Raw genomic sequence first — 57,048 nt, 5'->3', positions numbered from 1 at the left:
GTTGCACCGGTCCCACCGGCTCCCCCTGACGGTTCGGCTCAGTCATGAGGGACGACGGCGACAGGGCAACGCGCGTGATGGACGGCCGCCTGGGCCACGGGGCCCAGGCGGGGCCCCAGGTTGGGATGGTGCTTGTGCCGGCCGACGACCAGCAGGCCGGCGCCCTCGGCGGCTTCCACGACGGCTCTGGCGGGGCTTTCGAGGCGGGTGGTGGCGGCCACGTCCACGCCCGGGAACTTTTCGCGCCAGGGGCCGAGAGCCTGGCTCAGGTGATTCCGCGCGTCCTGGACGATCTCCTGGGTCACGGTGTGATCCACGCCCCAGGGGGTGTACGCGTGGAGCGGCGTGCTGCGGCCATGGACGGCGCGGAGGGGCACACCTCGGGCCGCGGCAGTGGTGAAGGCGAATTCGAGCAGGTCGTCGCACGGGGCGCGCAGTTTCAGTCCCACCACCACAGCGCCTGCCGCACCTGATTCAGCCTCCCGGTCCGCAGGCGTCGAGGGTTCTTCTGCCCGCTTGCCCGCACGCACCAGGACCACGGGCCGCTCGGCACGTGCCACGACGATCATGCTGATGTCGCCGAGGAAGTAGCTCTCCACGGGAGTCAGGCCCCGGGAGCCGAGTACGAGCATCTCCGACTCCGACGCCGCCTGGAGCAGTGCGTCCTGGGCGTCGTCGGCGACCAGGTTGCCGACGACGGTGAGGCCCGGATGGTGTGCCTGGAGTTCCTTCTGAGCGTTGTGCACGAGGCGCTTCGCCCAGTAGTTCTGGTCCATCTCCGACGGGACGCGGGTCGGCTCCGGCACCAGCAGCGGCCACGCGTGCAGCAGGCGCAGGGTGAGTCTGCGCCGCTCCGCTTCGTCCGCAGCCCAGCGGGCGGCGGCGAGGCTCTCGGGCGAGCCGTCGAGGCCCACGGTGAGGGCTTGTTCCATGGCGACTGCCTCCATCTCGTAAGAAGCTGGAAGGGCGGTGAGCATTGCCGACGACCGGACTGCTGCCGTCCCCATGCGTCGGCGCGTCGAGCACGGAGCTCCTCCATCGAGGAGTACCCCAGATCTCGTCGTGGCGCATGTGGTCCCCGAAGCGGCCGCGAACGCACGGGCGTGAGTTCCGGCATCGAGGAGGCGGGAGCAATGGTGGTTCCCCTGATAGTCGGCATCGACGGGTCCGAGTCGAGCCTCGACGCGGTGGACTGGGCCGCGGACGAGGCACTCCGACACGAGGTGCCGCTCCATATCCTGCACGCGGCCGCGGCGGATCACGAGGCGCCCGGCATCGTCGCCGCCGCCTCGGAGCGAGCCAGGAGGAGTGCCTCAGCGGTTCGGCTGTCGAGTGAGGTGTTGCACGAGGACGCGGCGCCGGCCCTGGTGGGCAGCGGGCGCAACGCCTTCGCGCTGGTACTCGGGTTCAGAGGGCTCGGAGACCTCGCCGGGATGCTCCTGGGCTCGGTCAGCCTGGCTGTCGCCGCTCATGCCGACTGCCCGGTCATTGTGGTGCGCGGCGGGGTGGAGCACCGGCACGGCCGGTTCGGGAGGGTCGTCGTCGGCGTCGAGGACGGTGAGGGCAGTGGTACCGCCGTGGATTTCGCGTGCCGCGAGGCCCATGTACGGCGCTGTCGGCTCGTGGCGGTGCACGCCTGGAGCGTCCCGGCCGGAAACCCCGGGCCACCGGGCCGCCTGTCCGGGTACGCACTCCGAGCCCTCGATCGCGCGCCTGCGCAGGTGCTCGCCGACGCGCTGCGCGACTCCACGCAGCGGTATCAGGACGTTCAGGTGAGCAGCGAGGTGGTCCATGGCCCGGCCCGGCAGGCGCTCCTGGAAGCCGCGTCCGAAGCTGATCTGCTCGTCGTCGGCGCCCGCAGGCGGCACGGGCACGTCGGGTTGCAGCTGGGCCTGGTCAACCACGCGGTGCTGCATCACGCGCCGTGCCCTGTCGCGGTCGTTCCACAGATCTGACCGGTGACGGGCCGGGTGGGCCGAGTGGTGGGCACCCGGGACCTTCGGCCCCGTGACCGGGAGCTGCCGCCGTTGGAACGTGGTGAGCGCGGCAGACGCGATGGGGGACGCACCAGCAGCGACAGCTGGAGGCCAGACCATGAGTGCACAGGACTCGCCCCACCGGCCATACCAGAAACGAGACCGAGGGATCGACCCTGCGGATCTGGGGGGACCGGGAAGGCACGATTCAGGACCCGCCGATCTCCGCAGGCGACGCCAACGCCACTGGTTGGCTGATCGGCGGCATGACAGCGGTCGGCGTGTACGTCGGCTTCGTCGCCGTGCGAAAGAGCATGCGCCTGGTGCTGGACCGCAGACGGTACGCGCGGTGGGGCACCGAGTGGGACCTGGTGGAGCCTCTGTGGTCCGCACGGTTCCGAAGGTGAACGAGCTCGTGGTGCCCCACCGGTGTCCAGGAGGAGGTGACGCGGATGTCCTCGGCGACGACCACTGATCTGTACGAGGTCACGATGGCGATGTCGTACCTGCGGGAGGGGATGACCGGCCCGGCGACGTTCAGCCTGTTCGTCCGCGACCTGCCGACCGACCGAGGCTTCCTGGTGGCCGCCGGCCTGGAGTCGACACTGGACTTCCTGTCCGGGTTCCGGGTCGACGCCGAGGATGTCGACGCTTTCGCCGCGGCACTGCACCGGCCTCCACGCGACCTGGCCCCGCTGCTCGGCATGGAGTTCACCGGAGAGGTGAGGGCGGTGCCCGAGGGGCGGATCGTCCTCGCCGGAGAGCCACTGCTGGAGGTGACCGCTCCGCTTCCGCAGGCACAACTGGTCGAGACCTATGTGCTCAATCAGGTCAGCCACCGGACGACGATCGCCTCGAAGGCCGCACGGTGCGTTCTGGCCGCGCAGGGACATCCGGTCGTGGACTTCTCCCTCCGGCGTACCCACGGCCCCCAGGCGGGTTACCAGGCCGCCCGGCTGAGCGCGATGGTCGGCTTCGCCGGAACGAGCAACGTCGCCGCGGCCACCGCCGAGGGGCTGCCCGCCGTCGGCACGATGGCCCACTCGTACATCGAGGCGTTCGGGACGGAGGAGGCGGCCTTCCGCGCCTTCGCCCGGTCCCATCCGGGCCCGGTGACGTTCCTGGTGGACACCTACGACACCGAGGCAGGGGTCCGGCTCGCGGCCCGGGTGCTCCGGGACCTGGACCGTGGGCCCGGCTCGGCCGTACGGCTGGACAGCGGCGACCTCGGAGCCCTGGCGCGGCGGGCGCGTGCCCTCCTCGACGCGGCCGGACTGCCGGACGTACGGATCGTCGCCAGCGGCGGTCTCGACGAGTACTCCGTGGACGGTCTGGTCCGCTCCGGAGCACCGATCGACGTCTACGCCGTCGGCACCCGTGTCGGGGTCTCGGCCGACGCCCCGTTCCTGGACTCCGCGTACAAGATGGTTGAGTACGACGGCCGGCCGGTGATGAAGCTCTCCTCGGCCAAGGTGACCGCTCCCGGGCAGAAACAGGTGTTCCGCCGCCCCGGTTACGCCGACGTGATCGGGCTCCGTGAAGAGCGGCCCCCCGACGAGAGCCAGCCGTTGCTGCAAACGGTGATGCGGAACGGGAGGCGCACCGCCGAACGCCCCGATCTGGAGGAGATGAGGGCGAGAAACGCCGCAGACCTGGCCGGGCTCCCGCCTGCGGCACGCCGGATCCGAACCCCCGTCGCACCACGGGCGCCGGACCTCGGCGCGACTGACCGCGCTCGCCGCCGAGGTCCGGCGCCGTATCGAGGAGGAGTGCCTGACCGCGGCCGCAGGCCCGCGCATCCATGAGCAGAGCGCGTCCGGATCACCGAGGTCCGCGCCGGGACGAGGAGGAAAGTGATGGCACATACCGTGGAATGGAAGGTTCGCCTCTACCTCTTCGAGGACGAGGGGACGACGAAGGCACGTGCGGTGCTGAACACCGGCACCACGGAGCTCACCGGGCACGGGGCCGCCCACCGCAACCCCGCGGACAGGGACGTTCCGGAGATCGGTGACGAACTGGCGGCGGGCAGGGCCATGCACGACCTCGGCCGGCAACTGGTGGGCGTTGCCCAGCGTGACATCGAGGGTATGGGCGCCGGTGCGACCGAGCGGTGGGCCCGCCCGGAGACCGGCTGGCCGATGCCGGACCGACAACAAGGACGATGACGTGAATCTCGTCACGGCACAGGAAGATCCTCGGCCGGTCACCGCGGTTCACGCGGCTCACGACGCCCTGCAGTCGGTCCGCCTCGTCCACCATCGGCAGGCGCTTGACGTTCTGCACAGCGATGAGACGGGCCGCCTCGACCACGGTCCGCTCCGGGGCGCGCGCACGGCGGGAGCCGACATCAGCTCCTCGGCCCTGGCACCTTCGGCCTTCGGCCCGCTCCCTCGCCTTCAGATGCGGTAGCGGTGCCACGCCGGACGGGTCGGCACGGGCCGAGGGCTTGCGCAGCAGATCGGCCGCACATCGGCCTCGGACACCACACCGATGGGGGCGGTCCAGTTCGTCGACCACGGGCACGGCGCTCATGGGGATCATCGGAGCCGTCATCCCATGCGGCGGTACGCCGCGCGTGGCACGTTGGGTACAGAATCATTCTGAGGAAACGGCGGCGATCATGCGAGCTCAACTCGGAGATCAACTCGTTGTCGAAAGCCCTGCCACTGGCGTCACCAGGCGCGACGGCGAGATTGTCGGACTCCACCACACGGATGGAACCCCGCCCTATGACGTGCGCTGGTCGGACACGGACGAGGTGACGCTCGTCTTCCCTGGGCCCGACGCGCACATCCGTCACATCGAGCACAGGTCCGCGAGCGCTCATGAGTCTTCCCTGCCGCGTACGGAACGGACAGGCGGGCACAGGAGCGCCGGCGTCGGCGGGGCGCCGTCGGGCAGGCCGCCCAATCCCGGTGACATCGGCCGCCGCGTCGCCGCCGAACGCTCACGCCAGGGACTGACGCGGGAAGAGGCGGCCCGCCGCGCCGGAATGGCTCCCGAGTATTTGGCCTACCTCGAAGAACAGCCGGCCGACCCGACCACGGCCAGTCTCATCAGCCTGGCCGACGCGCTGGGCACCAGCCTCGTCGCCCTGCGCGGGGGCGACGTCGATCTGCCGCCCGGCCGGGGCGAGGCGCTCCTGCACCCCCGACTGCGGGACCTCGACCCCGACGAATGCCGTGCCCTGCTTTCCACACACGGCGTGGGACGCGTCGCGGTGTCGACACCTGACGGCCCGGCGGTGGTTCCGGTGAACTACGAGGTCGTCGACGACGTGGTCGCGTTCCGGACCGCGCCGGACTCGGTCCCGGCGGCCGCCGTGGGATCGGAGGTCCCCTTCGAGGTCGACCATGTGGACGAGGCCATGAGCCAGGGCTGGAGCGTACTCGTCGTCGGACCCGCGCGGGAGATCACCGAGCCCGACGAGGTGCGCAGGTTGGTCGATCACGCCTACACCACGCCGTGGCCAGGGGGTGAACGCGAGATGTGGGTGGCGATCCGGCCCACGCGCATCACCGGGCGGCGTATTACTTCGGCTGAGCAGTGAGCACTACTTCGGCTGAGCAGTGACGGGGGAGGGGGAGTGGCCGGTTAGGGCGCGTCCCGTCCGCCGGCCACGACCCGTCCGGGTCATCACATCGCTCACGATGTGTGTGGGGGCTCAGGCCCTGCGGCCCCTCCTCTCGTACCGTCAGGGCACCTCGCCCGCGCCGTGGGGCGCGTACAGGTCGAGCAGTCGCACCCGGGCGGACCTGAGCCGGCGTGCGAGCACGCCCACGACATAGGTGTACAGCTCGTGATCCAGCACCGGGTCCTTCGCGCACATCTCACGAACTGTCGCCGCGTCGAACTCGTAGGCGCGCACCGGGCTGGCTGCCTCGGCTCCCAGGTGCCAGTGATGGGGAGGGATCAGCCAGGACCAGCCCAGCAGTTTTCCGGCGCCGAGGGTCTCGATGACCGCTGCGCGTCGGCCGGGCACATGAAGGTCGAGAGCGACCGTGCCCGTGTGGATGATCCAGAAGCGGTCGGCCTTGCCGCCTTCGTCGAAGATGCGCTCGCCCGTCGCGAACGACACCTCCCGAGCGAGAGACATGAGCTGCTTGCGATGTTCCTCGGTCATGGCGCCGAAAACGCCGGTTCTCACAACCACGACGGCCGTCCCTTCTCCGTGATCTCGAAGCGGATCGGGCTCCTGTCCGGTCACCGACGTCCAGCACGCGGCCGATGCCCAGGCCATGGCGGCGCGGTGGTGGCCGTATGACTCCACGATCGCCGCAAACCGGCGGGGCGCAACCCAGGCCGAGGCTCGCCGCATGTCGATCCGCGTGTCGCGGCGGGCCCGGCGCGGTGCGACGGTAATCAGAGGAGGTCCTCGCAGTGGCCGGGCAGAGAGGCGGTGCGGACCATGGAGCTCCCGCTGGTCGTGGGTGTCGACGGATCGGAATCCAGCCTGCAGGCCGTGGACCGGGCGGTGGACGAGGCGACACGCCACGGGCTGCCGCTGCGGGTCGTCCACGCCTCCGAAATCGGCGGGTTGCTGCCGGGGTCCGTGAGCCTCGCGCCGGCTGCCCGGGCGGTCTGTCCGGTCATCGTGGTCCGCGGCGGGGAGCAGAACCGGCAGGGCTCCTTGGGCCGCATCGTGGTCGGCGGGGGCGACCCCGCCGAGGGCTCGATCGCCGTACGGTTCGCCGTCCGCGAGGCCGAGGAGCGCGGCGGCGCGCTGCATGCCGTACGGGCCTGGCGCCGTCCCGCCCACGAGCACGTGGACCACCCTCCCCGCCCACACGCTCCTGCTGGAGGCATCGGCCGACGCCGACCTGATCGTCGTCGGTGCGCTCGGGCGGCACGGCCACTTCGGTCTGCGACTCGGCAGGGTCGCCCACAGGCTGCCGCATCACGCGGACTGCCCGGTGGCGGTCGTCCCGCAGCGCGCCTGAACTCCCGCCGAGGGCCGCGCTCCCGCGCATCGCGTGGAGGACAGAACCCGTGAGGCAGAGGGCGAGGACGGCGGATGAAGGAGTGGACCTGGGAGTACGAGGGGTACGACCCCGCTGCCGAGCGGCTGCGTGAATCGCTGTGCACGCTCGGCAACGGCTACTTCGCCACCCGCGGCGCGGTGCCCGAGTGCAGAGCCGGCCTCGTGCACTACCCGGCCACCTACGCGGCCGGAATCTACAACCGCCTGGAGTCGATCGTGGCGGGACGCCGGGTGGTGAACGAGGACCTGGTGAACCTCCCGAACTGGCTTCTCCTGCGATTCCGTCTCCGCCGTGCCGACGGCTCGGCCGGCCCGTGGTTCTCGCCCGGCGCGCGGCAATTGCTCGACTACCGGCACACGTTGGATCTGCGTCGTGCCACGCTGACGCGCACGTTCCGGTTCCTGGACGAGGAGGCGGGTGCGCTGGGCGTGGAGCAGACCCGGCTGGTGCACATGGCGGATCCTCACCTGGCGGCGCTGCGGACCGTGTTCAGCGCTGAGGAGTGGTCGGGTGAGGTCGAGGTCGAGTCCGTCCTCGACGGTGACGTGACCAACGGCAACGTGCACCGCTACCGGTCCCTCAACCACAGCCACCTCGCCCAGGTGCGGACCGGTACGGCGGGCGCCGACACGACGTGGCTGCGGTGCCGCACCAGCACCTCCGACATCGGCATCGGCATGGCGGCCCGCACGGTCGTCACCGGGCGATCGCCGACGGGATCCGAGCTTCGTCCGTCCCGCCGCCGTGCCGTGCACCGGCTGGTGATGTCGATCGCTCCGGGCCGACCCGCCGTCGTGGAGAAGACCGTGGCCCTGCACACCTCACACGACCTGGCGATCAGCGACCCGTACGGGGCGGCGATCGACCGGGTGACCGCGGCTCCCGGCTTCTCGGCGCTTGTGGACTCGCACGTCGCGGCCTGGGCGCGGTTGTGGGGGCGCGCGGACGTCCGGGTGCCCGGGGAAGCCGGCCGTGTCCTGCGCCTGCATCTGTTCCACGTGCTGCAGACGCTGTCACCGCACACCACGGAGCTGGACGTGGGTGTGCCGGCCCGGGGGCTGCACGGCGAGGCGTACCGGGGCCACGTCTTCTGGGACGAACTGTTCGTGCTGCCGTATCTGAACCTGCACTTCCCGGAGGTCTCGCGGGCCCTGCTGAACTACCGTCATCGGCGCCTGCCGCAGGCGTGCCGCGCGGCCGACGAGGCGGGCCGGGCCGGGGCGATGTACCCGTGGCAGTCCGGCAGCGACGGACGTGAGGAGACCCAGCAGCTGCATCTCAACCCGCGGTCGGGCCGCTGGCTGCCGGACAACTCCCGCCTCCAGCACCACGTCGGCTCGGCGATCGCCTACAACGTGTGGCGGTACTGCGAGGCGACCGGCGACACCGAGTACCTGCACACCAAGGGCGCGGAGATGCTGCTGCAGATCGCCCGCTTCTGGGCGGACAGTGCGGAGTCCACCCCCGGCCTCGGCCGCTACCGCATCCGCGGCGTGGTCGGACCCGACGAATACCACGACAGCTATCCAGGCGCCGTCCGGCCGGGCTTGGACGACAACGCGTACACCAATGTCACCGCTGCCTGGGTTCTCAGCCGCGCCCTGGATCTCACACGGCGCCTGCCCGCATGGCGGCGGGAGGAACTGTTCGAGCGCCTCCAGCTGGACGGCGGCGAACTCCCCAAGTGGGAGGAGATCTCCCGGCGGCTGCGGGTGCCCTTCCACCGGGGCGTCATCAGTCAGTTCGACGGCTACGGCGAACTCGCCGAGCTGGACTGGGACGGCTACCGCGCCCGCTACGACAGTATCCGGCGGCTGGACCGCATCCTTGAGTCCGAGGGCGACACCGTCAACCGCTACCAAGCCTCCAAACAGGCCGATGTGCTGATGCTCGGCCACCTGTTCTCGCCCGCCGAGCTGAGGGACCTGTTCCGCCGCCTCGGCTACGACATGGACGACGAGCTCTGGCGCAGGACCGTCGACTACTACCTCAGGCGCACCAGCCACGGCTCCACCCTCAGCGGCCTCGTCCACGCCTGGGTCCTCGCGCGGGCCGGACGGGCCGAGGCATGGACGTACTGCCGGGAAGCCCTGGAACAGGATGTCGCCGATCTCCAGGGCGGTACGACCGGCGAAGGCATCCACCTCGGCGCCATGGCCGGAACTTTGGACCTGGTGCAGCGAGGCCTGACCGGCCTGGAGACCCGAGAGGACGCACTCCAGCTGGACCCGGTGCCGCTTCCGGCAGTGTCCGAGTACGGATTCTCGCTGCGCTACCGCGGCCACTGGGGCGTCAGCGTACGGCTCCGCAGAGGACGGTTGCGGATCGGCGTGCCCGACTCGGAGGAGGCACCGATCCGAGTGGTCCTGCCCGACCGGGCCGTCACCGTCGCACCGGGAGAGACCTGCACGCTGCTCCTGCGGGAGGACTGATCGACAGGAATCGAGGACGTGGGGCCGTTGGGCCCATACGGCGCACCCCGACCGGCCCCTGGGACGGCGCCATGGGCCGCTGGATGCTCGAAGTGCCGGGAAGTTCTGAGGAGGCCCGCGATGACGGACGACGAGCGCAGCCGACCCATGGTTCACGCCCTGCTCGCGGACGGCACCACTGCGTGCATCCGGGCCGTGACGCCGCGGGACCGTGAACAGCTCCAGAGGTTGTACGAGGAGGTGTCCCCGGAGAGTCTCCGGATGCGGTTCTTCGCCGCGAGCCGGCGCTCCGCCACGATGGCGGCCGACCGGGCCTGTGCGCCGCCGCGCCCCGGATACCGGGCGCTGCTGGCCGAGACACAAGGCCAGATGATCGGCCTGGCCGAGTACGCGACAGGCGAGGACAGGGCATCGGCCGAGATCTCCGTCGCCGTGGCCGACGGACTGCACCACCGGGGCGTCGGCACCCTCCTCGTCGAACATCTGGTCTCGGCTGCCCGCACGGAAGGCATCAGCACGTTCACGGCTGACGCGCTCAGCGAGAACCACGAAGTGCTCCGGCTCTTCGCCGATCTGGGACTGCGTACAGCCCGTCACTTCGAGGGCCCGGAGGTGCGCTGCACCATCGAGCTCGCGGAGGACGAGGCGTACCTGTCCACGGTGGAGACACGTGGTCGGGCCGCGGATGTGGCCAGCCTGGTGCCACTGCTGCGGCCGGACGCCATCGCGGTGGTCGGTGCCGGGCGGCGGCCGGGGTCGGTGGGACGGGCTCTCCTGCACCATCTGCACGCTGGCGGCTACACCCGGCACCTGTACGCCGTGAACCCCGCCGCGAGCTCGATCCTCGGCGTCCCCTCCCACCCGTCGGTCGGCGCCCTGCCCGGAACCCCCGACCTCGCTGTGCTCGCCGTGCCCGCCGCCGTCGTCCCGGAGATCGCGGAGGAGTGCGGCAAGGCGGGCGTACGCGCCCTGCTCGTCGTCACCGCCGGGCTGGACGCGGACCAGGCCCGGGCGCTGCTGGCCGTGTGCCGCTCGCACGGCATGCGACTCGTCGGCCCGAACTGCCTCGGCATCTGCAACACCGACCCGGAGTGGTCACGTTCGACGGCCCCGTGGAGCGCGAGAGCCTGCGGCCGGACGACCCGGCACTTCACGGTGTCTCCGAGGAATCGATAAGAACGCTGTGAGAGGAGGCGGACCGTCATGCTGAGCAAGGTGCTCGTCGCCTACGGGACGACGAACGGGTCGACCGCGCAGATCGCGGAGGCCATTGCCGACGTCCTGCGCAAGGAGGGACTGACGGTCGAGGTGATGCCCGCCCGGTCGGTGACGAGTCTGGAGTCCTATGACGCCGTGGTGGTCGGCGGCGGACTGTACGCGGGGCGCTGGCACAAGGACGCACGTCGCTTCGCCCGGCGGCACGCCCGCGAGCTTTCCCGGCTTCCGCTGTGGTTCTTCAGCAGCGGCCCCCTCGACGCGTCGGCCTCGGAACGCGACATCCCACCCGTTCCCGGCGTCCGCCGGGCCGTGATCCGGCTCGACGTCCAGGAACACGTCACGTTCGGCGGTTGCCTCGACGAGGGAGCCAAGGGATTCATCGCCCGGAAGATCGTCTCCTCCGGGAAGGGCGGGGACTTCCGCGACTTCGATCAGATCGAGGCGTGGGCCGCGCGCATCGCCGGCGAACTCGTGAAGGAGTCGCCCAGGAGCTGAACCGGTACCGAGATCAATCGCGCACGATCGGGAATGCGGGGCGATCACGCCCGCTCTTCCGGAGTGGCCGTCTCCGAGCCGCCCAGGTCCAGGCGGAAGGGTGGGTACTTGTCCGTCATCAGAGCGGCGTAGGCGGAGACGCGCAGGACCCACCGGTTGAGGCCGATGATCAGGTCGAACAGATCCTTCGGATACTTCTCGGTGAAGGCCAGGATCACGGCCGCGATGAGAGTCAGCAGGGCGATCAGGCCGCCGGACCACCAGCCGACGTTGGCACCGCCGACGAAGAAGGCGATGACCATGTATTGAGGGATGGCCAGGAGCCACCACTTCACCAGCACCAGACCGCGGGACAGCCGCTCCGGGTAGGCGATGTCCAGCCGTGCCGGGTAATCCGGTTCCTCGCCCAGGCTGAACGGCGGGTACCGGTCGGTGCCCAGGGCGTCGTACGCGTAATAGGAGACCCGCCAACTCCAGCGCATCACCCCCAGGTTGAAGTCGAACAGGGCGCGGGGATAGCGCTCGGTGAACAGGATGGCGAAAAACGCGATCACGGTCACCACGGTGAAGGCGATCCAGAGGAAGAACAGCACCACATAGTGCGGAATGGCGAGAATCCACTTCACGAGCCACAGCCATCGGGACAGTGGCAAGTCGATACGTGCGTTCACACGGACCGGGCGGTCCGGGAATTCCACCGGGTTCGTCATGGTGATCAGCTCCTTCGCCGGCGTGTGGCCGCTGGGATGGGCTCATGACCAGCCTGGCCGCTTCCGCCCGGCGCCGCGAGGCAGCGTGCGCCCGTCCGGGGGCCTGTCGGCCTGCGCGGCCATCGGTTCGGGGCTCGCTCGGTCCGGAGGACCCGGCCCGGCCCGGCCATGGGGGTCGGCCTGCCCATGCGGATGGCAGCCGTCACGGGCAGGCTGGATGGAGGAGCTGACTCCGTTCGAAGGTGGCCGCCCCATGGCGTCCCGCCGTCCTCGGTGCCGATGTTTCGCAGGGGCAGCGGGTGACCATGCGCGGGACCCCGTCCCTGTCGGCGCCCCGGCACCCGGAAGGCCCAGGAAGGGATCGTCATGAAAGCACTCGTGTTCCACGGTTCCGGCAAGTCCGCCTGGGAGGAGATCACGGACCCCGGACTGCAGGAGGCCACCGACGCGATCGTCCGTGTCGACGCCGTGACCATCTGCGGGACCGACCTGCACATCCTCAAGGGCGACGTTCCCGAGGTGCGCCCCGGCACGGTTCTCGGGCACGAAGCCGTCGGCGAGATCGTCGAGGTGGGCAGCGACGTGCGCGGTGTCCGCCCCGGCGACCGCGTCCTGGTCTCGTGCATCACGGCGTGCGGCCGCTGCCGCTTCTGCCGGGAGAGGGCGTACGGACAGTGTCGCGGCGGCGGAGGCTGGATCCTCGGCCATCTGATCAACGGCACCCAGGCCGAGTACGTCCGTGTGCCGTACGCGGATCTGTCCGTGTACCCGCTCACCGGTTCGGTGGACAGCAAGGACGCCGTGCTGCTGGCCGACATCTTCCCCACCGCCTACGAGGTCGGTGTGCTGAACGGACGCGTGCGGCCCGGAGACACCGTCGCCGTGGTCGGAGCGGGGCCCATCGGGCTCGCCGCCATCGCCACCGCCCGGCTGTACACGCCCGAGAAGATCATCGCTGTGGATCTCGCCCCCTCCCGGTTGGACGCCGCCAAGCGTCTTGGCGCCGATGCCGTGGCCGCCGCGGGTGAAGAAGCCGAGCAGTTGGTCGCCGACCTCACCGAAGGGCTCGGCGCCGACGTGGTCATCGAAGCGGTCGGGGTTCCGGAGAGTTTCGAGACGTGCACGCGCATGGTGCGGCCCGGCGGGCATGTGGCCAATGTCGGCGTGCACGGCAAGCCCGCGACACTTCACCTCGAAGACCTGTGGATCAAGAACGTGACGATCACGACCGGCCTGGTCGACACGTACTCCACCTCTACGCTGCTGCGCATGATGGCCGCGGGCCGTCTGCCCGCCGCGTCCATGGTCACCCACACTTTCCCGCTGGACGGGATGGAGGAGGCGTACGACGTCTTCTCACGGGCCGGCGACACCGGTGCGCTCAAGGTCGTTCTCGGCGGGCAGCAGCACGATGCGCTGATGGTTCGGGCGTCCTGACAGGAGGGTGATGACATAGACGCCCGCCGCCTTGCACAGCCGAAGGAGGGCGACCGTGTCGGTGGCACCGGTGGCCTCCTCGGCGAGGGAGATCAGCGGCCCCTCTCGATGGCATCCCGCAGGGTGTCGGCAGCCATCTGGGCACAGCCGAGAAGACCCCAGGCGGTCAGAATTCTCCTTCTGGACGACTGGAGTCGCCTCCCGCGCACCGATCCAGGCCTGCCCGCTTCCCACCTGGGCGCCCACTGGCCCGCTGCCCGCTCGACCGGGGCCTTCCGATGTCTTCATCCGCGGTTGCTCGCCCCAGGTGTCGGTGCCATGCCCACGAGCTCGGGACGGCTCTACCGGGCGGCCAGTTTCCGGAGGATCCGGGAGGACACCGGTTCCGGCAGGGCGCGCAGGGTGCGGACGAGGGCCGTCGTGGTCCGGGGGAAGTACGCCTGCGCCGGTTCCTTCTCCATGGCGCGTACGACGTGACGCGCCGCACGTTCCTGGCTGACCTGGAAGGGCTTGGGCAGATCGTCCCCGCTGATGCGCTCCGTGGCGACGAAGCCCGGATGGATCGAGGTGAACCGGATTCCCCTGGGGGCCAGTTCGACGCGCGCGGCGTCGATCAGCGTGCGTGCGGCCGCCTTGGCCGCGCAGTACGGTCCTTGGCGAGGGATGGCCATGAGTCCCGCCAAGGAGTTGGTGTGGGCGATCAGTCCTCCCTCCCGCTGGCCTCCCATCTGCTCGATCAGCGGGACGAGGTAGTTGAGGACGACGTCGTAGTTGAGCGCCATGATCCTGGAGACGTCCGCCACGCTCACCTGGTCCATGGACATGTCCGGCCCCTGGCCGGCGTTGAGCAGCGCGATGTCGACGGAGCCGTATTCCGCTGCAGCGGCCGCCACCACGTCGGCGGCCGCTCGCGGATCGAGCGCGTCGGCGGCGATGTCCAGGCAGGCACTGCCCTTGGCCCGTACGTCCTGAGCCACTGCGGCCAGTTCGGCGGCGCGTCGTGCGGTGAGTACCAACCGGTTGCCGCCGTGGGCCAGTTGGCGCGCCACCTCGGCACCGATGCCGGACGAGGCACCGACGATCAGAACCGTGCGGTCGGTGATGTGAGCCATGGGTTCCCTTCATTGGGACGGTGTCTCAGGTGTCAGAGGAAGTGTTTGCCCTCGCCGCGATACGTGGGCACGGTCTCGACCACCTCATCGCCCCTGACCAGGTGCAGCTCGCCGACTCGCTCGCACAGCTCGCCGGCCTTGGCATGCCGCAGCCACACCCGGTCGCCGATGCGCAGGACCTGCGCGGGCTTCCCCACCAGCGGCGTCTGCACCTCTCCGAAGGCCTCGGTGGCGGTGACGCGCAGCCCTGGCGGCCAGGCCAGCGTGGGCAGCCGGTCCTTGCCGAGTGGGCCGGATGCCACCCATCCACCGCCCAGGAGTGTCGCGATCCGAGCGGAGGGACGGCGTACGACGGGCAGTACGAAGAATGCTGCCGACGCGGGGCGGAACGTGCGATAGAAGTCGAAGAGCCCGGGACCGTACAGGCCCGATCCGGCCGCGAGTTCGGTGACGGCGTCTTCTCGTGCGGTGCTCTCCAGGCTGCCGGTTCCGCCACCGTTGACGAACCGCAGGGGCGTCACGGCACTGACGGCCGAGACCGCCGCTTCCCGTCGTTCACGCAGTTCCTCGGCGGAGGAACGCTGCATCACCCGCAAGGCGGCCCGTTTGAGCGGGGAGCCGGGTTGGTTGTCGCCGAGGCCCGCGATCTGGCCTTCATAACCCATGATTCCGGTGAGCTCGAAGCCCGGGCGGTCGGCGACCTCGCGTGCGAACTCGGCCGCCTCGCGCGGCGTGTGCACCGGGGACCTGCGCGGGCCCAGGTGGAGGCGGCCACCGAGCAGGCGCATGGCGGCGTCCAGTTCCAGGCAGACGCGGATACGGGTGTTCCGGGGGCCGGTCGCGGCGTCGATGAGGTCGAGGTGCTCGAACGAGTCGACCATCAACGTGATGCGGGAGGCGAGCCGTTCGTCGCCGGCCAGTTCGCGGAGCGCTGTGTGGTCCGTGGTGGGGTAGCCGACCACGATGTCGTCGAACTCCTCGGCCAGCCAAAGGGCTTCCGGGAGGGTGAAGCCCAGGATGCCCTGGAATCCCGTGCGGTCGAGGGCACGCCGGACGAGCGCGCGGGTACGGAGCGACTTGCTGGCCAGCCTGATCGGTTTGCCGCCCGCGCGCCGTTCGAGGTCGAGGGCGTTGGCGTCGAAGGCGTCCAGGTCGATGACGCCGAAGGGGGGCTCCAGGCCCGCGGTCGCCGACCGCAACCTGTCGAACTGCCCCTGCTGTGCCGGCGCGGAACCGGCCTGGGTGGTGGAGATGTCGGGGGTCACCTGCTGCCTTCCTGTCCGCGTGGTGTGGCCGGGGTCTGACGGGCGCCCGGGCTGCGGCGCTTGGCCATGGCGGCCACCCGGGGAATCGCGACATGCATGAGCCGGGGGAACACGCCCGCGACCCGCTGGAAGCGTCCGGCAAGGGCGGGGTGAACGACCTCAAGGGGCTTTTTCACGATCGCGTCGACGATCACTGAGGCGACGTGCTCGGGGGTGAGGGGTTTCTCGGCGAAGGTGATCACCGAGCTGGGGTCGGCCATCTCCTGCTCGAGCATGGGCGTCCGGGTGCCGGGCGGATGGATGATGCTGAACGTGACCGGTCCGCCCTGTTCCTCGATGGCGACACTGTGGTGAAAGGCGCGCAGCCCGTGCTTTGTCGCTCCGTAGCTGGTGTAACCGATCAGCGGCATGAACGAGCTCATGCTGCAGATGGTGATGATGTGCCCGTGGCCCTGCGCGCGCATCCGGGGCAGCGCGGTCATCATCCCGGTCATGGGACCGATGAGGTTGACCTCCACCATGTGGCGGTGCTGCGCCATCGACAGTTGCCGCGCGTATCCCGTGTGGATGATGCCCGCGTTGTTGATGAGGACCTCGACGGGGCCGAGCCGGGCCGCGACGGTTTCGAAGGCCGCCTCCCACGCCTCCTCGTCGCGGACGTCGAGTTCCACGGCCAGAGCCGAGGAGCCGAGCCGGCCGGCGAGTTCAACGGCCCCGGCCAGATCGATGTCGGCGAGGGCGACGCGGTGACCGCGCCGTACCGCCTCGCGTGCGGTCGCGGCTCCGATCCCGCTGGCCGCGCCGGTCACCATGACGATGCTCACCGGTGCCTCCCGCCGTACGCGCTGTCGTGGGCGGAAAGGGCACCGTCCGTTCGATGTCCCTGCATTGTGAACTCCCGATGAGTGAGCCGAGTGGACGAAGCCTGTGATCACGACGGCAGGACGTACGCCTCGAGCCGGGACGCGTTGAGCTGCGCCGCACGAGGCGGATCGTCGGTGGCGATGGTCGCGGCGTAGAGGGTGTCGCCCTTGGGCCCGGCGACCAGACAGCTGAGCGTGCGCTGACTGGTGGCGACGCGATCGAGGATCGTGCCGCCGGGACCGACCCGGACGCATTCGCCGCGCAGGGCGTTGGCGACCCAGGCCGTGCCGTCCCTGCCGGGGGCGATGCCGTCCGGGGCGATCGGGCTGCTGGAGCGGTCGGCGATCGCCTGGTGGTCGAGGAGGGCCGAGACCCGCCGCGTGAGGTGACCGATGGGACCCGGGTTGTTGACGGCCTTCCACAGCCAGGACTCGATCAGCGGAGCCCAGAGCCGTGGCGGGCCGAGCCGCCCGTCCGGCAGCACGGGCATGGCCGTGAGTCGCATCGCCAGGGTCTCCGCGACGAGCATGGTCTGTCCGTCGTCCGTGAGGAACAGGCCGTTGGGGAAGACCATGGGTTCGCTCAGGCCGAGCAGTTCGCCCTCCGGCGAGTAGCACGCGATCGGCGCCCTGGGGACGCCCGGTGGCGCGTAGATCATGGAGTTGGGCTTCTCGCTGATGAAGGCGTGGTAGTCGAACCCGAAGTTCCCCACGTAGGCGCGGCCCTGCTTGTCGACGAACATGTCGTTGACGTTGCCGGTGGCGATGTCCTTGAGGTCCGCGTGTACGACCAGGGAGCCGTTCGCTTCCCGCCGGTAGACGCAGCGTCCCTCCATCGAGACGACCAGCATCCGGCCGTCGGGCAGGAACCCGAGGCCGCCGGCCCTGCCGGGGACCTTCACGACGGTCTCGGGCTGCCCGACGGTGTCCCAGCGGTGCACCGTCCCGTGGGCGAGATCGCAGAACCACAGGGCGTCGTCGTGCCAGCGCAACGACTCCAGAACGCCGAATCCGTCCAGAACAACAGCGGCCTTTGGTCGCACTCCTGCCTCCTGAGGGTGCTCGTGCCAGGCGTTCGGTTTCCGCTACGGTCGCTGATCGCTCAGAAGTAAGTCAAGCGTCTTGGACGCTTGACTTACTTCTTGTCGGATCTCCATGCTGGGGCGAACACCCACCCTCAGTGACGGCTGGAGAGCCCATGGCCGTGCCCATCGAAGACCGCCCCACTCCGACTGACCGGGGAGAGGAATCGCTGCCCGTCCTGGACCCCGCGACGGGAGAACAGCTCGCCGACGTCCCCGTCACGGACCCGGCCGAAGTACGCGCGGCGGTGAAGTTGGCCCGCGCCGCCCAGCCCACCTGGCTTGCCCTCGGCTTCCGCGGCCGTCGTGCCGTCTTCGCCACCAGTCGGCGCTGGCTGCTCGACAACCGCGACCGTGTGATCGACACGATCGTCGGTGAGACGGGCAAAGCCCGCGAGGAAGCCGTCGTCGAGTTCGTCTACATGGTCACGGCGCTCGCCTACTGGGCGCGCACCGCTCCGGCCCATCTGCGCACGCGCCGGGTGCGGTCCCTGTCTCCGTTCGTCCTCGGCCGCACCATGTACACGCGCCGCGAGCCGGTCGGCGTCGTCGGAGTGATCGGCCCCTGGAACAACCCCCTCGTCAACTCCTTCGGCGACGCCATCCCCGCGCTCGCCGCCGGGAACTCCGTGGTTCTCAAGCCGTCGGAGGAGACCCCGCTGACCGGTCTTCTGATGCGCGAGATGATCCGCGGCTGTGGTTACCCGACCGGCGTCTTCCAGGTGATTCCCGGCGCGGGGGCCACCGGCCGTGCCCTGGCCGACGAGGCCGACTTCGTGATGTTCACCGGCTCCACCGCCACCGGTCGCAAGGTCGCGGCCCGCGCGGCCGAGCGCCTGGTCCCCAGCTCTCTCGAACTCGGCGGCAAGGATGCCCTGCTGGTGCTCGCCGACGCCCCGCTGGACCGTGCGGTGAACGTCGCCGTACACGGAGCCTTCTTCAACGCCGGACAGACCTGCACCTCCATCGAGCGGGTCTACGTCGAGGCGCCGCTCTACGAGGAGTTCGTCACCCGCGTACGAGAACTGACGGAACAGCTCACGGTGGGCCGGCCCGACGGATTCGGCACCGCCGACATCGGCGCCGTCACCTACCCGCCGCAGTTGGACGTCATCAATGAGCACGTTCAGGACGCCGTCGATCACGGCGCACGGGTCCTCACCGGCGGCCGACCTCTCGACGGCCCCGGTCGCTTCTATCCGCCGACCGTCATCGTCGACGTCGACCACTCCATGCGCTGCATGCGCGAGGAGACCTTCGGACCCACCCTGCCGATCATGAAGGTCGGGAATGTCGAGGAAGCCGTCCGTCTGATCAACGACAGCGAGTACGGCCTCCAGGCCTCCATCGTCACCCGTGACACACGGCTCGCCCGTGCCATCGCGGCCAGGCTGCGAGTCGGCGCCGTCACGGTCAACGACACCCAGTCCAACTACCTCGCGCTCGGCCTGCCCATGGGTGGCTGGCGACAGTCCGGGCTCGGCGTGCGCCACGGCGGCGAAGGCATTCGCAAGTACACCAGGATCCAGTCGGTCATGGTCAACAAGCACCCACTGCGCCGCGACGTTCACATGATGCCGTTCCGGCCGAGCGGCTACCGGTTCGTCCTACGACTCGTCGACCTTCTCAACGGACGGCTCCGCTCCCGCTGAGATCTCACCCCTTCCCATTCCCACTCACCCTCGAAGGGACCCCGATGACAATCGAACTGACCGAACAGCAGAAGGCATCCGTCGGCCCGCTGCCGGACGGACTCGAACTCCCGCTGCCGCGAACCGACCTGAGCGTCGAGGAGGAGCGGGAGGTGCGCAAGCAGGAGTTGGCCGCCGCCTTCCGGCTCTTCGCCCGGTTCGGCTTCTCCGAAGGAGTGGCCGGTCACATCACCGCCCGGGACCCGGAGAACCCCGAATGGTTCTGGGTGAACCCGTTCGGCATGCACTTCTCCCAGATCAAGGTCTCCGACCTGATCCTCGTCGACCACGCCGGCCGGGTCGTCGAAGGCCGCCGCCCCGTCAACCGGGCCGCGTTCTGCATCCACTCCGAGGTGCACCGGGCCCGCCCCGACGTGGTCGCCGCAGCGCACACGCACTCACTTCACGGCAAGTCCTTCTCCAGCCTCGGCGTCCCGCTCGAGCCGATCACCCAGGACGCCTGCGCCTTCTACGAGGACCACGGCATCTACAGCGACTATCGGGGCGTGGTCAACGACACCGAGGAAGGCCGACGCATCGGCATCGCCCTCGGCGACCAGAAGGCGGTGATCCTGCAGAACCACGGTCTGCTGACCGTCGGAGCGTCGGTCGCCGAAGCCGCCTGGTACTTCATCACCCTCGAGCGCAGCTGCCAGGCCCAACTGCTGGCCATGGCCGCGGGCACCCCGACGCTGATCGACCGTGAGACCGCGAGGGCGGTACGGGAGCAGATCGCCGGCCCGCTGCCCGGCTGGTTCCAGTTCAGGCCGCTGTGGGACCAGATCACCAGCCTCGAACCAGACCTCTTCGACTGAATCCACGGTCATGTACGAGGAGGCACCGGCGGCCTTGCCGCAGACGCAGCCACACACGTCGCAGCCACCGGCCGGCACGGAGCCGACCGAACGGGTCTCGCGGGCTTGGACCGCCCGCTTCAGCCTGGTATGGCTGGGCTTCTGGGCAGCTCAATTCGTGCCGATCCAGCTGACCCTGCCTGACGAACTCGAACGGATGGATCCGACCCACAAGATCCGGGACTTCGGCGTGATCACCGGGGCGGCGGCGCTGATATCCCTGCTCACCCTCCCGCTGTGCGGAGCGCTGTGCGACCGGACGCGTTCTAGGTGGGGTCGGCGCCGGGTGTGGATGGCCGCCGGTGCCGCCGTCACGGCCGTCGGCCTCGTACTCGCGGGCCTCCAGACCACCCCGATCGGGCTGTGCCTGGCGTGGCTGTGGGGCACCGTCGGCCTCGGCGCCGCCACCGCAGGACTGACCGCCACCGTCGCCGATCAGGTGCCCGAGCGGCAACGGGGCATGATCTCCGGAGCGATGTACGCCCCGCAGGCCGTCGGCATCGTGGCCGGGATCGCAGCTGTCGGCGCATTCGGTCTGAACACCGCCGAGACCTACCGCATGCTGGCCGCCGCCTGCCCGAAGCCGGATCCCGCGCGAAGGACCCGGGCCTCATGAACATCGCGTCACTCGTACCCCAGGCGTTCGCGCCGCCGGCGGCCGGCGTGATCATCGCCGGTCTTGGCGGTTACCCAGCCCTCTACGTGATCACCGCCGGGACCGCGGCACTCAGCGGGTACGCCGTCCTGCGGGTACGGGCCATTCGCTGACGTTGGTTATCCTTGCGAACGAAACCGCAGGTGAAGAGAGGAGTACGCGTGCCCCGCATGGCGGCGAGCGACCGGAGGGCCGAGCTCCTCGAAGCGGCGATCCGGGTCATGGCGCGAGAGGGCGTGGCCAAAGCCACGACCCGCGCGATCGTCAACGAGGCCGAGATGACCCTCGGGGCTTTCCATTACTGCTTCGACTCCAGGGCGCACCTGCTCGAACTCGTCACGGAGACCCTCACCGAGCGGTACGTCGCCGAGGTCCGAGGCCTGTTCGCGCCGCACAAAGAAATCCGTGACAGCGTCCTCGACAGCCTGCATGCCTTCTGGAAGGGCTTCGAGGCCAACCCCGGCGAGCACCAGATCAGTTATGAGCTCACGCAGTACGCGCTGCGCACCGTCGGCTTCGAGAACGTGGCCAAGAAGCAGTACGAGATCTTCCTGCGGTCCTTTGCCTCCCTGCTCGAACTGGCTGCCGACAATGCCGGCATCGAGTGGACGGAGCCGGTGCCGGTGCTGGCTCGGTACGTGCAGTCGGTGATCGACGGCCTCAACATGGCCTGGCTCGTCGACCGCAACAGCGACGACAGCCAGGCGGCGCTGGAGCTGCTCGCCGACCACCTGCTCCTGCACGCCCGTCCCCGGGCCTCCTGACGTCCGACGACGTACCTCGGCTCAACCCGAGACACTGCTCGGATCGCGCCATACGTCGGGCGGTACGACGCCGACCGAGCGGCCGCAGGGGTCCAGGATCCTTCCGAGAAGCTTGTCGTGACGTAGCGTCATCGTGCGCTCGGTGATGGTGAGGTCGCCATGGGTTTCGGAGAGCCGCCTCTCCAGGCGCAGCACATCGCTGACCGAGTGGAGCACGGCTTGGACGACGAGGTTGTGGTCGCCCGTGACAGCGGCGCAGTTGCGCACTTCCGGCAGGCGGACGAGGGCGTGGCCGATGGCGGACAACTCCTTGACCGGTGCCGTGGCCCAGAAGGTGACGGCAACGGGCCAGCCGCCGAGCGGCCGGGCGAAGTCGCAGCGGAAGCGCAGCAGGCCGAGCCGGGTCAGCCGGTCGAGGCGTCGTCGAACGGAGGGAGCAGTCGTGTCCGATGCCTTGGCGAGGGCTTGATACGAGGCGCGGCCGTCACGGTGCAATTCGCGTAGCAGAACGCGGTCGTGTGCGGTGATCTCGGGGCGACCGCGGGCTTGGTCGGCGTGTGTCTCGCCCCTCGGCGGGACGAGCCGGGCGCGCTGCGCGGAGTCCAGCGCGTCGATCTGCCAGCTCCCGCCCTCGGTGAACATGTGCGTGACGATCCTCGTGCGGACGGCGGCTATGCCCGGAATCGAGGACAGGACGTCGAGGGTGTAGTGGCCCATGGCCGCCACGTCGAGGTGGCCAGGGTCGCGAGGAGCCGGTGGGTGTCCGCGGAGCGCTCTACGGTCACCGCGTGCGGGTGGCCGGCCAGCGTCGACGCCACCGAAAGCGCTGCCCCGGCTGTGCAGTCGATCTCGGCGAAGGCGACGCAGAGTTGCTCGAACAGCCTCGGGCCGGGCGAGACACCGACCCAGATTTCGCCCCGGTCGGCCAAGCGGCCGAAGCGGCGGGACGTGGTGACCGCGTCCACGCCGAGCGTCCGGCCCAGCTCGGCCCATGCCGCGCGAGGCTGCAACTGAAGGGCATGGATCAGCTCGAGATCCACTTCGGTAAGCACGGCGCCCCTCGTCCGAATCCTGCATCCAGTGCCTCTGGCACAGCGAGATCCTGCGTCTCATCGACCTCTGCCGTCCAGTGTCGCACTCTGGACGTCCATCAGGACCGTCTACCCGTCGCACGTGAGTGAAGGGATGTCCACATGGCGTTCGCCGACTACCAGAACGAGATCTACCTCAACGGGCTGGGCGGTGTACTGCCCTCCTTCCCCATGGACTTCGCCGAGCTGGAGGCCAGGGCTCAGGCCGCGCTGCCGCCGTCGGTGTGGTCCTACGTCGCGGGTGGTGCGGGAGACGAGCACACCCAGCGGGCCAACATCGCCGCCTTCGGGCGTTGGGGCCTGATCCCACGCATGTTCGTGGGCGCCTCCCAACGCGACCTGACCGTGGAGATGTTCGGGATGACCCTCCCATCGCCGGTGTTCCTCGCCCCGATCGGCGTCATCGGCCTGTGCGCCCAGGACGGACACGGCGATCTGGCAACGGCTCGCGCCGCCGCACGTACGGGAGTTCCCATGATCGCGTCCACGCTGTCCGTCGACCCGATGGAGCGCGTGGCGGACGAACTCGGCGACACCCCGGGTTTCTTCCAGCTCTACACCCCGACCGACCGGGGACTCGCCGAAAGCCTCGTACACCGCGCCGAACGCGTCGGCTACAAGGGAATCGTCGTCACGCTCGACACGTGGATCACCGGCTGGCGCCCGCGGGACCTCGCGACGTCCAACTTCCCGCAACTGAGAGGCCACTGCCTGGCGAACTACACCAGCGACCCCGTCTTTCGGGCCGGCCTGAACCGGCCTCCCGAGGATGACCCGCAGGCCGCGATCCTCCACTGGACCCAGATCTTCGGCAACCCGCTCACCTGGAAGGACCTCGGCTGGCTGCGCTCGCTGACCGATCTGCCCCTGATCGTCAAAGGCATTTGCCATCCCGAGGACGCCCGCCGCGCGCGCGACGCAGGCGTGGACGCCATCTACTGTTCCAACCACGGCGGCCGACAGGCCAACGGCGGCCTCCCCGCCCTGAACGTCCTGCCCGCCGTGGTCGAGGCCGCCGACGGACTGCCGGTCCTCTTCGACTCCGGCGTCCGTAGCGGTGCCGACGTCGTCAAGGCGCTCGCACTGGGCGCGAGTGCGGTCGGCATCGGTCGGCCCTATGCCTACGGATGCGCACTGGGCGGCACCGATGGGATCGTCCACGTCCTACGTGCCCTGCTTGCTGAAGCGGACCTGATCATGGCCGTGGACGGATATCCAACCCTTGAAGACCTCGTTCCCGAAGCACTTCAGGCCGTCTGACTGGATGCCGGATCGCGAAGGAGTACATCGCCGCTAGTCTCTTTTTGCGGCCGATCACTGTCAGTTCGCAGGCACTGAGACGTCATCCGCCTTTCGAACCTGATCGTTTGGTCTCTGAAGGTGCGGTCCAGGCTCGGCAGGCTGCTGCCGTCGGGAAACGCGACGAGGGCCGTGGCCGCGGTTTGGTCCGGAACGACGGGCAACCTGTGGAGGCATCGACGTCGGTCCACCCCTTGCGACCACCCCGACAACGCAGCGGCCAGCAGGGGCCGTCCTCCCGACAGCATGCGGATCCACCTGGGGAGATGGGTAACAGAGTCCCCTTGGTATGGTGCGCCGATGTCATCGATCAAGCAGTTCCAAGTCACCTTCGACTGCGCGGAACCTGCGCGCCTCGCCGGTTTTTGGTGCGAGGTGTTGGGGTACGTCGTCGCGCCGGTCCCGAATGGCTTTGCCACTTGGGAGGACTACCATCGCTCGCTGCCGCCTGAGGATCAGGTCACCTACTTCGCATGCAGTGATCCCTCGGGTGTGGGCCCGCGCCTGCTCTTCCAGCGCGTTCCCGAAGGGAAGATCGTCAAGAATCGGGTGCATCTCGATGTGCGCGCCGGCACCGGACTCGTGGGTGAAGAGCGCCTCGCCACACTGGAGGCCGAATGCGCCCGACTGGTCGCGCTCGGTGCGGTACACGTGCGAACGCTGCTTGCCGACGACGACAACGAGTCGTGCATCCTGATGCAGGACATCGAGGGCAACGAGTTCTGTCTCGACTGAGCATCCTCCGCGACGGCGAGATCGGGGGAGCCGCCTCCCTCGGACCGCCGTCCGCCGCGACACTCAGAGAGGTGAACGACCGGGAGCAGCCCCCCGAGCTGCCCGATTCCGACCGGGAACTTCCCAGCGACACACTCGGTGGACTGAGCGCCGCGATCACCATCCCTTCGCCCGTGCCCACACGAACGACCCGGACACGGACCAGTCACTTGATCGGCCGGACAAGTCCTAGCCGACGCGTCCGGCGGTCCAGGTGATGTGCGGGGGCTCGACGCGTGCGCACAGGGGTCCGCCGCGCGCGTCGGTCAGGCCGAGGCGTCCGACCAGCAGCCCGTCGCGTGCGGCGGCGGAGAGTACGTCGGCGGGGACGGCGTCGATCATGAGCTTGGCACGGCGGAACATCGTGAAGGTGCCCGATTCGTCGACCGTGCCCCATGACAGATAGACGAACCGTCGGCCCAGACGGTCCTGCACATAGGGGCCTTTGACATCTGTGCCGGTCGGCGAGGCGCTCGTGGTGCACTCCAGAGTCCAGGTCGCGGACGGTGCGTCGCCGGGTTGCGGATCGAGGACTTCGCCCGGACGGTCGCGGCGCTGCACGGCGACGTGGATGTTGGTGTACTCGGGGACGTTGCCGTCGACGGGGGCCGGGCAGGTGAGGCCGGGCAGGTCGACGGCTTCGATACGGATGTGCATACCGCCCATCATCCCGCCATCGGCCGCGCACGAGGTCAGCCACCATCTCGAACCGGGTGCGCCCGGGCAGCGGTGCCCTGCCACTCGGCGGCGCCGGAGTACCCACCGCGGTCTCCGACGGCGCGCTCGTGCGTCCGCAGTCGCTGTCAGATGTCCGGCGCCGCACTGGGCGGCACGCTGTCGCACGCCCTTCACAAGGCCCGCCCCCGGTTCCGACGGTCTCCGCCGATCTCACTGATAGCTTGCTGATCCTGCCAGTTCACCCCGGGGGACAACGATGAACCAGCCACCACCACCGCCCGCGCAGCCACAGCAGAATCCCTACAACCCGTACAGCGGGCCCGTCCCGCCTCAGCAGCAACCCGCGTACGGACCGCCGCCCGTCCCTGGGCAGCCCTCGATGCACCCGGCGCCACCGTTCCAGCCGACACCGCCGTTCCAGCCGGGGCCCATCGGACAGCGGCCGAACAGGGGCGGTCATCCGGTCGGCGCGGTCCTCCTCGGTTTCGGCGTCTCGGTTCTCGTCTCGCTGCTCTACGCAGGCGTCAACGTGGCCACGTACAAGGACCAGTCGATCACCACGGCCAACGTCCTCTACGTGGGTCACGCACTGCTCAACGGAGCGATCGTCGGCTCCCTGGTCGGCCTGGTGGGCGGCCGCAGCAGCGGTGCCCGGATCGGCGCGGCCGTCGTCGCCGTGCTCGGCGCCTTCTTCGGTTACACCAACTCCCTCCCCCTCATCGTGGCCGTCGAGGAAACACCCACCGCCGCCTGGGACTTGCTGAGCTACGAGCCCTTCTTCCCGGCCAAGGCGTGGTGGACCAGCGAAATCGACGGCGGAGTCGACTGGTTCTCCCCGCTCGGCCTCGTGGTCGCCGCAGCCACCGCGTGGGGTCTCGCCCATGTCGTCGGAGCCAAGCGCCGCCGGGCGTGACACTCCGCGGATGCCGAACCGTACCGCCGCCCGAGCCCCTGAGCCGGGGCAGGCGCGCCGTCCTGCGGGGCTACGCGCGGCAGGTGACGTCGGCGGCGGGCAGGCGGCCCGTGGCCAGGTAGCTGTTCACCGCGCGAGTGGCGCGGGCCTCGCGGAGGCCGCCGATGTCGCCGGTGCGGCCTGGCAGGGCGTATCCCGGTGAACATTTCGCCAATTACCTGTGTGGAACAGTGATGTGATCGTGACTCAACCCGCAGCAGTAAGGTAATGTCCGGGTAAAGAGCCGTTCTCGGTCGCCAAGCGGGCGGCCGTGAACGCGTTGAAGCGGTTACAGGCATGTGGCCTGGCCCAAGACATCGCTGGGGGTGTGACCATGGTGCGGCGAGGGATTCCACACGATTCCGAACGCATGTCGGCACGCTCGCTCCCGCAGCACGGGGCCTACCGCTTTTAGCGCCATACGGCCGTGAGGCGTTCGGAGCTGTAAGCGCGAGCGCCGTCCCGTCTCGGAATCTGATCGGCCACTCTTTCGCATGCGCGACCTGCGGACATGCCCGACCTCTCAGCAGGCGTGCACCACTCATTCACCGCCGCCCCCTCGCCCCGCCCCCGTGTCGGGCGACGGACGGCGCCCCCCATTCCCGCATCGATCGCAGCGGGCCCAACCCACAGGAGGAAACGGTGTTCGATCTCCGGACAGAGGCAGAGATGAGGCTGCATTCTGAGAAGACGGCCAGGGAACTCGCCCTGCAAAAGCAGCGCGAAGACGGCAGCGTGGACGCCATCGCCGCCCGAACACCTTCTCAGGCCGGCGAAGTGCCCGAGACCGATGAAACGAGCGCCACGGAAGTCGAGTAAGGCGGCGGCGTATCCCGCAAGGCGCGCGCAACTGGCCATCGCCTTGGGGAGTTCGAGCAGGTGGCTGACGGAACGCTGCCTTGCCTTGAGCGAGGCGCAGACGAGGCGAGCGGCGGGGCACCCTGCTCGCCTCGTCTGCCCCGCCGCCCGGCCTGTCGCGCGGCCCGGTAGTACACCGCGTCGGAGGGCGCCGGCTCTGCCTCGTATCGGACGGGTGGTAGGAGGGGCCTGGACGGAGCCCAGCAACAGTGACCCATGCGCCGGCCCCAGCCGGTCCGAAGGCCCACACCTGCCAGTGCCTCCCACGCGGTCCCCGTCCTGCCCTGGATGCCGTCCCTGTTGATCTGTGAGGGAGGCCACGGACGCTTGATGGCATCACCGCAGGTCAGAGGCGCTTATTGCTGCCAGAAGGAAAGACCGGTCACACTGACGGGATGGACGCGCCCGCTGAGCCTGTCATAGCCGACCCAGGCCTCTTCGGCCCCGACTCGGTGACCTGGCAGGTGCACGGCGACCCCATGATGTGGGTCGCCGGGATCCGCGCGCTCTACCTCCAGGCCCTGCACCCGCGCGCGGTGCGCGGCGTCATGCAGAACTCCGACTTCCGGCGCGACGCCTGGGGCCGGCTGATGCGCACGGCGAATTTCGTCGGCACGATCACATACGGCACCACGGAGGCCGCCGAGCGGGCCGGGGCCCGTGTCCGGAAGATCCACAGCATGCTGTCGGCGGTCGACCCGCACACGGGGGAGCGGTACGGCGTCGACGAACCCGAACTCCTGCTGTGGGTGCACTGCGCCGAGATCGACTCCTATCTGCACATCCTGCGCCGCTCCGGCTACCCGATCGGCGACACCGCGGCTGACCGGTACATCGGCGAACACCGGGTCGGCGCCCGGCTGGTCGGCCTCGACCCCGACGAAGTACCGGGCGACCAGGCCGAGTTGGCCGCGTACTTCGAGAAGGCGCGGCCGGAGCTGGCCTCCGGGCCCGAGGCGCGGGAGGTGGACGACTTCCTGCGCAGACCGCCGACGCACCCGTTGCTCGTCCCGGCACGCGAGGCGCTGTGGCGGCGCGTGTCGAACCTGGCGTACGCCTCCCTGCCACCGTACGCCCATGAGTTGTACGGCAGACCGGCACCGCCGCCCGCCGTGGTCACCCGGCGCCTGCGGCGCACCGGCACCCTGCTGCGCGCTGTTCCCGCAGGTCTGCGCTGGCAACTCCCGCCCAAACACATTCTCCGCGCCATGTCACGGCTCGGCCCCGGCGCACGCCCGGCACCGTACAAAGTCGGACCATAGGTCGCCATACTGGACAGGCCAGGGGAGGGCGGGTCCGTACGGACGGGGGGGCGATCGTTGGCGATGGCGGACACCAGGCTGATCCAGGACCGGTACCGGCTGCTCGAACTGATCGGGCGCGGTGGGATGGGCGAGGTCTGGCGCGCGAGAGACGAGTTGCTGGGCCGGCGGGTGGCGGTCAAGTGCCTCAAGCCCATCAACACTCAGCCCGAGCAGTCCTTCACCGGTGTCCTGCGGGAACGCTTTCGGCGCGAGGCCCGCGTGGCGGCCGCGCTCCAGCACCGGGGCGTGACCGTCGTCCACGACTTCGGCGAGTGCGACGGGGTGCTGTTCCTCGTGATGGAGCTGCTGGAGGGCCGCAACCTCAGCCAGGTCCTGGAGGACAACAAACACCATCCGCTGCCGGTCGCCGATGTCGTCGAGATCGCCGACCAGGTGGCCTCCGCGCTCGCCTACACCCATCAACAGGGCATCGTGCACCGCGACTTGAAACCCGCCAACATCATGCGGCTCGGCGACGGCACGGTGAAGATCTGCGACTTCGGGATCGCCCGGCTCGGCCATGACGTCAGCTTCACCTCACGGCTCACCGGCACCGGCATCGCGATGGGCACCCCGCACTACATGTCGCCGGAGCAGATCAGCGGCGGCCAGGTCGACCAGCGCAGCGACCTGTACTCCTTCGGATGCGTGCTGTACGAAATCGCCACCGGGGTGCCGCCGTTCGACCTCGACGACGCCTGGGCGGTCCTGCTGGGCCACCGCGACACCGAGCCCCGGCCACCGAGCGGTCACCGGGACGAGCTGCCCGAGTACCTCGACCGGATCATCCTGGACCTGCTGGCCAAACAGCCGGAGGAACGGCCGCAGGACGCCCGCGAGCTGGGCCGCAGGATCGGCGAGGGGCGCGCCGGGACACCGGCGTACGTCCCCACGGCCGCCTCGCCCCCTGTGGGGCCCAAGGCCCGCCCGCGCCCCGATCGGCCACCCGGCCGCGAACGCCGCCTGCCGTCCTGGACCCGGGGCATGACCACCGGCCACAAGGCCACCGGCGCCGGACTGCGCACCACCCCGCCGGACGCCTCCGCCGGGCTCACCGGCGAGTGGATCGCCCGCCCCGCCGCAGGCCGCGCCGAGGAACCCGTACGCGTCGAACGGCCCACCCCGCCACCACAGTTGATCACCACGCTGGCCGGGCGGCACAACGCCGGGCTCAGCCTCGGGCGGCTCGGCCGCTGGACGGAGGCCGGCGAGGTGCACCGCGCGGTCGCCGCCGAACGCGAGCACGCTCTCGGCCCCGACCATCCCGACACCCTCGCCAGCCGCTTCGAGGTCGGCTTCACCCTCAGCCGCACCGACCGCCCGGCCGACGCACTGCGCGAGTTCGCCCATGTGGCCAGTGCCAGGGAGCGCGTTCTCGGCCCCGAGCACCCCGACACGCTCGCCGCCCGTCAGGAAATGGCATACGTGCTGGGCCAGTTGGGCCGCCACTTCGAGGCCCACCAGGCCTACACGTCCGTGCTCGCCGCCCGTCAGCGCGCCATGGGCCCCGATCACCCGGACACCCTGCGCTGCCGGCACAACCTCGCCTACAACCTCAGCAGGCTCGGGCGGCTGGAGGACTCGTACCGCATGGCGAGCGAAGTGGCCGCCGCGCGGGCCCGCGTCCTTGGCGCCAACCACCCCGACACGCTCGTCACCCGATATGAAGTGGCGTACGCACTAGGCCAGTTGGGGCGCTGGCCCGAGGCGCTCCAGACCTACCAGGAGGTCGCCGAGGCCCGTGCGCAGGCCCTCGGCCCCGACCATCCGGACACCCTCGCCGCCCGCTACGAGGTCGGCATCAGCCTCGGCAGGCTCGGCCGCAGCGCCGACGCGCTGACCCTCTACCGGGCCCTGGTCGACGACCGTACCCGCGTCCACGGCCCCGCCCACCCCGAGACCCTGCGCGCCCGCCACGGCCTCGGCGTCAACCTCGGCCGGCTCGGCCGCTGGGAGGAGGCCCTCGCCGAGTCCCGGGACGTGTGCGCCCTGCGTGAGCGCGTCCTCGGCGCCGACCACCCGGACACCCTCGTCAGCCGCCGCGAGGTCGCCGTCGGTCTCGGCTGGCTCGGCCGCTGGGCCGACGCCCTCGCCGAGTACCGCAGTGTGGCCGACGCCCGTGAGCGCGTCCTCGGCGCCGACCACCCCGACGCCCTCGCCAGCCGCAACGACGAGGCCCACTGTCTGGAGCAACTCGGCCGGGGCGGGGAGGCGGTGCAGCTGTACCGGAGGGTGGCCGCGTTGCGGCAGCAGCGGGCGACGGGCGGACGCTGACCGTCGCCACGCGGTGTCGCACAGCAAACGCACAGGTCACCGCGTGGCGTAGAGGGATAACCCTCGAATGGCCCTCGAAAGGCCTTCAAGTGAATGACATGTCTCGGTCAATGCTGTCATTGTTCCCCCACCTTCCGCGCAGGCCGCACGCGGTCTGCACATGGTCGGGAGCCCCCCACACCGCACGGCTCAGCTCGTCCCGGACAGCACGACCCGTCTGCCCGGTCTGTCACCGGCCGCCGGCGCGCGGCCGTCGCAGTAGGAGCAAGAGTGAGACGTATCCCCCCTCAGGCGGCCGCAGCCGGAGCCCTCGCGGCCACCGCGGCGCTCCTGGCCCTCGGTGTACAGGCGGTCCCCGCGGCCGCCAAGCCCGCTCCCCACCCCAGTCCCCTGCGCACCGGGGGACTGCAGGCCGAGCTCACCCCGGCCCAGCACACGGCGCTGCTGAAGAAGGCATCCAAGCAGACCGTGGCGACGGCCGACTCCCTCGGCCTCGGGGCGAAGGAGAAGCTGGTCGTCAAGGACGTCGTCAAGGACAAGGACGGCACGCTCCACACGCGGTACGAGCGCACCTACGCCGGTCTGCCGGTCCTCGGCGGCGACCTCGTCGTACACACCCCGCCGGCCTCCCTCGCCGCCGGCACGGTGAGTACCACCTTCAACAGCAAGCGCACCATCAAGGTCCCCTCCACCAGCGCGACCTTCACCAAGTCGGCCGCCGAGACCAAGGCCCTCAAGGCGGCCAAGGCCCTGGACGCGGAGAAGCCCACCACCGACAGCGCCCGCAAGGTGATCTGGGCGGGCAAGGGCACCCCGACGCTCGCCTGGGAGACGGTGATCGGCGGCCTCCAGGACGACGGCACCCCCAGCCAGCTGCACGTCGTCACGGACGCCACGACGGGGGAGAAGCTCTACCAGTACCAGGCCATCAAGACCGGTACCGGCAACAGCCAGTACAGCGGCACCGTCACCATCGGCACCACGCTGTCCGGCTCGACGTACCAGCTGAACGACACCACACGGGGCACCCACAAGACGTACAGCCTGAACAACGGCACGTCGGGCACCGGCACCCTGATGACCGACACCGACGACACCTGGGGCACCGGCTCCGGCTCCAACACGCAGACCGCCGGTGTCGACGCCCACTTCGGCGCCCAGACCACCTGGGACTTCTACAAGAACACCTTCGGCCGAAGCGGCATCAAGAACGACGGCGTGGCCGCCTACTCGCGCGTCCACTACAGCTCGGCGTACGTCAACGCCTTCTGGGACGACGACTGCTTCTGCATGACCTACGGCGACGGCTCCGGCGGCACCCACGCGCTGACCTCGCTGGACGTGGCCGGTCACGAGATGACGCACGGCGTCACCTCCAACACCGCGAACCTGAACTACACCGGCGAGTCCGGCGGCCTCAACGAGGCGACCTCCGACATCTTCGGCACGGGCGTGGAGTTCTACGCGGCCAACTCCACCGACGTCGGTGACTACCTCATCGGTGAGAAGATCGACATCAACGGTGACGGCACGCCGCTGCGTTACATGGACGAGCCCGACAAGGACGGCGGCTCCGCCGACAGCTGGTACTCCGGCGTCGGCAACCTGGACGTCCACTACTCCTCGGGCCCGGCGAACCACATGTTCTACCTGCTCTCCGAGGGCAGCGGCTCCAAGACCATCAACGGCGTCACCTACAACAGCCCGACCTCCGACGGCGTCGCCGTCGCGGGCATCGGCCGGGCCGCCGCCCTGCAGATCTGGTACAAGGCGCTCACGACGTACATGACGTCGAGCACCACGTACTCCGGGGCCCGCACAGCCGCCCTCAACGCCGCGGCCGCCCTGTACGGCACCAGCTCCACGCAGTACGCGGGTGTCGGCAACGCCTTCGCCGGCATCAACGTCGGCAGCCACATCACCGTCCCGTCGACCGGCGTGACGGTCACCAACCCGGGCAGCCAGTCCTCGACCGTCGGCACCGCCGTGAGCCTGCAGATCTCGGCGAGCAGCACCAACAGCGGCTCGCTGACCTACGCCGCGACCGGCCTGCCCACCGGCCTGTCCATCAGCAGCTCCACCGGTGTCATCTCCGGCACCCCGACCACGGCAGGCAGCTACAGCACCACCGTCACCGTGACCGACAGCACCGGCGCGACCGGCACCGCGTCCTTCACCTGGACGGTCAGCTCCTCCGGCAGCGGCTCCTGCACCTCGACCCAGCTCCTCGGCAACGCGGGCTTCGAGTCGGGCAACACCACCTGGACGGCGTCGAGCGGTGTGATCACCAGCTCCAGCAGCCAGGCGGCCCGCACCGGCTCCTACAAGGCCTGGCTCGACGGCTACGGCTCGACCCACACCGACACGCTGTCGCAGTCGGTGACGATCCCGAGCGGCTGCACCAACACCACGTTCACCTTCTATCTGCACGTCGACACGGCCGAGACCTCCACCAGCACCCAGTACGACAAGCTGACGGTCACCGCCGGGTCGACCACCCTGGCCACCTACTCCAACCTCAACGCGGCCAGCGGCTATGTACAGAAGTCCTTCAGCCTCGGGTCGCTCGCGGGCAGCACCGTGACCCTGAAGTTCACCGGAGTCGAGGACTCCTCGCTCCAGACCAGCTTCGTCATCGACGACACCGCCGTGACGACTGGCTGACCGGCCCCATCTGATCCGAACCAGGACCAGGGGCGACGCGGGCGATCTGCCGCCCGCGTCGCCCCTGGCGCGGTGGTCGTGGCCGTCGGTCCGACCCCCGTTGGTCCACCTGACCCGCACCCCTGGCCGACCTCGATCAGCGCGTGTTACCAAGAGCCATGCCCGCACACGAAGCACACCCCGCAAGCCCCGGTCACCGTTCGTACGACGCCGTGATCGTCGGCGGCGGTCACAACGGCCTGGTCGCCGCCGCCTATCTGGCCCGCGCCGGGCGGTCCGTGCTCGTGCTGGAGCGCCTCGACCACACCGGGGGAGCGGCCGTCTCCACGCGCCCCTTCGCCGGGATCGACGCCCGGCTCTCGCGGTACTCGTACCTGGTCAGCCTGCTGCCGAAGAAGATCGTGCGGGACCTCGACCTGGACTTCCGCGTCCGCGGCCGCACGATCTCCTCGTACACCCCCGTCGAACGCCACGGACAGCCCACCGGCCTCCTCGTCGGCGGCAGCGAGCGCCGCACCCGCGAGGCGTTCGCACGGCTGACCGGCTCCGACCGCGAGTACCAGGCCTGGAAGCGCTTCTACGGCATGACCGGCCGCGTCGCCGAACGAGTGTTCCCGACGCTCACCGAGCCCCTGCCCGCCCGGGACGAACTGCGCCGCCGCATCGACGACGAGGACGCCTGGCGGACCCTCTTCGAGGAGCCCATCGGCACCACTGTCGAGTCGGCGTTCGAGGACGACCTCGTACGCGGAGTCGTCCTCACCGACGCCCTGATCGGCACCTTCGCGGACGCCCACGACCCCTCCCTGCGCCAGAACCGCTGCTTCCTCTACCACGTGATCGGCGGCGGCACCGGCGCGTGGGACGTACCGGTCGGCGGCATGGGCGCGCTCACGGACGCGCTGGCCGGGGCCGCCCGGGACGCGGGCGCGGTGCTCGCCACCGGGCACGAGGCGACACGCATCGACACGGACGGCCGGTCCGCCGAGGTCTCCTACCGCACAGCCGACGGCGAAGGCGTCGTCGCCGCCCGCCACGTCCTGGTCAACGCCTCCCCGAAGGAACTGGCCACCCTGACCGGCGACGAACCGGCCACCCCTGCCGAGGGCGCACAGCTCAAGGTGAACATGCTGCTCAAGCGGCTGCCGAGGCTGCGTGACGAGTCCGTCGACCCGCACGAGGCGTTCTCCGGCACCTTCCACATCGCCGAGGGCTACGAGCAACTCGCCGCCTCCTACGCCCAGGCCGCCGCCGGCGCGCTGCCCGAGGCGCCGCCCTCCGAGATCTACTGCCACTCGCTCACCGACCCGACCATCCTCGGCCCCGACCTGGTCGAGGCGGGCTACCAGACGCTCACCCTCTTCGGCCTGCACACCCCCGCGCGGCTGTTCGAGGGCGACAATGACGCCGTACGCGAGGAGCTGCTGAAGTCGACCCTGGCCCAGCTGGACGCCCACCTCGCCGAGCCGATCGCCGACTGCCTCGCCGTCGACGCGGACGGCCGCCCCTGCATCGAGGCCAGGACCCCGCTCGACCTGGAACGCGACCTCGGCCTCCCCGGCGGCAACATCTTCCACCGCGACCTGACCTGGCCGTACGCCCAGGAGGGCACCGGCCGCTGGGGCGTCGAGACGCGGCACCCGAACGTCCTGCTGTGTGGGGCGGGGGCCGTGCGCGGCGGTGGGGTGAGCGGGGTGCCGGGGCACAACGCGGCGATGGCCGTCCTCGAACCGCCCGCCCCGTAGTCGGTCCCTGGTCGGCGGAGACCGTCCACCCCGCTGCCGTGATCCGTGCCGCGTCGGTCGGGCGGGACTCGCCGAAGAGGCGCCAACAGAAATCTGACGGAGCATCAGAAAACTTCTTCCCTCGTCCGGAGGACTGCGGCATTCTGCGCACCATGCAGACGGAGCTGAGCAAGAAACTCGGAGTCCAGTACGCCGTGTTCGGCTTCACGCCGTTCCCCGCCGTCGCCGCGGCCATCAGCCGGGCAGGGGGCTTCGGGGTGCTCGGCGCGGTCCGCTACACCGCCCCGGACGACCTCAAACGCGACCTCGACTGGCTGGAGGCCCATGTCGACGGCCAGCCGTACGGGCTGGACGTCGTCATGCCCGCGAAGAAGGTGGAGGGCGTCACCGAGGCCGATGTCGAGGCGATGATCCCCGAGGGCCACCGGCAGTTCGTCAAGGACACCCTCGCCAAGCACGGGGTGCCGGAGCTCGCCGACGGGGAGGCGTCAGGCTGGCGGATCACCGGGTGGATGGAGCAGGTCGCCCGCACCCAGCTCGACGTGGCCTTCGACTACCCGATCAAGCTGCTCGCCAACGCGCTGGGCTCCCCGCCAGCCGATGTCGTCGAACGCGCCCACGACAAGGGCGTCCTCGTCGCCGCGCTGGCGGGCAGCGCCCGGCACGCCCGCAAGCACGCCGAGGGCGGGATCGACATCGTCGTCGCCCAGGGCTACGAGGCCGGCGGCCACACCGGGGAGATCGCCTCCATGGTCCTCACGCCCGAGGTCGTGGACGCCGTCGACCCGTTGCCCGTGCTGGCCGCCGGCGGTATCGGCAGCGGACAGCAGGTGGCGGCCGCGCTCAGCCTCGGCGCCCAGGGTGTGTGGCTGGGCTCCCTGTGGCTGACGACCACCGAGGCCGACCTCCACTCCACCGCCGTGACCCGCAAACTGCTCGCCGCCGGCTCGGGCGACACCGTCCGCTCCCGCGCGCTGACCGGCAAACCCGCACGCCAGCTGCGTACCGAATGGACCGACGCCTGGGACGACCCGAGCGGCCCCGGCACGCTCCCCATGCCCCTCCAGGGCCTGCTGGTCGCCGAGGCGCTCACCCGGATCCAGAAGTACGAGGTGGAGCCGCTGCTCGGCACGCCCGTCGGGCAGATCGTCGGCCGGATGAACAGCGAGCGCAGTGTCCAGGAGGTCTTCGACGACCTCACCCGTGGTTTCGAACGGGCCGTCGACCGGCTCAACCGGATCGCCGGAAGGAGCGCCGAACAGTGAGCCAGGCATCCAACGGCCCCATGGGGCAGGCTCCCAACGGCTTCTGGGCCCAGGCTGCCGCCGACCCCGACCGTACGGTCCTCGTCGCACCCGACGGCGAGGAGTGGACCGCCGGCCGTCTGCTCGCCGACGCCAACCGGCTGGTCCACGGGCTGCGCGCGGCGGGCCTCGCCCGCGGCGACGCCTTCGCGGCCGTCCTGCCCAACGGCGTCGAGTTCCTCATCGCGTATCTGGCCTCCCAGCAGGCCGGTCTCTACCTCGTGCCCGTCAACCACCATCTCGTCGGCCCCGAGATCGCCTGGATCGTCTCCGACTCCGGCGCCAAGGTGCTCATCGCGCACGAACGGTTCGCGGACCAGGCGCGGAACGCCGCCGACGAGGCGAAGCTGCCGGACAGCCACCGGTACGCGGTCGGCGAGGTCGCCGGCTTCCGGCCGTATGCCGAACTCCTCGACGGGCAGTCCGAGTCGGCGCCCTCGGACCGCACGCTCGGCTGGGTCATGAACTACACCTCGGGCACCACCGGCCGCCCGCGCGGTATCCGCCGCCCCCTGCCCGGCAAGCCGCCCGAGGAGGCGTACCTCGGCGGATTCCTCGGCATCTTCGGCATCAAGCCCTACGACGGCAATGTGCACCTCGTCTGCTCGCCGCTCTACCACACGGCGGTCCTGCAGTTCGCGGGCGCGTCCCTGCACATCGGGCACCGCCTGGTCCTGATGGACAAGTGGACACCCGAGGAGATGCTCCGGCTCATCGACGCCCACCGGTGCACCCACACCCACATGGTCCCGACCCAGTTCCACCGTCTGCTCGCCCTGCCTGAGCAGGTCAGGGCCTCGTACGACGTGTCGTCCATGCGGCATGCCATCCACGGTGCCGCCCCCTGCCCCGACCATGTGAAGCGGGCCATGATCGCGTGGTGGGGGAACTGCGTCGAGGAGTACTACGCGGCCAGCGAGGGCGGTGGCGCCTTCGCCACCGCCGAGGACTGGCTGAAGAAGCCCGGCACGGTCGGCCGCGCCTGGCCGATCAGTGAGCTGGCCGTCTTCGACGACGACGGCGACCGGCTGCCGCCCGGTGAACTCGGCACCGTCTACATGAAGATGAGCACCGGCGGCTTCTCCTACCACAAGGACGAGGGCAAGACGCGCAAGAACCGCATCGGCGACTTCTTCACCGTGGGCGACCTCGGCCTCCTGGACGAGGACGGCTATCTCTTCCTCCGCGACCGCAAGATCGACCTGATCATCTCCGGCGGCGTCAACATCTACCCCGCCGAGATCGAGTCCGAGCTGCTGACCCACCCCGCCGTCGCCGACGCGGCCGCCTTCGGCATCCCGCACGACGACTGGGGCGAGGAGGTCAAGGCGGTCGTCGAACCCGCCCCGGGCTTCGAGGCGGGTCCGGCGCTGGCCGCCGAGATCCTCCGGCACTGCACGACCCGGCTGGCCGGCTACAAGCGCCCCAAGAGCGTCGACTTCATCGAGACGATGCCCCGCGACCCCAACGGCAAGCTCTACAAGCGGCGGTTGCGAGAGCCGTACTGGGAGGGCAGGGAGCGGCCGGTCTGACGCACTGGTCGGGCCTCAGGGCTTGCGCGCGACCCCGCCCAGCGCGATCACCTCGCCCGACCCGCCGCGCGGGGCCGACGGGTCGGGGCGCCAGTCGGCGAGCGGGACGACACCGGGCTCCAGCAGCTCCAGGCCGTCGAAGAAACCGGCGAGCCGGTCCGGGCTGCGCAGGTAGTAGGGGACCGCGCCGCTCTCGTTGTAGCGGCGGGTGGCCTCGGCGTTGGCCCGGTGCGTGTCCACGCTGTCGTTGAACGCGAACCAACTGCCCGACGGCAGCGCGGCCATGAGGGTGCCGACGATGGACCGTGCCTCGTCGTAGTCGGCGATGTGACCGCTGACCTGCATCAGTGTCAGCGCGACCGGTCGCCTGAGGTCCAGGGTCCTGGCCGCCTCGCGCAGCACGGTCGCGGGATCGTGCAGATCGGAGTCGATGTAGTCGGTCGCCCCCTCGGGGGTGCTCGTGAGCAGCGCCCGCGCGTGGGTCAGGACCAGCGGGTCGTTGTCCACATAGACGATCCGCGCCTCGGGGACCACCCGTTGGGCGATCTCGTGCGTGTTGTCCGCCGTGGGCAGGCCGGTGCCGATGTCGAGGAACTGGCGTATCCCGGCTTCCTGGGCGAGGAATCGCACCGCCCGACCGAGAAAGGCCCGGGAGTCACGGGCGAGGTCGGTGATGCCGGGGAACACCGCGCGGAACGCGTCGCCCGCCTCGTGGTCGACCGGGTAGTTGTCCTTGCCGCCCAGCCAGTAGTTCCAGATACGGGCCGAGTGCGGCACCGTCGTGTCGATCTTCGTGACCGAATCGGTCTCCGGGCGTAACGAGTCCTGTGCCACCGCGTGGCCTCCTCATGAGGAAGGGGTGTATGCCACTGGCATGGTGCCGCCCCGCTCGGGACGGCACCACACACCTCCGCTCATTGGCCGGGGATCACTGCGTTCATTGGCTCACACGCACCACCTTGAGCTTCGGTGACGACAGGATGTCCTTCTCGCAGAAGCGGGACTTCACCCACTTCTCGTCCGAGAACAGCCGCGTCTGGTCCCTGTAGTGCGGCGAGTTCGGGTTCGAGGACTGGGAGTACGTCAGCAGGGTGCGGGCCACCGGGCAGCGGCCGCCGTCCCAGCCGACCGCCTGGATGTGGCTGGAGCCCGTGGACACCTCCGCGTAGCCGCCGTCGGCCGCGCTCCAGCGGGCCTCGATCTTGTTCCACACGCCGAGCGACTCGGTGCCGCCGGGCACCGGGACGCGCTTGCCGCCGCGTACGACGAACTGGTTGGCGCCCAGCTTCGCGTCCAGCGCGATGCCCGCCGTACGCAGCTCCGTCACCGTGTCGGCCAGGGCTGTGGCGAGGCCGGGCGCGTCCGTGTTCAGCGTGTTCGGGGTGTTGACCGGGTCCGCCGCCGAGAAGGGCACCTTCCAGAGCTGATCGCGCGGTACGAGAGCGGTCAGCTTCCGCCAGAACCGGTCGAACAGCAGTGCGCCCCGGCTGTCGGTGTCCATGGCGCGGTCCCACGCCTTGAGCACACCGCAGGCCTCGCTCACCTCGACGGCCTTGCCGTCGCTCCCCGTCGCCGTACCGCCCGGCAGCGCGGCACAGGCCCGGGCCACGTCCGCCACCGTCAGGTCGGCGGCCGGCACCCGGTTCGCGAACTGCTGCCGCTGGAGGTCCCGTACGGTCAGACCGCCCTTGTCGGCCATCGCCGCGACGTCCTCGACGGCGCCGCGCGTGCGCATCGACCGCTGTGTGCCGATGGTGCCGAAGACCCGCTCGTACCCGGTGAGCGGCTGGTCCGCGTTGGCCAGCCACGCGCTGTCGTTCGAGTTCTCCGCGTACGGGGCGTCCTTCAGCGTCGGCATCCGCGCGGGCCCGAATATCCCCGGCTGCGCGGCGTCGACGTCACTGCCGGGCGCGCAGTCGGAGCGTGAGCCGTCCAGGACGGCGACACCCGAGGCCGGATACGTGGCCCTGCCGAGCGGGGTCGAGCAGCGGGCCGCCAGTTCGTCGGTGATCCGGGGCAGGACCTGCGACTGGGTGTACAGGGTGTGCCCGGCGGAGTCGGCGGCGACCGTGTTCACCCACGGCAGCCCCTGGTGCTCGGCGAGCGACTTCAGGATGTCGGCCGTGCCGCGCGCCTTCGCGAAGCCGAGCGAGGTGTCGGCGAACCGCATGTTCGCCGCGTTCGGGTCGGCGACGGCGTACGCGGTCGTGCCCGACCAGGGCAGCGGAAGGTCCCCGCCGAGGGAGGTGACGACCGGGCCGTAGCGGGTCCACCACTGGGTGCGGGTGACCGGGGTGCCGTCCTTGACGTCGACGGTCACGGCCCGCTTCGTCATCCGCTCCGGCTTGCCGTCCACGAGATACGTCGTCGGGTCGGCCGGGTCCAGCTTCAGCTGATGGACGTTCATGGGGACGCCGGTCGCGACGGTGTGGCTCCAGGCCACCTTGGCGTTGAACCCGATCTGGGTGATCGGCGAGCCGAGCAGCGCGCCGCCGGAGACGTTCAGCTCGCCCGGGATCGTCTGTTGCGCCTGCCAGAAGCGGCGCCCGCCGGCCCACGGGTAGTGCGGGTTGCCCAGCAGCAGACCGCGGCCGTTCGCCGTGGTGTCACCGCTGAAGGCGACGGCGTTCGACCCCATGTCCGCGTCCCCGGCGGAGAACAGCTCGCTCGCGGCCCGGGCGGCGGCCTTCGCGTCCGGGGCGGCGGCCGTGGAGCTGCCGGACGGAGGCTGCGCGGTGGCGATCGAGTCCACGAGCCGCCCCTCGCCGCCCAGCACGGCCAGGGCGTACGCACGGGAGAACACGTCGAGCGTGGTGACCGGCCTCACCCAGGCGGCGCCCTTGCAGGCTGGGTCGGTGACGCGGTTCTGCCTCAGCCAGGCGTTGTAGCCCGCCGCCCAGCCCCGCATCAGGTCCTTGACGGCGCGGCTGGGACCGCGCGGCGCGGGCTGGTCGAGCAGTCGCTCCACGGTGCCCGTGTCCCGGACGCCCCGGAAGTACAGGTCGCTGGTCAGGTTCTTCGAGGCCGAGGAGAGCGAGAAGTCGGGCGCCGCGTCGGGCCCGAAGTAACGGGACCGCTCGCCGCGTACGGTCACGAAGCCGTCGGCGAGCACACACACCTGGTCGGCGGCCTGCGCCCAACCGGTGCCGAAGCCGAGGTTCGCGTAGTCCTTCGCGACGATGTGCGGAACGCCGTACTCGGTGTAGCGGATCACGGCGGACAGAGCGCCCTGGGACGGGCGCTGCCCGGACGCCCGGCCGTCGTCGGCGGCGGTGGCCGCCGAGGGCAGGACGGCCGAGGCGGTGAGCAGGGCGACGGCCGAGACCACGAGCTGTCTCAGGCGGGTGCGCATGGAGCCTCCCAACGTCAGTGAGGGAAGGGACGGTTGAGCATGTCAACACGTATGTGCGTAGTCCATACATGTGATCGATCTTCACCTTGGTGGACTCGCGTCCCCGCCTCCGAAGTTGAGCCGCTTCAGGCCATCCGTGCCGGATTTCGACCATGCCGGTGGCGCGCTTGACCTCGCTCGCGCGACGCGACGAGGATCGCGTGGGAACCGGTGGACGAAGGAGCGCACATCATGACGGCTGGTCGCAGCGTGACGGTCGACGGGGTGCTCCGGCGCAGCGTCCGGCGGAGCCCCGCCCGTGTCGCGGTCCGCTACGGCGAACGGTCCTGGACATACGCCGAACTCGACGACGCCGTCTCCCGCGCCGCCCGCGCCCTGCGCGACATCGGTCTCGCACCCGGCGACCGCGTCGGCGCCTACGGCCACAACTCGGACGCGTACCTCATCGCCTTCCTGGCCTGCGCCCGCGCCGGCCTGGTGCACGTCCCGGTCAACCAGAACCTCACCGGCGACGACCTGTCGTACATCCTCGACCAGTCCGGCAGCACCCTCGTCCTCACCGACCCGGACCTCGCCGCGAACCTCCCCGACGGCGTGCGCACCCTCGCGCTGCGCGACGCGGACGACTCGCTGCTCACCCGGCTCGCCGCGACGGAGCCGTACGACGGCGAGGAGCCGCAGACCGAGGACCTGGTGCAGCTGCTCTACACCTCGGGCACGACGGCCCTCCCCAAGGGCGCGATGATGACGCACCGCGCGCTGGCCCACGAGTACCTCAGCGCGATCGCCGCCCTCGACCTCCAGGCGGGCGACCGTCCCGTGCACGCGCTGCCGCTGTACCACTCGGCACAGATGCACGTCTTCCTCGTGCCGTACCTCGCGGTAGGCGCCACGAACACCATCCTCGACGCGCCCGACGGCGACCGGATCCTCGACCTGATCGAGGCGGGCGACGCCGACAGCCTCTTCGCCCCGCCCACCGTGTGGATCGGCCTGGCGAACCGCCCCGACTTCGACGACCGCGACCTCGGCGGACTCGGCAAGGCGTACTACGGGGCGTCGATCATGCCCGTGCCCGTCCTCGAACGGCTCAGGGAACGCCTGCCGAAGCTCGCCTTCCACAACTGTTTCGGCCAGAGCGAGATCGGCCCGCTGTCGATGGTCCTCGGGCCGTACGAGCACAAGGGCCGTATGGAGTCCTGCGGGCGCACGGTGATGTTCGTCGAGGCCAGGGTGGTCGACGAACACGGCGAGGACGTGCCGGACGGCACCCCCGGCGAGATCGTCTACAAGTCCCCGCAACTCTGCGAGGGCTACTGGAACAAGCCCGAGGAGACCGCCGAGGCCTTCCGCGACGGCTGGTTCCACTCCGGTGACCTCGCCGTGCGCGACGAGGAGGGGTACTTCACCGTCGTGGACCGGGTGAAGGACGTCATCAACTCCGGCGGTGTGCTGATCGCCTCACGCCAGGTCGAGGACGCCCTCTACACCCACGACCGGGTCGCCGAGGCCGCCGTGATCGGCCTGCCCGACGAGAAGTGGATCGAGGCCGTGACCGCGGTCGTCGTCCCCCGGGGCGAGGTCACCGAGGCCGAACTGATCGCCCACGCCCGAGAGAACCTCCCCCACTTCAAGGCCCCGAAGAAGGTCCTGTTCGTCGACGAACTGCCACGCAACGCCAGCGGCAAGATCCTCAAGCGGGAACTACGGGACCGGTTCGCCGAGGCCTGAGCTGAGCCCTGGTTCTCGTACGGCTGGGGCCCTTCTGACGGATCTCCGCGGCTCTAGGGCGTGTTTCGGAAGTGGCGTCGTCCGCCCGGAGGGCGGGGCAGACGGGACCTTCGAAACACGCCTAGGGCCTGTCCGCCGTGGCCGCCACCGACCGTGCCCATCGATAGTCGGCCTTCCCGCTCGGTGAGCGTTGGATGGTGTCGGCGAGGACCAGCTGGCGGGGGATCTTGTAGCCGGCGAGGCGGGTGCGGCAGTGGGTCTGGATGTCCTCCAGGGAGGGGCGGGCAGCGCCCTCGCGGAGCTGGACCACGGCCGCCACGTGGCTGCCCCAGCGGGCGTCCGGGACCCCGGCGACCAGCGCGTCGTACACGTCGGGGTGGGCCTTGAGGGCCTGCTCGACCTCCTCCGGGTACACCTTCTCGCCACCGGTGTTGATGCACTGCGAACCGCGGCCGAGGACGGTGACGACGCCCTCCTCGTCCACCGTGGCCATGTCGCCGAGCAGCACCCAGCGCTCGCCGTCCTTCTCGAAGAAGGTCTCGGCGGTCTTCCTCGAGTCGTTGTAGTAGCCGAGGGGGACGTGACCGCGCTGGGCGACCCGGCCGGGTACGCCGACGGGGACCGGCTCGTACGTCGCCGGGTCCACGACCTGGGTACGGGCGTTGACGCGGATCCGGAAGCCGTCGCCTGCCCCCGAGTCCTCCGTCGCCGTACCGTTGAAGCCGGACTCCGACGAGCCGAAGTTGTTCAGCAGCATCGCGTTCGGAACCAGCTCCTGGAACTGCCGCCGTACCGTCTCCGACATGATCGCGCCGGACGAGGACACGCTGAACAGCGCTGAACAGTCTGTGTCCTTCATGGGGCCGCCGAGGGCGTCGATCAGCGGGCGCAGCATCGCGTCGCCCACCAGCGACACACTCGTCACCTTCTCCTTCTCGATCGTCCGCAGGACCTCCTCCGGCACGAACTTCCGGTGGATCACCACCCGTTGGCCGAAGTTGAACCCGATGAACGCCGTGAGCGTCGACGTGCCGTGCATCAGCGGCGCCGTCGGGAAGAACGTGATGCCCTCGCCACCCGCCGCGACCCGCCGGGCCAGTTCCTCCGGCGCCTTCACCGGCTCCCCGGTCGGGGCGCCACCGCCCAACCCCGAGAAGAACAGGTCCTCCTGACGCCACATCACGCCCTTGGGCATGCCCGTCGTGCCGCCGGTGTAGATGATGAACTGGTCGTCGGCCGAGCGCGCGGGAAAGCCTCGTTCGGCGTTCTCGGAGATCTCCGCGAAGTCCATGACGCCGGGCAGCTCGGGGGCGTCGGCCGGGGGAGTCCCCACCCGAACCAGCCACCGCAGCTTCTCCGTCCTCGGCAGCGCCCCCGCCACCCGCCCGGTGAACTCCGCGTCGAAGACGAGCCCCACCAGATCCGCGTCCCGGTAGAGGTAGACCAACTCCTCTTCCACATAGCGGTAGTTGACGTTGACGGGGACCAGCCGCGCCTTGAGACAGCCCAGTGCGGTTTGGAGGTATTCGACACAGTTGTACAGATGCAGGCCGACATGGTCACCGGGCCTGAGGCCGCTGTCGAGCAGCTGGTGGCCGACACGGTTCGCCGCCGCGTCCAGCTCCGCGTACGTCAGCCGGCGCTCCTCGCCCGTGCCGGGGATGTCGAGATAAGCGAGCGCCGCACGGTCCGGGACCACGTCCACGACAGACTCGAACAGGTCGGCAAGGTTGTACTCCACCGCACTCCTCCTGACCCCGGGCGTGCCTGGTATCCGTCGGTTCGCCGGTCATCAGAGCAAAGGGCGCCGTCACTGTGAAGGCCCCGCGCAAAAGAATCTGACTGAGTGTCAGAAAACTCTTGTCCTGTCTCCCCGCCTACTGCAACCTGTTCTCGTTCCGGAGACTGGAGGAAGCGATGGTTGGCACGGAACACCTCACTGTGCGGCGCGAAGGCGCCACGCTCGTGCTCACGCTCAACAGGCCCGAGGCCAAGAACGCGCTCTCGTTGCCGATGCTCGTCGGCCTCTACGACGGCTGGATCGAGGCCGACGAGGACGACGGTGTCCGCTCGATCGTCTTCACGGGGGCCGGGGGCGACTTCTGCGCCGGAATGGACCTCAAGGCGCTGGCCGGCGACAAGGGGATGGTGGGCCAGGAGTACCGCGACCGGCTCAAGGCCGACCCCGATCTGCACTGGAAGGCGATGCTCCGCCACCATCGGCCGCGCAAGCCCGTGATCGCCGCCGTCGAGGGGTACTGCGTCGCGGGCGGCACCGAGATGCTCCAGGGCACCGACATTCGCGTGGCGGGCAAGTCGGCGACATTCGGCCTCTTCGAGGTCAAACGCGGTCTGTTCCCCATCGGCGGCTCCACGGTTCGGCTCCAGCGGCAGATCCCGCGCACGCATGCCCTGGAGATGCTGCTCACCGGGCGGCCGTACAGCGCCCGCGAGGCCGCGGACATCGGGCTCATCGGGCATGTCGTCCCGGACGGGACGGCCCTGGCGAAGGCTCTGGAGATCGCCGAACGGATCAACGCGTGTGGGCCGCTGGCCGTGGAGGCGGTCAAGGCGTCCGTGTACGAGACCGCCGAGCTGACCGAGGCGGAGGGACTGGCCGCCGAGCTCAAGCGGGGGTGGCCGGTGTTCGACACGGCCGACGCCAAGGAGGGTGCCCGTGCCTTCGCCGAGAAGCGGGCCCCTGTTTACAAGCGGGCGTAGGTGGTCCACCAGGGGGCGGTTGTGTCTCGGCCGCGGGTCGTCTGTGTCTGGTCGCGCCCACGCGGTGGAGCCGCATATCGATACAGCCCCGTGCCCCTTACGGGGCGTCCCTGTCGTCCCCTCTCGAAGGAGGTAAGCCCCCTGATGCCCGACATCCTCAAAGCCCCCCTCACCGTCGAGTTCCCCTTCACCCGCTCCCTCGGCCCCGTCCAGAGCGCCTTCCTCACCGGCCTGCGCGAGCGCGTCGTGCTCGGCGTGCGGACCGGCGACGGTCGCGTGCTCGTTCCGCCCGTCGAGTACGACCCCGTCACCGCCGAGGAGATCCGCGACCTGGTCGAGGTGGCCCCCACCGGCACGGTCACCACCTGGGCCTGGAACCACGAACCCCGCCGGGGCCAGCCCCTCGATGCCCCCTTCGCCTGGGTCCTCGTCCGCCTCGACGGTGCCGACACCGCCCTCCTGCACGCCCTCGACGCCCCCGGCCCCGACGCCGTGCACACCGGTATGCGCGTCCGCGTCCGCTGGGCCGGGGAACGCTCCGGCGCCATCACGGACATCGCCTGCTTCGAGCCGTACGACGGAGAGCCGGGCCGACTCGACGGCCACACCGGCGAGTTCGAGGACCCGGTCACCGGCATCGTCGCGCCCGCCCGCCTCGACTACACCTACTCGCCCGGCCGCGCCCAGACCGGCTACATCCACGCCCTTGCCGAGCGCCGCCTCGTCGGCGAACGCTGCCCGTCCTGCCGGAAGGTGTACGTCCCGCCGCGGGGCGCCTGCCCCACCTGCGGTGTCGCCACGGCCGAACAGGTCGAGGTCGGGCCGCGCGGCACGGTCACCACCTTCTGCATCGTCAACATCAAGGCGAAACAGCTCGACATCGAAGTCCCGTACGTCTATGCCCACATCGCCCTCGACGGCGCCGACCTCGCCCTGCACGGCCGGATCGCCGGCATCCCCTACGACCGGGTCCGCATGGGGCTGCGCGTCGAGGCGGTGTGGACGGAGGGTGCCCGTTACCCCGACCACTACCGGCCCACCGGCGAACCCGACGCGGACTACGACATGTACAAGGAGTTGCTGTGACCCGCGAAGAAGCTCCTGGGGAACGCGAGATCGCCGTCGTCGCCTTCGCGCAGACCGACCACCGGCGCACCAGCGAGGAGCTCTCCGAGGTGGAGATGCTCATGCCGGTCCTGCACGACGTGCTCGGTCAGACGGGCCTGAAGACCGCCGACATCGGCTTCACCTGCTCCGGCTCCAGCGACTACCTCGCCGGCCGCGCGTTCTCCTTCACCCTCGCCCTCGACGGCGTGGGCGCCTGGCCGCCGATCTCCGAGTCGCACGTCGAGATGGACGGGGCGTGGGCCCTGTACGAGGCGTGGGTGAAGCTGCGTACAGGGGACGCCGACACCGCGCTCGTCTACTCCTACGGCAAGTCCTCGCCCGGCTCCGTACGCGACGTGCTGACCCGCCAGCTCGACCCGTACTACGTGGCCCCCCTGTGGCCCGACTCCGTCGCCCTCGCCGCCCTCCAGGCCCAGGCCCTCATCGACGCGGGCCACACGGACGAGCCCGCGCTGGCCGCCGTCGGGGCGCGCAGCCGCTCGACCGACAACCCGCATGCGCAGCTGCGGGGTCCGGTGCCGCAAGGAGACTACGTCGTACGGCCCCTCCGCACCGGCGACTGCCCGCCGATCAGCGACGGAGCCGCCGCCGTCGTGCTCGCGGCGGGGGAGCGGGCCCGGGAGCTGTGCGCGCGGCCCGCCTGGATCCGGGGCATCGACCACCGCGTCGAGGCGCACGGCATCGGCGTACGCGAGCTCACCGACTCGCCGTCCGCCCGGCTGGCCGCCGAACGGGCCGGAGCCTTCGAACGGCCCGTGGACACCGCCGAGTTGCACGCGCCCTTCAGCTCGCAGGAGGTGCTCCTGCGCAAGGCGCTGCGGCTCGACGACGGGGTGGCCGTGAACCCTTCGGGCGGCGCCCTCGCGGCCAACCCGATCATGGCCGCCGGGCTCATCCGCATCGGCGAGGCGGCCGCCCGTATCCACCGGGGCGAGTCCGACCGGGCCCTCGCCCACGCCACCTCCGGGCCCTGTCTGCAACAGAACCTGGTCGCCGTACTCGAAGGGGATCCGCGATGAGCAAGGAGCCCGTGGCCGTCGTAGGGATCGGCCAGACCAAGCACGTCGCGGCGCGGCGGGACGTGTCGATCGCCGGGCTCGTCCGCGAGGCCGCCGGACGGGCACTCGCCGACGCCGAGTTGACGTGGGCGGACATCGACGCCGTGGTCATCGGCAAGGCGCCCGACTTCTTCGAGGGCGTCATGATGCCCGAGCTGTACCTGGCCGACGCACTCGGCGCGGTCGGCAAGCCGATGATGCGGGTGCACACGGCGGGCTCGGTCGGCGGGTCCACGGCACTGGTCGCCGCGAGCCTGGTCGCGGCCCGCGTCCACGGGACCGTCCTGACCCTCGCCTTCGAAAAACAGTCCGAGTCGAACGCCATGTGGGGCCTGTCCCTGCCGATCCCGTTCCAACAGCCGCTGCTGGCCGGCGCGGGCGGCTTCTTCGCCCCGCACGTACGGGCGTACATGCGGCGCAGCGGCGCCCCCGACACCGTCGGCTCGCTGGTCGCGTACAAGGACAGGCGCAACGCGCTGAAGAACCCCTACGCGCACCTCCACGAGCACGACATCACCCTGGAGAAGGTCCAGGCCTCGCCCATGCTGTGGGACCCGATCCGCTACTCGGAGACCTGCCCCTCCTCGGACGGGGCCGTCGCGATGGTGCTCACCGACCGGGCGGGCGCGGCCCGCGCACCCCGGCCGCCCGCGTGGATGCACGGCGGGGCGATGCGCAGCGAACCGACGCTGTTCGCGGGCAAGGACTGTGTCTCGCCGCGCGCGGGCCGGGACTGCGCGGCCGACGTCTACCGGCAGGCGGGCATCGTCGATCCGCGCCGCGAGATCGACGCGGTGGAGATGTATGTGCCGTTCTCCTGGTACGAGCCGATGTGGCTGGAAAACCTCGGCTTCGCCGACGAGGGCGAGGGGTGGAAGCTCACCGAGTCCGGGGTCACCGAACTCGACGGCGATCTCCCGGTCGACATGTCCGGCGGGGTGCTCTCCACCAACCCCATCGGCGCCTCCGGCATGATCCGCTTCGCCGAGGCCGCGCTCCAGGTGCGCGGGCAGGCCGGAGAACACCAGGTGGAGGGCGCCCGCCGGGTGCTCGGGCACGCCTACGGCGGTGGATCGCAGTTCTTCGCGATGTGGCTCGTGGGCGCCGAGCCGCCCACCTCCTGAACCTCCTCCCCACGTGGCCTGTCGGCGGCGGGGGTCGATCGCTAGTCTGGCGGGCGGACGACGAACCGGGAGGAGCACGGACGTGGCCGAGAGCACCATGGAGCAGCGATCGCTCGACGGCTGGCACAAGCCGGCGGACCTGGACCTCAGCAACGCGGACTGGCGGTCCAGCAGTGAAGGCAGGGGAGACGTCCAGATCGCGTTTGTCGAGGGTTTCATCGCGATGCGCAACAGCGGCAGTCCCGAGAGCCACTCGCTGATCTTCACCCCTGCGGAGTGGGGCGCCTTCGTGTCGGGGGCCCGGGAGGGCGAGTTCGACCTGACCTGAACCAGGCGGGGTGTGTGTCGGTGGGCGACCCGAGCCGCCCACCGACGGTGAGAGGGAACCGCGGGGTGAGCGGTCAGCGCAGGGCGACCTCGCGCGGACCGTTGAAGGGCGCGTACGACATCACGGTCGCCGGAGTCCTGAACTCCTCGTCGACGGCGAAGAGTTCGCGGGCCGCCGCGAAGGGCACCTCGTCACCCACCACCGGCACGGCCCGGTCGTAGTGTGCGCGCACGGCGTCCGTGAGGTCGTGCCCCAGCTCCACCTCCGACCCCCAGACATCCCACAGCAGCGTCTCGACCTTGTTGAGCGCCGCGAGGTCGAGGCGCACATTGCCCGCCACGAAGAACTCCCCGAACATCGGCCCCTCGGCAGGGGGATGCAGGCCGAAGGACCGGGGGTCCGCTTCGCCCGCGCGGATGGCCCGCCACACCTTGCCCGCGACGAGGAACCGGTCGCGCGGCACATCCATCGGGTCGAAGTCGATGCCCCACTCCGCCATGAGCGACGGCTCGGGCAGCTGCGGATCGGCGAGCAGCCAGCCCCGTACCGGATCCCAGTACTCGGTGACCACGTGATCGCAGTGGAAACCGTCGGAGCCGAAATAGCTCGCGAAGCCCGACCGGAGCCGGGCGGGCACGCCCGCGTGCCGCAGGAGCGAGCAGTGCAGCAGTGAGAAGTCGCGGCACACACCGACGAAGCGGTCCTTCGGCTCGCGGCGGTGCGAGAGCGGCGCGTCGTTCCGCTCGACGACGATCCGCAGGATGTCGTCGAGATAGCGGGTCTCGGCGTCGTTGTGCAGCCGGTCCTGCGGGATCGTGTGACCGAACGTCCCGCCCTCCCCGCGATGGATCATCAGATCCCGTGTGATCCGGGCCAGTTGGGCCGGATCGCGCGGCAGATCGGCGTAGAGCGGGGCGAGTGCGCCTGGGTCGGTGAACACGCTCTGCGTGGCGTAGAAGGCGGCGACGTCCGGTGCGAGGCGTACGGGTGGCATGACGGAACCCCCAGAGGAAGCCAGGTGGAATCGGCCACGCGTTCGAATTGCGGGCCGGTTCGGCTCATCCTGCCAAAATTCGACCCGTGCGGTCACTACCGCGGCTCATCACACAGTGACGTCGACGCCCGTTCCTGCGGGCAGCCAGCGGAAGCGGTCGCGGATGTCGGCGGGCGCCGAGGCCAGACGCCGTTCGATGGCCTCGCGGTTCTCGCGGAAGTGATGCCAGCCCTCGTAGTGGACGGGGAAGGCGGTGCGCGGGGCGAGGAGACGGCACAGTTCCACGGCCTGAGCGGCCGTCATCGTGTAGCGGACCGGACCCGTCAGCGGGAAGCGCACACCGCCCATGTGCAACAGGGCCGTGCCCACGTCCAGGCGGCGCGCGACGTGGCGTACGCCGTCGTGGAGGACGGTGTCCCCGGAGATCCACAGCACGCCGTGCCGCTGTCCCTCCCAGCGGAGCGCGAAGCCGGTGACCTGCCCGGTGACCGGCCGGGACAGCGGCGGCCCGTGACGGGCCGGGGTGGCGGTCACGTCGATCGTCTTGCGCCCGGGTGCCTCAAGGCGTGTGGTCGTCCAGGGCGCCAGGCCACGGGCGTTGCCGCCGAGCCGTCGTGCCCCGGCCGGGGTGGTGAGCACGACGTCCGCGGTCGGCAACAGGGCGCGCCCGGCCGTGTCGAGGTTGTCGCCGTGATGGTCGTGGGTGAGCAGGACGGCGTCGACCGGCGGCAGGTCCGCGACGGCGAGGGCGGGGCCGGACGTCTTACGGGAGGATGTGCCCCAGCCGAACGAGTAGCGGCGACCCGGCGGATCGAACGTCGGGTCGGTGAGCAGCCGCCAGCCGTCGACTTCGATCAGCGTGGTCGGACCGCCGATGTGCGTGACGCGGACATCGGTCATACCGTGATCCCTTCCGGTGGCCCGGGACGGCGGGCAGGACCGCCGCCCCGGGCGTGCAGATGGCTAGGGCGTGTTTCGAACGTCCCGTCTGCCCCGCGACGCCTGGCACGGCACCTCGCCGCGTTGTCGGGGTCGTCCGCGTGCGCCCAGTACGCGGACGACCCTCCGCCTTGCGATGCACCGCACCAGACGCCGCGGGCCCCGCCCTCCGGGCGGACGACGCCACTTTCGAAACACGCCCTAGCGGGCGTGCGCCAGGGCCCACGACAGCGCGTAGTCCGCGACCTCCTCCCAGCCCGGCGCGGCCGGCATCAGATGCGGCTGCCCCGGATACACCTTGACCTCCGTGACGGTGTCCGACTTGTAGTGCTCGGCGTTGGACTGCTGCACCTTGGGCGGCATCAGGTGGTCCAGCTCGCCGGAGAGGAACAGCAGCGGGGCACGGCCGTCGTTGTGGTAGTTCACCCAGATGTCCTGGTGGCCGGGCTGGAAGTTGGCCAGCACGCTGTTCCACAGGATGCGGCCCGACGCGGGGATCGCGTAACGCTCGTACAGCGCCCGGGACTCCTCCTCGGAGAACGTGTTGGTGAAGGCGTAGTGCCACTGCTCATGGGTGAGGCCGACCGCCTTGTGATGGTTGGCGGGGTTCTTGAGCACGGGGAACGTCGACTTCACCTGGCTCAGCGGGACCACCTTCACGCCCTCCGTGGCCGCGGAGTTGATGGCCACTCCGGCCGCGCCGAAGCCGTGGTCGAGCAGGATCTGGGTGAACGCGCCGCCCGCGGAGTGGCCGATCAGCACGGGCGGCCTGTCGAGCCCGCGGATCACGTTCGCCAGGCTCTCCACGATCTGCGGGGCGGTCACCTTCTCGATCGGGGTCGGGTCGGCGTTCAGGGACTCGACCTCCACCTCGAAACCGGGGTAGGCGGGCGCGAGCACACGGTAGCCCTGCTTCTCGTATCGGTCGATCCAGTGCTCCCAGCTGCGCGGCGTCACCCAGAAGCCGTGGATCAGGACGATGGTGTCCGGTGCGCTCATCGATTTTTCCTTCCAGGAGGTCAACGGGTGGCGCGGTGGGCGGCCACGATCTGGCGGACGACGACGTCGGGGTGCGACATCATCACGACGTGCGAGGAACCCTTCACCTCGACGACCTTGCTCCTCGCGCGCTCGGCCATGAAGCGCTGCACCGCCGCCGGGATGACCTGGTCGGCGGTGGGGATCACGTACCAGGACGGCAGGCTCTTCCACGCCGGTACGCCGCTGGCGGACGACAGCCCGCCCACACTGCCGGGGCGCTGGGTGGCGGCCATCAGCCGCGTCACGGAGGCCGGCAGGTCCGCGGCGAAGACCTCGCGGAACTTCGCCGGGTCGATGTACCCGTCCCTGCCGGTGGTGCCGTCGGGCAGCGGGAACGGGCGGATCACCAGCGCGTCCTCCAGCTTGCTGCCCGGGAACATACCGGCCAGGTCCAGCGCGCTCTCGCCCTCGTCGGGCGCGAACGCCCCGACGTACACCAGCGCCTTGACGTGGGAATGGCCGCGTCCGGCGTTGGTGATGACCTCCCCGCCGTAGGAGTGGCCGACCAGGATGACCGGGCCGGAGACGGAGCCGACGACGCTGGAGACATACGCCGAGTCGCCCGCCAGGTCGCGCAGCGGGTTCGCCGGGGCGATGACCGGGAACCCGGCCTTCAGCAGCCGGGCGATGACGTCGTTCCAGCCCGAGGCGTCGGCGAACACGCCGTGCACGAGCACGACGGTCGGTCTCGCGGCGCCGCCCGAGGAGGCGGCGGCCGACGCCGCGGGGGCGGCGCCGAGCGTGACCGCTCCCGCCGCGAGCAGGCCGCCGAGCACGCGACGGCGGGGCTGACCTTCGGGAATCACGTGATGGTTCCTTCCGGAGTCAGGAGTTGAGGAAGTCCAGCAGGTCCGTGCCGAGCTGTTCCTTGTGCGTGTCCGTGATGCCGTGCGGCGCCCCCGGGTATACCTTCAGCGTCGCGTTCTTGATACGGGACGCCGACGCCCTGCCCCCCACCTCGAAGGGCACGACCTGGTCGTCGTCGCCGTGCACGACCAGCGTGGGCACGTCGAAGGCGTCCAGGTCGGCGCGGAAGTCGGTGGCCGAGAAGGCCGCGACGCACTCGTAGGCGTTCCGGTGTCCCGCCTGCAGGCCCTGCCGCCAGAACGCGTCCCGGATGCCCTGGGAGACATCGGCGCCGGGCCGGTTGTGCCCGAAGAACGGGCCGTCGGCCAGGTCGCGGTACAGCTGTGAGCGGTCGGCGAGCGACCCGGCGCGGATCGCGTCGAACACCTCGACGGGCACCCCGCCCGGGTTGTCGTCGGTCTTGACCATCAGCGGCGGTACGGCGGAGACCAGCACGAGCTGCGCGACCCGGGCGGTGCCGTGCCGCCCTACGTAGCGGGCGACCTCACCGCCGCCCGTGGAGAAGCCGACGAGCGTCACATCGCGCAGGTCGAGCGTGTCGATGAGCGTGGCGAGGTCGTCGGCGTAGGTGTTCATCTCGTTGCCGTGCCAGGTCTGCGAGGACCGGCCGTGCCCACGACGGTCGTGGGCGATGGCACGGAAACCGTTCGAGGCGAGGAACAACTGCTGCGCCTCCCAGCTGTCCGAGTTCAGCGGCCAGCCGTGGCTGAGCACGACCGGCCGGCCCGTGCCCCAGTCCTTGTAGTAGATCCGCGCTCCGTCGCTCGCGGTGACGTACGGCATGGTGAAAGCTCCCGTCTGCACGATCTGTCCGGCCGCCCGAGCCTCCGCCAGGACGGCCGGTGCCCGAATCCCGTGGCGCGCGTAGTCGTGACCGCGGTCAGTCCTCCCATGCCTGGCGGAGCTGCCGCCGGGACGTCACATCGAGCTTCCGGAAGATCTTCCGCAGGTGGTAGTCGACGGTGCTGGCGCTGATGTACAGCTGCGCGGCGATCTCGGCGTTGGTCGCGCCGCCCTTGGCGAGCCGGGCGATCTGGAGTTCCTGCGGGGTCAGCCCGCTCGTCGTCCCGCCCGTCCCGCGCTGAGGATGCGCCCCGGTGGCGGCCAGCTCCTGAGCGGCGCGCGCCGCGTAACCCGTGGCCCGCATGGCGTCGAACATTGCGACGGCCGTACGCAGTTGTTCGCGGGCGTCCTTGCGGCGCTTGCGGCGGCGCAGCCACTCGCCGTACAGCAGATGGGCGATGGCGAGATCGGAGCGCGCTCTCGTGCCCGACAGCAGGTTGATCGCCTCGTTGTACAGCGGCTCGGCGTCGTCGACGGCGGCGACCAGAGCGCTGGAGCGGGCCAGCACGCCAAGGGCCCAGGGCGTGCCGGAGGCCGTCGCCCGGGAGGCGAGCGTCCCCAGCGTGGCCGTGGCGAGGACCCGGTCGCCGCAGCGCACGGCCGCCTCGACGAGGGAGGGGAGCAGCCGCGAATGCACCCCGAGCGCGTCCTGCTGGATCAGCTCGTGCGCGATGCCGCGCGCCTTGGCGTAGTCGCCCCGGCTGAGGGCCAGCACCACCATGCCGATGCGGGCGATGGACTCGACCGCGCCGCTGCCGAGCCAGGTGCCCGCCTCCATCGACCCGCGCAGCACGGCGTCCAGGTCGTCGCGCTCGCCGTGCCAGGCGAGCAGTTCGGGATGCCGGTAGATGGCCCACACGTCGTCGTTCGCGCCGATCGCCGCACGGATCTGGTGCCCCTCGGCCAACAGGTCGTCGGCGGCGGCCAGCTCGCCGAGATTCGTCTCGGACATCGTGGCGCAGTACAGGGCGGAGTCCAGCTGCCACAGGGAACCCGTCCGTCGCGCCACATCGGCCGCCCGCCCGATGACAGCGGTGTGCGTCTGCTCGTCCCACAGGATCATCGACAGGGTGACGGCGGGCAGATACCCGCGCAGCACCTCCTCCTCGGAGGTGTCCGGGTCCAGCACCATGGCGCAGGCCCGCCGCAGCTGCGGTACGGCGCGTTCGTAGCCGTCGGTGACCAGGGCCGCGAAACCGCGCAGCACCAGGTCGACGCCGGTCGCCGCACCGGAGCGCGGCACCAGCGACTCCACGGCCCGGGCGATCTCGGCCGGTGTGGTGTCCCGCATGAGGTGCTCCGCCGTGATGGCGCGGTCGGTCGCCCGGAGGAGCGCCTCACGTGCCAGGTCCGGAGCGCCGTCGGAGAGGAACCGGGCGGCCCGCACACACAGCGCCGGCGCCTGCGCGAAGGAATCCGCGCGGCCCAGCGCGAGGCCTGTGGTCGCCCGGATCAACAGGGCCCGGCCCTGGCCGGCGTCACCGAGCAGTTCCCCCTCGATCCCGTCCAGCAGCGACTCGGCCTGCAGCGGCGCCCCGGCGCGCAGCGCGGCCTCGGCCGCCGCGAGCAGCCGCCCCGCTCGTACCTCGCCCTCCGGTGTCAGCTCGGCGGCCCGGGTCAGGAAGGTGGCGCGCGCGGCGTAGCCACCGCGCGCGCCCGCCCGGTCGGCCACGTCCTCCACCTCCGCGGCGACGGCGGCGTCCGTCCCGATCGCGGCCGCGGCGCGATGCCAGGCACGCCGGTCGGCGTCGGCCGGGCGGTCGGTGACCTGGGCCAGCGCGTCGTGCGCCCGCCTCCGCTCGACGCTGGTGGCGCCGCCGTAGACAGCCGACCGCACCAGCGGATGGCGGAACCGTACGGTGGAGCGCAGCACCACCAGGCGCGCGGCCTCGGCCGGACCCGAGGCGTCCGTGCCGATCCCGAGTCGGTCCGCCGCGCTCGTGAGGTACCCGAGGTCACCGCCGGGCTCGGCGGCGGCGAGGAGCAGCCAGGTCCGTGTCGGCTCCGGCAACTCGCGGACCTGTTGGAGGTAGTGCGCCTCCAGCCTGCCGCCCACGGGCAGCGGCTCCGGCAGGACGAGCCCTCCGGAGAGTTGGTCGGCGGACAGTTCCCGCCCCAGGTCGGCCAGCGCCAGCGGATTCCCGGCGGTGGCGGACACGATCCGTGCCGCGACCCGGGTGTCGAGCGGCCCGGGGACGGCCTCCCGCAGCAGTTCCAGCGCGAACTCGTCCTCCAGACCGGTGACTTCCGTGCGGGGAAGGCCCGCGGGCGCGTCGAAACCGGTGCGCGCGGCGAACAGCAGACCGACACCCTCGGCGTGCACCCGCCGGCCGACGAAGGCGAGCACGCCCAAGGACTCCTCGTCCAGCCACTGGGCGTCGTCGACGCAGGCCAGCACCGGCCGTCGCTTGGCGGCCTCCGCGAGCAGCGTGAGCGTCGCGAGCCCCACCAGGAACTGATCGGCGGCCGGGCCGTCGGCCAGCCCACAGGCCACCCGCAGCGCCGAGCGCTGGGCCGTGGGCAGCGCGCCGGGCTCCTTGAGGTCGTCCAGAAACGGCACGAGCAGCCGGTGCAGCGCCGCGAAAGGGAACCCGGACTCCGCCTCCACCCCCGCCACCCGCAGGACGCGCAGGTCGGCGGCCTCCGAGGCGGCGTGATCCAGCAGGACCGTCTTGCCGATGCCGGCGTCACCGCACAGGAGCACGACACCGCTTAATCGCTCGCGCAGGTCCGCCACGAACCGACCGAGGGTTTCCCGTTCCCTGACCCGTCCCTTGAGCATCACACCGACACCTCTCAGAAAGGTCGGGTGGCGGGGTCACCGGCGATCGCGGTCCCCCGCGGCACCGCCCCGCACCCTCCACTGGTGCTGCCCATCCTGCATATGCAGGCCCGGACTTGCTGGCGA

48 protein-coding genes and 4 pseudogenes are annotated in these 57,048 nt (G+C 70.5%); 32 read left to right on the top strand and 20 right to left on the bottom strand.

From position 1 onward, the window contains the following. Positions 1–38 precede the first annotated feature (38 nt). Entirely contained in the window at positions 39–932 is an 894-nt protein-coding gene (locus SGFS_RS04445; protein ID WP_286247786.1) for a universal stress protein, read from the bottom strand. A gap of 201 nt (positions 933–1,133) precedes the next feature. On the opposite strand from SGFS_RS04445, the gene SGFS_RS04440 reads away from it, so the two are divergent. The 5 genes and pseudogenes from SGFS_RS04440 (at position 1,134) to SGFS_RS04415 (ending at position 5,529) form a co-directional block, all read left to right on the top strand. Further along, positions 1,134–1,955, top strand: a complete 822-nt coding sequence (locus tag SGFS_RS04440; RefSeq protein ID WP_286247785.1) for a universal stress protein — start codon at positions 1,134–1,136, stop codon at positions 1,953–1,955. Between the two features lie 143 nt (positions 1,956–2,098). Then, positions 2,099–2,383, top strand: a complete 285-nt coding sequence (locus tag SGFS_RS04435) for a hypothetical protein (protein WP_286247783.1) — start codon at positions 2,099–2,101, stop codon at positions 2,381–2,383. 45 nt (positions 2,384–2,428) lie between these two features. Then, positions 2,429–3,833 (top strand): annotated as a pseudogene (locus SGFS_RS04430) (nicotinate phosphoribosyltransferase). Continuing rightward, positions 3,833–4,144, top strand: a complete 312-nt coding sequence (locus SGFS_RS04425) for a DUF1876 domain-containing protein (RefSeq protein ID WP_286247782.1) — start codon at positions 3,833–3,835, stop codon at positions 4,142–4,144. The pseudogene SGFS_RS04430 and the gene SGFS_RS04425 overlap by 1 nt, the downstream one beginning before the upstream one ends. 455 nt (positions 4,145–4,599) lie before the next feature. After that, complete coding sequence (locus tag SGFS_RS04415) at positions 4,600–5,529, top strand: pyridoxamine 5'-phosphate oxidase family protein (RefSeq protein ID WP_286247780.1); 930 nt, start codon at positions 4,600–4,602, stop codon at positions 5,527–5,529. Between the two features lie 144 nt (positions 5,530–5,673). Here SGFS_RS04415 and SGFS_RS04410 read toward each other — a convergent pair whose 3' ends face one another. After that, positions 5,674–6,102, bottom strand: a complete 429-nt coding sequence (locus SGFS_RS04410) for a Crp/Fnr family transcriptional regulator (protein ID WP_286259790.1) — start codon at positions 6,100–6,102, stop codon at positions 5,674–5,676. A gap of 285 nt (positions 6,103–6,387) precedes the next feature. On the opposite strand from SGFS_RS04410, the pseudogene SGFS_RS51280 reads away from it, so the two are divergent. The 4 genes and pseudogenes from SGFS_RS51280 to SGFS_RS04385 all read left to right on the top strand — a co-directional run bounded on the left by SGFS_RS51280 (position 6,388) and on the right by SGFS_RS04385 (position 11,106). After that, a pseudogene (locus SGFS_RS51280) lies at positions 6,388–6,919 on the top strand (universal stress protein). Between the two features lie 74 nt (positions 6,920–6,993). Further along, entirely contained in the window at positions 6,994–9,393 is a 2,400-nt protein-coding gene (locus tag SGFS_RS04395; RefSeq protein WP_286247777.1) for a glycoside hydrolase family 65 protein, read from the top strand. A gap of 120 nt (positions 9,394–9,513) precedes the next feature. Continuing rightward, a pseudogene (locus SGFS_RS04390) lies at positions 9,514–10,485 on the top strand (GNAT family N-acetyltransferase); the annotation flags it as partial. Positions 10,486–10,596: 111 nt separating this feature from the next. After that, positions 10,597–11,106 carry a flavodoxin domain-containing protein gene (locus tag SGFS_RS04385; protein ID WP_286247776.1) on the top strand — a complete coding sequence of 170 codons (510 nt, stop codon included), beginning with the start codon at positions 10,597–10,599 and terminating at the stop codon, positions 11,104–11,106. 44 nt (positions 11,107–11,150) lie between these two features. On the opposite strand, the gene SGFS_RS04380 is transcribed toward SGFS_RS04385, so the two are convergent. After that, complete coding sequence (locus tag SGFS_RS04380) at positions 11,151–11,816, bottom strand: DUF4389 domain-containing protein (RefSeq protein ID WP_286247775.1); 666 nt, start codon at positions 11,814–11,816, stop codon at positions 11,151–11,153. A gap of 366 nt (positions 11,817–12,182) precedes the next feature. Here SGFS_RS04380 and SGFS_RS04375 point away from each other — a divergent pair, with 366 nt between their 5' ends. Beyond that, positions 12,183–13,253 (top strand): zinc-dependent alcohol dehydrogenase family protein, encoded by a 1,071-nt coding sequence (locus tag SGFS_RS04375; RefSeq protein WP_286247774.1) that lies wholly within the window; start codon positions 12,183–12,185, stop codon positions 13,251–13,253. Positions 13,254–13,361: 108 nt separating this feature from the next. Continuing rightward, positions 13,362–13,496 (top strand): annotated as a pseudogene (locus SGFS_RS04370) (hypothetical protein); the annotation flags it as partial. Between the two features lie 98 nt (positions 13,497–13,594). Here the strand turns inward: SGFS_RS04370 and SGFS_RS04365 are convergent. From SGFS_RS04365 to SGFS_RS04350, 4 genes are all read right to left on the bottom strand, one after another. Next, entirely contained in the window at positions 13,595–14,365 is a 771-nt protein-coding gene (locus tag SGFS_RS04365; RefSeq protein WP_286247773.1) for an SDR family NAD(P)-dependent oxidoreductase, read from the bottom strand. Positions 14,366–14,397: 32 nt separating this feature from the next. Next, entirely contained in the window at positions 14,398–15,630 is a 1,233-nt protein-coding gene (locus SGFS_RS04360) for an amino acid deaminase/aldolase (RefSeq protein WP_286247772.1), read from the bottom strand. Then, positions 15,627–16,454 (bottom strand): SDR family oxidoreductase, encoded by an 828-nt coding sequence (locus SGFS_RS04355; RefSeq protein WP_286247769.1) that lies wholly within the window; start codon positions 16,452–16,454, stop codon positions 15,627–15,629. Before SGFS_RS04355 ends, SGFS_RS04360 begins: the two co-directional genes overlap by 4 nt. A gap of 107 nt (positions 16,455–16,561) precedes the next feature. Continuing rightward, complete coding sequence (locus SGFS_RS04350; RefSeq protein ID WP_286247767.1) at positions 16,562–17,536, bottom strand: SMP-30/gluconolactonase/LRE family protein; 975 nt, start codon at positions 17,534–17,536, stop codon at positions 16,562–16,564. A 155-nt stretch (positions 17,537–17,691) separates the two neighbouring features. Here SGFS_RS04350 and SGFS_RS04345 point away from each other — a divergent pair, with 155 nt between their 5' ends. Genes SGFS_RS04345 through SGFS_RS04325 form a run of 5 tightly spaced genes read left to right on the top strand, consistent with a single transcriptional unit; the run spans position 17,692 to position 21,539 of the window. Continuing rightward, positions 17,692–19,227 (top strand): aldehyde dehydrogenase family protein, encoded by a 1,536-nt coding sequence (locus SGFS_RS04345; RefSeq protein ID WP_286247765.1) that lies wholly within the window; start codon positions 17,692–17,694, stop codon positions 19,225–19,227. A gap of 44 nt (positions 19,228–19,271) precedes the next feature. After that, positions 19,272–20,081, top strand: coding sequence for a class II aldolase/adducin family protein (locus SGFS_RS04340; protein ID WP_286247763.1), 810 nt, complete (start codon positions 19,272–19,274; stop codon positions 20,079–20,081). A 34-nt stretch (positions 20,082–20,115) separates the two neighbouring features. Then, a complete protein-coding gene (locus tag SGFS_RS04335) occupies positions 20,116–20,736 on the top strand; it encodes an MFS transporter (protein ID WP_286247761.1) in 621 nt (206 codons plus the stop codon). Then, positions 20,733–20,888 (top strand): hypothetical protein, encoded by a 156-nt coding sequence (locus SGFS_RS04330; RefSeq protein ID WP_286247759.1) that lies wholly within the window; start codon positions 20,733–20,735, stop codon positions 20,886–20,888. The genes SGFS_RS04335 and SGFS_RS04330 overlap by 4 nt, the downstream gene beginning before the upstream one ends. A gap of 57 nt (positions 20,889–20,945) precedes the next feature. Then, on the top strand, positions 20,946–21,539 hold the full coding sequence (locus tag SGFS_RS04325) for a TetR/AcrR family transcriptional regulator (protein WP_286259788.1): 594 nt from the start codon (positions 20,946–20,948) through the stop codon (positions 21,537–21,539). Between the two features lie 21 nt (positions 21,540–21,560). Here SGFS_RS04325 and SGFS_RS04320 read toward each other — a convergent pair whose 3' ends face one another. Beyond that, on the bottom strand, positions 21,561–22,256 hold the full coding sequence (locus tag SGFS_RS04320) for an Lrp/AsnC family transcriptional regulator (RefSeq protein WP_286247758.1): 696 nt from the start codon (positions 22,254–22,256) through the stop codon (positions 21,561–21,563). Then, positions 22,211–22,591 carry an AsnC family protein gene (locus SGFS_RS04315; protein ID WP_286247757.1) on the bottom strand — a complete coding sequence of 127 codons (381 nt, stop codon included), beginning with the start codon at positions 22,589–22,591 and terminating at the stop codon, positions 22,211–22,213. Before SGFS_RS04315 ends, SGFS_RS04320 begins: the two co-directional genes overlap by 46 nt. A gap of 141 nt (positions 22,592–22,732) precedes the next feature. Here SGFS_RS04315 and SGFS_RS04310 point away from each other — a divergent pair, with 141 nt between their 5' ends. Next, positions 22,733–23,890, top strand: a complete 1,158-nt coding sequence (locus SGFS_RS04310) for an alpha-hydroxy-acid oxidizing protein (RefSeq protein WP_286247756.1) — start codon at positions 22,733–22,735, stop codon at positions 23,888–23,890. Positions 23,891–24,229: 339 nt separating this feature from the next. Continuing rightward, positions 24,230–24,664, top strand: coding sequence for a VOC family protein (locus SGFS_RS04305; RefSeq protein ID WP_286247755.1), 435 nt, complete (start codon positions 24,230–24,232; stop codon positions 24,662–24,664). A gap of 228 nt (positions 24,665–24,892) precedes the next feature. Here SGFS_RS04305 and SGFS_RS04300 read toward each other — a convergent pair whose 3' ends face one another. Beyond that, on the bottom strand, positions 24,893–25,360 hold the full coding sequence (locus SGFS_RS04300; RefSeq protein ID WP_286247753.1) for a DUF5990 family protein: 468 nt from the start codon (positions 25,358–25,360) through the stop codon (positions 24,893–24,895). A gap of 277 nt (positions 25,361–25,637) precedes the next feature. Between SGFS_RS04300 and SGFS_RS04295 the strand changes: the two genes are divergently transcribed. Further along, a complete protein-coding gene (locus SGFS_RS04295) occupies positions 25,638–26,294 on the top strand; it encodes a hypothetical protein (protein WP_286247751.1) in 657 nt (218 codons plus the stop codon). 70 nt (positions 26,295–26,364) lie between these two features. Here the strand turns inward: SGFS_RS04295 and SGFS_RS04290 are convergent, their stop codons facing one another. Next, positions 26,365–26,508 carry a hypothetical protein gene (locus tag SGFS_RS04290; RefSeq protein WP_286247750.1) on the bottom strand — a complete coding sequence of 48 codons (144 nt, stop codon included), beginning with the start codon at positions 26,506–26,508 and terminating at the stop codon, positions 26,365–26,367. 467 nt (positions 26,509–26,975) lie between these two features. On the opposite strand from SGFS_RS04290, the gene SGFS_RS04285 reads away from it, so the two are divergent. From SGFS_RS04285 to SGFS_RS04255, 7 genes are all read left to right on the top strand, one after another. Further along, complete coding sequence (locus SGFS_RS04285; protein WP_286247749.1) at positions 26,976–27,152, top strand: hypothetical protein; 177 nt, start codon at positions 26,976–26,978, stop codon at positions 27,150–27,152. 434 nt (positions 27,153–27,586) lie between these two features. Next, positions 27,587–28,453 (top strand): oxygenase MpaB family protein, encoded by an 867-nt coding sequence (locus SGFS_RS04280; RefSeq protein WP_286247748.1) that lies wholly within the window; start codon positions 27,587–27,589, stop codon positions 28,451–28,453. A gap of 63 nt (positions 28,454–28,516) precedes the next feature. Continuing rightward, a complete protein-coding gene (locus SGFS_RS04275; protein ID WP_286247747.1) occupies positions 28,517–30,769 on the top strand; it encodes a serine/threonine-protein kinase in 2,253 nt (750 codons plus the stop codon). 270 nt (positions 30,770–31,039) lie between these two features. Continuing rightward, positions 31,040–33,433: a M4 family metallopeptidase gene (locus tag SGFS_RS04270; RefSeq protein WP_286247745.1), complete on the top strand. Its 2,394-nt coding sequence runs from the start codon at positions 31,040–31,042 to the stop codon at positions 33,431–33,433. A gap of 158 nt (positions 33,434–33,591) precedes the next feature. Further along, positions 33,592–35,178 carry a phytoene desaturase family protein gene (locus tag SGFS_RS04265; RefSeq protein ID WP_286247743.1) on the top strand — a complete coding sequence of 529 codons (1,587 nt, stop codon included), beginning with the start codon at positions 33,592–33,594 and terminating at the stop codon, positions 35,176–35,178. Positions 35,179–35,330: 152 nt separating this feature from the next. Further along, complete coding sequence (locus SGFS_RS04260; protein WP_286247742.1) at positions 35,331–36,443, top strand: NAD(P)H-dependent flavin oxidoreductase; 1,113 nt, start codon at positions 35,331–35,333, stop codon at positions 36,441–36,443. Between the two features lie 20 nt (positions 36,444–36,463). Next, a complete protein-coding gene (locus tag SGFS_RS04255; RefSeq protein ID WP_286259787.1) occupies positions 36,464–38,014 on the top strand; it encodes an acyl-CoA synthetase in 1,551 nt (516 codons plus the stop codon). 15 nt (positions 38,015–38,029) lie between these two features. Here SGFS_RS04255 and SGFS_RS04250 read toward each other — a convergent pair whose 3' ends face one another. Together SGFS_RS04250 and SGFS_RS04245 are read right to left on the bottom strand one after the other, a co-directional pair. After that, positions 38,030–38,848 carry an SAM-dependent methyltransferase gene (locus SGFS_RS04250; RefSeq protein ID WP_286247741.1) on the bottom strand — a complete coding sequence of 273 codons (819 nt, stop codon included), beginning with the start codon at positions 38,846–38,848 and terminating at the stop codon, positions 38,030–38,032. 103 nt (positions 38,849–38,951) lie between these two features. Next, positions 38,952–41,366, bottom strand: a complete 2,415-nt coding sequence (locus tag SGFS_RS04245) for an acylase (protein WP_286247739.1) — start codon at positions 41,364–41,366, stop codon at positions 38,952–38,954. A 231-nt stretch (positions 41,367–41,597) separates the two neighbouring features. Between SGFS_RS04245 and SGFS_RS04240 the strand changes: the two genes are divergently transcribed. Beyond that, positions 41,598–43,097, top strand: a complete 1,500-nt coding sequence (locus SGFS_RS04240; RefSeq protein ID WP_286247737.1) for an acyl-CoA synthetase — start codon at positions 41,598–41,600, stop codon at positions 43,095–43,097. 121 nt (positions 43,098–43,218) lie between these two features. Here SGFS_RS04240 and SGFS_RS04235 read toward each other — a convergent pair whose 3' ends face one another. Beyond that, on the bottom strand, positions 43,219–44,838 hold the full coding sequence (locus SGFS_RS04235) for an acyl-CoA synthetase (RefSeq protein ID WP_286247736.1): 1,620 nt from the start codon (positions 44,836–44,838) through the stop codon (positions 43,219–43,221). Between the two features lie 176 nt (positions 44,839–45,014). Between SGFS_RS04235 and SGFS_RS04230 the strand changes: the two genes are divergently transcribed. The 5 genes from SGFS_RS04230 (at position 45,015) to SGFS_RS04210 (ending at position 49,456) form a co-directional block, all read left to right on the top strand. Beyond that, complete coding sequence (locus tag SGFS_RS04230; RefSeq protein WP_286247734.1) at positions 45,015–45,818, top strand: crotonase/enoyl-CoA hydratase family protein; 804 nt, start codon at positions 45,015–45,017, stop codon at positions 45,816–45,818. A 144-nt stretch (positions 45,819–45,962) separates the two neighbouring features. After that, complete coding sequence (locus tag SGFS_RS04225; protein ID WP_286247732.1) at positions 45,963–46,904, top strand: Zn-ribbon domain-containing OB-fold protein; 942 nt, start codon at positions 45,963–45,965, stop codon at positions 46,902–46,904. Further along, positions 46,901–47,965: a thiolase domain-containing protein gene (locus tag SGFS_RS04220; RefSeq protein ID WP_286247730.1), complete on the top strand. Its 1,065-nt coding sequence runs from the start codon at positions 46,901–46,903 to the stop codon at positions 47,963–47,965. Before SGFS_RS04225 ends, SGFS_RS04220 begins: the two co-directional genes overlap by 4 nt. Then, positions 47,962–49,128 (top strand): thiolase domain-containing protein, encoded by a 1,167-nt coding sequence (locus SGFS_RS04215; RefSeq protein ID WP_286247728.1) that lies wholly within the window; start codon positions 47,962–47,964, stop codon positions 49,126–49,128. Before SGFS_RS04220 ends, SGFS_RS04215 begins: the two co-directional genes overlap by 4 nt. Before the next feature lie 82 nt (positions 49,129–49,210). Next, the gene (locus tag SGFS_RS04210; RefSeq protein ID WP_286247726.1) at positions 49,211–49,456 is read left to right on the top strand and encodes a DUF397 domain-containing protein; all 246 of its coding nucleotides are present in this window, start codon (positions 49,211–49,213) and stop codon (positions 49,454–49,456) included. A 73-nt stretch (positions 49,457–49,529) separates the two neighbouring features. Here SGFS_RS04210 and SGFS_RS04205 read toward each other — a convergent pair whose 3' ends face one another. The 6 genes from SGFS_RS04205 to SGFS_RS04180 form a co-directional block, all read right to left on the bottom strand. Next, complete coding sequence (locus tag SGFS_RS04205) at positions 49,530–50,450, bottom strand: transglutaminase-like domain-containing protein (protein ID WP_286247724.1); 921 nt, start codon at positions 50,448–50,450, stop codon at positions 49,530–49,532. 108 nt (positions 50,451–50,558) lie between these two features. Further along, positions 50,559–51,350, bottom strand: coding sequence for an MBL fold metallo-hydrolase (locus SGFS_RS04200; RefSeq protein ID WP_286247722.1), 792 nt, complete (start codon positions 51,348–51,350; stop codon positions 50,559–50,561). Positions 51,351–51,590: 240 nt separating this feature from the next. Beyond that, entirely contained in the window at positions 51,591–52,388 is a 798-nt protein-coding gene (locus SGFS_RS04195; RefSeq protein ID WP_286247718.1) for an alpha/beta hydrolase, read from the bottom strand. 20 nt (positions 52,389–52,408) lie between these two features. Further along, positions 52,409–53,236, bottom strand: coding sequence for an alpha/beta fold hydrolase (locus SGFS_RS04190; protein ID WP_286247716.1), 828 nt, complete (start codon positions 53,234–53,236; stop codon positions 52,409–52,411). Between the two features lie 19 nt (positions 53,237–53,255). Then, positions 53,256–54,080, bottom strand: a complete 825-nt coding sequence (locus SGFS_RS04185) for an alpha/beta fold hydrolase (protein WP_286247714.1) — start codon at positions 54,078–54,080, stop codon at positions 53,256–53,258. Positions 54,081–54,177: 97 nt separating this feature from the next. Beyond that, on the bottom strand, positions 54,178–56,922 hold the full coding sequence (locus SGFS_RS04180; RefSeq protein WP_286247713.1) for a helix-turn-helix transcriptional regulator: 2,745 nt from the start codon (positions 56,920–56,922) through the stop codon (positions 54,178–54,180). Between the last annotated feature and the right edge of the window lie 126 nt (positions 56,923–57,048).

Source organism: Streptomyces graminofaciens, assembly GCF_030294945.1.
Classification (GTDB): domain Bacteria; phylum Actinomycetota; class Actinomycetes; order Streptomycetales; family Streptomycetaceae; genus Streptomyces; species Streptomyces graminofaciens.
Note: the sequence above shows the minus strand (reverse complement) of the source record. Positions and strands in the feature narration are given on the sequence as shown.

What these genes read in the sequence shown, in the direction of transcription:
- SGFS_RS04445 (WP_286247786.1), bottom strand. Translation starts at nt 932, where the DNA reads ATGGAACAAGCCCTCACCGTGGGCCTCGACGGCTCGCCCGAGAGCCTC.
- SGFS_RS04440 (WP_286247785.1), top strand. Translation starts at nt 1,134, where the DNA reads ATGGTGGTTCCCCTGATAGTCGGCATCGACGGGTCCGAGTCGAGCCTC.
- SGFS_RS04425 (WP_286247782.1), top strand. Translation starts at nt 3,833, where the DNA reads ATGGCACATACCGTGGAATGGAAGGTTCGCCTCTACCTCTTCGAGGAC.
- SGFS_RS04415 (WP_286247780.1), top strand. Translation starts at nt 4,600, where the DNA reads ATGCGAGCTCAACTCGGAGATCAACTCGTTGTCGAAAGCCCTGCCACT.
- SGFS_RS04410 (WP_286259790.1), bottom strand. Translation starts at nt 6,102, where the DNA reads ATGACCGAGGAACATCGCAAGCAGCTCATGTCTCTCGCTCGGGAGGTG.
- SGFS_RS04395 (WP_286247777.1), top strand. Translation starts at nt 6,994, where the DNA reads ATGAAGGAGTGGACCTGGGAGTACGAGGGGTACGACCCCGCTGCCGAG.
- SGFS_RS04385 (WP_286247776.1), top strand. Translation starts at nt 10,597, where the DNA reads ATGCTGAGCAAGGTGCTCGTCGCCTACGGGACGACGAACGGGTCGACC.
- SGFS_RS04380 (WP_286247775.1), bottom strand. Translation starts at nt 11,816, where the DNA reads ATGACGAACCCGGTGGAATTCCCGGACCGCCCGGTCCGTGTGAACGCA.
- SGFS_RS04375 (WP_286247774.1), top strand. Translation starts at nt 12,183, where the DNA reads ATGAAAGCACTCGTGTTCCACGGTTCCGGCAAGTCCGCCTGGGAGGAG.
- SGFS_RS04365 (WP_286247773.1), bottom strand. Translation starts at nt 14,365, where the DNA reads ATGGCTCACATCACCGACCGCACGGTTCTGATCGTCGGTGCCTCGTCC.
- SGFS_RS04345 (WP_286247765.1), top strand. Translation starts at nt 17,692, where the DNA reads ATGGCCGTGCCCATCGAAGACCGCCCCACTCCGACTGACCGGGGAGAG.
- SGFS_RS04340 (WP_286247763.1), top strand. Translation starts at nt 19,272, where the DNA reads ATGACAATCGAACTGACCGAACAGCAGAAGGCATCCGTCGGCCCGCTG.
- SGFS_RS04330 (WP_286247759.1), top strand. Translation starts at nt 20,733, where the DNA reads ATGAACATCGCGTCACTCGTACCCCAGGCGTTCGCGCCGCCGGCGGCC.
- SGFS_RS04325 (WP_286259788.1), top strand. Translation starts at nt 20,946, where the DNA reads ATGGCGGCGAGCGACCGGAGGGCCGAGCTCCTCGAAGCGGCGATCCGG.
- SGFS_RS04320 (WP_286247758.1), bottom strand. Translation starts at nt 22,256, where the DNA reads ATGGGCCACTACACCCTCGACGTCCTGTCCTCGATTCCGGGCATAGCC.
- SGFS_RS04310 (WP_286247756.1), top strand. Translation starts at nt 22,733, where the DNA reads ATGGCGTTCGCCGACTACCAGAACGAGATCTACCTCAACGGGCTGGGC.
- SGFS_RS04305 (WP_286247755.1), top strand. Translation starts at nt 24,230, where the DNA reads ATGTCATCGATCAAGCAGTTCCAAGTCACCTTCGACTGCGCGGAACCT.
- SGFS_RS04300 (WP_286247753.1), bottom strand. Translation starts at nt 25,360, where the DNA reads ATGCACATCCGTATCGAAGCCGTCGACCTGCCCGGCCTCACCTGCCCG.
- SGFS_RS04295 (WP_286247751.1), top strand. Translation starts at nt 25,638, where the DNA reads ATGAACCAGCCACCACCACCGCCCGCGCAGCCACAGCAGAATCCCTAC.
- SGFS_RS04280 (WP_286247748.1), top strand. Translation starts at nt 27,587, where the DNA reads ATGGACGCGCCCGCTGAGCCTGTCATAGCCGACCCAGGCCTCTTCGGC.
- SGFS_RS04275 (WP_286247747.1), top strand. Translation starts at nt 28,517, where the DNA reads ATGGCGGACACCAGGCTGATCCAGGACCGGTACCGGCTGCTCGAACTG.
- SGFS_RS04265 (WP_286247743.1), top strand. Translation starts at nt 33,592, where the DNA reads ATGCCCGCACACGAAGCACACCCCGCAAGCCCCGGTCACCGTTCGTAC.
- SGFS_RS04260 (WP_286247742.1), top strand. Translation starts at nt 35,331, where the DNA reads ATGCAGACGGAGCTGAGCAAGAAACTCGGAGTCCAGTACGCCGTGTTC.
- SGFS_RS04255 (WP_286259787.1), top strand. Translation starts at nt 36,464, where the DNA reads ATGGGGCAGGCTCCCAACGGCTTCTGGGCCCAGGCTGCCGCCGACCCC.
- SGFS_RS04245 (WP_286247739.1), bottom strand. Translation starts at nt 41,366, where the DNA reads ATGCGCACCCGCCTGAGACAGCTCGTGGTCTCGGCCGTCGCCCTGCTC.
- SGFS_RS04240 (WP_286247737.1), top strand. Translation starts at nt 41,598, where the DNA reads ATGACGGCTGGTCGCAGCGTGACGGTCGACGGGGTGCTCCGGCGCAGC.
- SGFS_RS04230 (WP_286247734.1), top strand. Translation starts at nt 45,015, where the DNA reads ATGGTTGGCACGGAACACCTCACTGTGCGGCGCGAAGGCGCCACGCTC.
- SGFS_RS04225 (WP_286247732.1), top strand. Translation starts at nt 45,963, where the DNA reads ATGCCCGACATCCTCAAAGCCCCCCTCACCGTCGAGTTCCCCTTCACC.
- SGFS_RS04215 (WP_286247728.1), top strand. Translation starts at nt 47,962, where the DNA reads ATGAGCAAGGAGCCCGTGGCCGTCGTAGGGATCGGCCAGACCAAGCAC.
- SGFS_RS04205 (WP_286247724.1), bottom strand. Translation starts at nt 50,450, where the DNA reads ATGCCACCCGTACGCCTCGCACCGGACGTCGCCGCCTTCTACGCCACG.
- SGFS_RS04200 (WP_286247722.1), bottom strand. Translation starts at nt 51,350, where the DNA reads ATGACCGATGTCCGCGTCACGCACATCGGCGGTCCGACCACGCTGATC.
- SGFS_RS04195 (WP_286247718.1), bottom strand. Translation starts at nt 52,388, where the DNA reads ATGAGCGCACCGGACACCATCGTCCTGATCCACGGCTTCTGGGTGACG.
- SGFS_RS04185 (WP_286247714.1), bottom strand. Translation starts at nt 54,080, where the DNA reads ATGCCGTACGTCACCGCGAGCGACGGAGCGCGGATCTACTACAAGGAC.
- SGFS_RS04180 (WP_286247713.1), bottom strand. Translation starts at nt 56,922, where the DNA reads ATGCTCAAGGGACGGGTCAGGGAACGGGAAACCCTCGGTCGGTTCGTG.